59 protein-coding genes (1 of these 59 cut by a window edge) are annotated in these 54,667 nt (G+C 62.3%); 14 read left to right on the plus strand and 45 right to left on the minus strand.

The features are described from left to right. Positions 1-66 precede the first annotated feature (66 nt). From AGR1_RS08695 to AGR1_RS08770, 16 genes are all read right to left on the minus strand, one after another. Positions 67-2,058 carry a heme lyase CcmF/NrfE family subunit gene (locus AGR1_RS08695; protein ID WP_149146703.1) on the minus strand — a complete coding sequence of 664 codons (1,992 nt, stop codon included), beginning with the start codon at positions 2,056-2,058 and terminating at the stop codon, positions 67-69. Beyond that, positions 2,055-2,567 (minus strand): cytochrome c maturation protein CcmE, encoded by a 513-nt coding sequence (ccmE, locus tag AGR1_RS08700; protein ID WP_080791078.1) that lies wholly within the window; start codon positions 2,565-2,567, stop codon positions 2,055-2,057. Before ccmE ends, AGR1_RS08695 begins: the two co-directional genes overlap by 4 nt. Continuing rightward, a complete protein-coding gene (gene ccmI / locus AGR1_RS08705; RefSeq protein WP_162927398.1) occupies positions 2,564-3,727 on the minus strand; it encodes a c-type cytochrome biogenesis protein CcmI in 1,164 nt (387 codons plus the stop codon). Before ccmI ends, ccmE begins: the two co-directional genes overlap by 4 nt. A 174-nt stretch (positions 3,728-3,901) precedes the next feature. Beyond that, positions 3,902-4,330, minus strand: coding sequence for a hypothetical protein (locus AGR1_RS08710; protein WP_149147310.1), 429 nt, complete (start codon positions 4,328-4,330; stop codon positions 3,902-3,904). A 105-nt stretch (positions 4,331-4,435) separates the two neighbouring features. Then, positions 4,436-5,836: a HAMP domain-containing sensor histidine kinase gene (locus AGR1_RS08715; protein ID WP_137409984.1), complete on the minus strand. Its 1,401-nt coding sequence runs from the start codon at positions 5,834-5,836 to the stop codon at positions 4,436-4,438. Continuing rightward, positions 5,826-6,497 (minus strand): response regulator transcription factor, encoded by a 672-nt coding sequence (locus tag AGR1_RS08720; RefSeq protein ID WP_080791081.1) that lies wholly within the window; start codon positions 6,495-6,497, stop codon positions 5,826-5,828. The genes AGR1_RS08715 and AGR1_RS08720 overlap by 11 nt, the downstream gene beginning before the upstream one ends. A gap of 93 nt (positions 6,498-6,590) precedes the next feature. Beyond that, on the minus strand, positions 6,591-6,845 hold the full coding sequence (locus tag AGR1_RS08725) for a hypothetical protein (protein ID WP_003497070.1): 255 nt from the start codon (positions 6,843-6,845) through the stop codon (positions 6,591-6,593). 136 nt (positions 6,846-6,981) lie between these two features. Beyond that, on the minus strand, positions 6,982-7,188 hold the full coding sequence (locus tag AGR1_RS08730; protein ID WP_162927399.1) for a hypothetical protein: 207 nt from the start codon (positions 7,186-7,188) through the stop codon (positions 6,982-6,984). 34 nt (positions 7,189-7,222) lie between these two features. Then, on the minus strand, positions 7,223-11,023 hold the full coding sequence (locus AGR1_RS08735) for a glycoside hydrolase/phage tail family protein (RefSeq protein ID WP_149146704.1): 3,801 nt from the start codon (positions 11,021-11,023) through the stop codon (positions 7,223-7,225). Between the two features lie 15 nt (positions 11,024-11,038). Next, complete coding sequence (locus tag AGR1_RS08740) at positions 11,039-11,473, minus strand: NlpC/P60 family protein (protein ID WP_080791083.1); 435 nt, start codon at positions 11,471-11,473, stop codon at positions 11,039-11,041. After that, positions 11,470-12,354 (minus strand): DUF2163 domain-containing protein, encoded by an 885-nt coding sequence (locus AGR1_RS08745; RefSeq protein ID WP_149146705.1) that lies wholly within the window; start codon positions 12,352-12,354, stop codon positions 11,470-11,472. The genes AGR1_RS08740 and AGR1_RS08745 overlap by 4 nt, the downstream gene beginning before the upstream one ends. Beyond that, positions 12,351-12,989, minus strand: a complete 639-nt coding sequence (locus tag AGR1_RS08750) for a TIGR02217 family protein (RefSeq protein ID WP_149146706.1) — start codon at positions 12,987-12,989, stop codon at positions 12,351-12,353. Before AGR1_RS08750 ends, AGR1_RS08745 begins: the two co-directional genes overlap by 4 nt. A gap of 46 nt (positions 12,990-13,035) precedes the next feature. Next, positions 13,036-13,617 carry a phage tail tape measure protein gene (locus AGR1_RS08755; protein WP_149146707.1) on the minus strand — a complete coding sequence of 194 codons (582 nt, stop codon included), beginning with the start codon at positions 13,615-13,617 and terminating at the stop codon, positions 13,036-13,038. Positions 13,618-13,687: 70 nt separating this feature from the next. Beyond that, the gene (locus AGR1_RS08760) at positions 13,688-13,897 is read right to left on the minus strand and encodes a rcc01693 family protein (protein WP_080791087.1); all 210 of its coding nucleotides are present in this window, start codon (positions 13,895-13,897) and stop codon (positions 13,688-13,690) included. After that, positions 13,894-14,253, minus strand: coding sequence for a gene transfer agent family protein (locus AGR1_RS08765; protein WP_137409978.1), 360 nt, complete (start codon positions 14,251-14,253; stop codon positions 13,894-13,896). The genes AGR1_RS08760 and AGR1_RS08765 overlap by 4 nt, the downstream gene beginning before the upstream one ends. Then, entirely contained in the window at positions 14,253-14,660 is a 408-nt protein-coding gene (locus tag AGR1_RS08770; RefSeq protein WP_080793098.1) for a phage major tail protein, TP901-1 family, read from the minus strand. Before AGR1_RS08770 ends, AGR1_RS08765 begins: the two co-directional genes overlap by 1 nt. Before the next feature lie 87 nt (positions 14,661-14,747). Here AGR1_RS08770 and AGR1_RS08775 point away from each other — a divergent pair, with 87 nt between their 5' ends. After that, positions 14,748-15,947: an MFS transporter gene (locus AGR1_RS08775; RefSeq protein ID WP_187772089.1), complete on the plus strand. Its 1,200-nt coding sequence runs from the start codon at positions 14,748-14,750 to the stop codon at positions 15,945-15,947. 7 nt (positions 15,948-15,954) lie between these two features. Here the strand turns inward: AGR1_RS08775 and AGR1_RS08780 are convergent, their stop codons facing one another. The 11 genes from AGR1_RS08780 to AGR1_RS08835 all read right to left on the minus strand — a co-directional run bounded on the left by AGR1_RS08780 (position 15,955) and on the right by AGR1_RS08835 (position 24,641). Continuing rightward, the gene (locus tag AGR1_RS08780) at positions 15,955-16,350 is read right to left on the minus strand and encodes a DUF3168 domain-containing protein (RefSeq protein WP_137409977.1); all 396 of its coding nucleotides are present in this window, start codon (positions 16,348-16,350) and stop codon (positions 15,955-15,957) included. Continuing rightward, a complete protein-coding gene (locus AGR1_RS08785; protein ID WP_149146708.1) occupies positions 16,347-16,682 on the minus strand; it encodes a phage head closure protein in 336 nt (111 codons plus the stop codon). Before AGR1_RS08785 ends, AGR1_RS08780 begins: the two co-directional genes overlap by 4 nt. 3 nt (positions 16,683-16,685) lie before the next feature. Next, positions 16,686-17,255, minus strand: a complete 570-nt coding sequence (locus tag AGR1_RS08790; protein WP_149146709.1) for a head-tail connector protein — start codon at positions 17,253-17,255, stop codon at positions 16,686-16,688. Between the two features lie 189 nt (positions 17,256-17,444). Next, entirely contained in the window at positions 17,445-18,713 is a 1,269-nt protein-coding gene (locus tag AGR1_RS08795; RefSeq protein WP_149146710.1) for a phage major capsid protein, read from the minus strand. Positions 18,714-18,742: 29 nt separating this feature from the next. Beyond that, entirely contained in the window at positions 18,743-19,315 is a 573-nt protein-coding gene (locus AGR1_RS08800) for an HK97 family phage prohead protease (protein ID WP_149146711.1), read from the minus strand. Positions 19,316-19,343: 28 nt separating this feature from the next. After that, entirely contained in the window at positions 19,344-19,664 is a 321-nt protein-coding gene (locus tag AGR1_RS08805; RefSeq protein WP_080791094.1) for a DUF6107 family protein, read from the minus strand. 194 nt (positions 19,665-19,858) lie between these two features. Continuing rightward, positions 19,859-21,025, minus strand: a complete 1,167-nt coding sequence (locus tag AGR1_RS08810; RefSeq protein WP_080791095.1) for a phage portal protein — start codon at positions 21,023-21,025, stop codon at positions 19,859-19,861. Positions 21,026-21,277: 252 nt separating this feature from the next. Further along, positions 21,278-21,586 carry a Dabb family protein gene (locus AGR1_RS08820; protein WP_003522330.1) on the minus strand — a complete coding sequence of 103 codons (309 nt, stop codon included), beginning with the start codon at positions 21,584-21,586 and terminating at the stop codon, positions 21,278-21,280. 58 nt (positions 21,587-21,644) lie between these two features. Next, a complete protein-coding gene (locus AGR1_RS08825; protein WP_080791096.1) occupies positions 21,645-22,283 on the minus strand; it encodes a hypothetical protein in 639 nt (212 codons plus the stop codon). Positions 22,284-22,853: 570 nt separating this feature from the next. Continuing rightward, positions 22,854-24,113 carry a DNA-packaging protein gene (locus tag AGR1_RS08830; protein WP_162927401.1) on the minus strand — a complete coding sequence of 420 codons (1,260 nt, stop codon included), beginning with the start codon at positions 24,111-24,113 and terminating at the stop codon, positions 22,854-22,856. Between the two features lie 3 nt (positions 24,114-24,116). Beyond that, entirely contained in the window at positions 24,117-24,641 is a 525-nt protein-coding gene (locus AGR1_RS08835) for a hypothetical protein (protein WP_080791097.1), read from the minus strand. 469 nt (positions 24,642-25,110) lie between these two features. On the opposite strand from AGR1_RS08835, the gene AGR1_RS08840 reads away from it, so the two are divergent. Next, positions 25,111-26,751, plus strand: a complete 1,641-nt coding sequence (locus AGR1_RS08840) for an alpha/beta-hydrolase family protein (protein ID WP_162927520.1) — start codon at positions 25,111-25,113, stop codon at positions 26,749-26,751. A gap of 23 nt (positions 26,752-26,774) precedes the next feature. On the opposite strand, the gene AGR1_RS08845 is transcribed toward AGR1_RS08840, so the two are convergent. Continuing rightward, positions 26,775-27,614: an SDR family oxidoreductase gene (locus AGR1_RS08845; RefSeq protein ID WP_149146712.1), complete on the minus strand. Its 840-nt coding sequence runs from the start codon at positions 27,612-27,614 to the stop codon at positions 26,775-26,777. A 143-nt stretch (positions 27,615-27,757) separates the two neighbouring features. On the opposite strand from AGR1_RS08845, the gene AGR1_RS08850 reads away from it, so the two are divergent. Next, entirely contained in the window at positions 27,758-28,126 is a 369-nt protein-coding gene (locus AGR1_RS08850) for a helix-turn-helix domain-containing protein (protein ID WP_080791101.1), read from the plus strand. A 15-nt stretch (positions 28,127-28,141) separates the two neighbouring features. Here AGR1_RS08850 and AGR1_RS08855 read toward each other — a convergent pair whose 3' ends face one another. Beyond that, on the minus strand, positions 28,142-28,573 hold the full coding sequence (locus AGR1_RS08855; RefSeq protein WP_077982674.1) for an Lrp/AsnC family transcriptional regulator: 432 nt from the start codon (positions 28,571-28,573) through the stop codon (positions 28,142-28,144). A 144-nt stretch (positions 28,574-28,717) separates the two neighbouring features. On the opposite strand from AGR1_RS08855, the gene AGR1_RS08860 reads away from it, so the two are divergent. Next, positions 28,718-29,818 (plus strand): saccharopine dehydrogenase family protein, encoded by a 1,101-nt coding sequence (locus AGR1_RS08860; protein ID WP_149146713.1) that lies wholly within the window; start codon positions 28,718-28,720, stop codon positions 29,816-29,818. 193 nt (positions 29,819-30,011) lie between these two features. Here AGR1_RS08860 and AGR1_RS08865 read toward each other — a convergent pair whose 3' ends face one another. Then, a complete protein-coding gene (locus AGR1_RS08865) occupies positions 30,012-31,472 on the minus strand; it encodes a protein adenylyltransferase SelO (RefSeq protein ID WP_149147312.1) in 1,461 nt (486 codons plus the stop codon). A 168-nt stretch (positions 31,473-31,640) separates the two neighbouring features. Between AGR1_RS08865 and AGR1_RS08870 the strand changes: the two genes are divergently transcribed. Further along, positions 31,641-33,356 carry a glycoside hydrolase family 32 protein gene (locus tag AGR1_RS08870; protein WP_149146714.1) on the plus strand — a complete coding sequence of 572 codons (1,716 nt, stop codon included), beginning with the start codon at positions 31,641-31,643 and terminating at the stop codon, positions 33,354-33,356. A 68-nt stretch (positions 33,357-33,424) separates the two neighbouring features. Then, complete coding sequence (locus tag AGR1_RS08875) at positions 33,425-33,598, plus strand: hypothetical protein (RefSeq protein WP_077982677.1); 174 nt, start codon at positions 33,425-33,427, stop codon at positions 33,596-33,598. Positions 33,599-33,673: 75 nt separating this feature from the next. Here AGR1_RS08875 and AGR1_RS08880 read toward each other — a convergent pair whose 3' ends face one another. Next, entirely contained in the window at positions 33,674-35,062 is a 1,389-nt protein-coding gene (locus tag AGR1_RS08880) for an MFS transporter (protein WP_187772175.1), read from the minus strand. A 177-nt stretch (positions 35,063-35,239) separates the two neighbouring features. Here AGR1_RS08880 and AGR1_RS29555 point away from each other — a divergent pair, with 177 nt between their 5' ends. Then, positions 35,240-35,488 (plus strand): hypothetical protein, encoded by a 249-nt coding sequence (locus tag AGR1_RS29555; RefSeq protein ID WP_187772090.1) that lies wholly within the window; start codon positions 35,240-35,242, stop codon positions 35,486-35,488. 20 nt (positions 35,489-35,508) lie between these two features. Here AGR1_RS29555 and AGR1_RS08890 read toward each other — a convergent pair whose 3' ends face one another. The 7 genes from AGR1_RS08890 to AGR1_RS08920 form a co-directional block, all read right to left on the minus strand. Next, positions 35,509-35,868 carry a type II toxin-antitoxin system PemK/MazF family toxin gene (locus tag AGR1_RS08890; protein WP_149146716.1) on the minus strand — a complete coding sequence of 120 codons (360 nt, stop codon included), beginning with the start codon at positions 35,866-35,868 and terminating at the stop codon, positions 35,509-35,511. Next, positions 35,868-36,134, minus strand: coding sequence for an AbrB/MazE/SpoVT family DNA-binding domain-containing protein (locus AGR1_RS08895; RefSeq protein ID WP_059753836.1), 267 nt, complete (start codon positions 36,132-36,134; stop codon positions 35,868-35,870). The genes AGR1_RS08890 and AGR1_RS08895 overlap by 1 nt, the downstream gene beginning before the upstream one ends. A gap of 68 nt (positions 36,135-36,202) precedes the next feature. Continuing rightward, positions 36,203-36,403, minus strand: a complete 201-nt coding sequence (locus AGR1_RS08900; RefSeq protein WP_080791105.1) for a heavy-metal-associated domain-containing protein — start codon at positions 36,401-36,403, stop codon at positions 36,203-36,205. 52 nt (positions 36,404-36,455) lie between these two features. Next, positions 36,456-36,878, minus strand: a complete 423-nt coding sequence (gene cueR / locus AGR1_RS08905) for a Cu(I)-responsive transcriptional regulator (RefSeq protein ID WP_149146717.1) — start codon at positions 36,876-36,878, stop codon at positions 36,456-36,458. Further along, positions 36,875-39,457, minus strand: coding sequence for a heavy metal translocating P-type ATPase (locus AGR1_RS08910; protein WP_187772091.1), 2,583 nt, complete (start codon positions 39,455-39,457; stop codon positions 36,875-36,877). The genes cueR and AGR1_RS08910 overlap by 4 nt, the downstream gene beginning before the upstream one ends. Positions 39,458-39,833: 376 nt before the next feature. Next, complete coding sequence (blaOXA, locus tag AGR1_RS08915) at positions 39,834-40,658, minus strand: class D beta-lactamase (RefSeq protein WP_137410972.1); 825 nt, start codon at positions 40,656-40,658, stop codon at positions 39,834-39,836. Between the two features lie 160 nt (positions 40,659-40,818). Then, on the minus strand, positions 40,819-41,310 hold the full coding sequence (locus AGR1_RS08920; protein ID WP_080791108.1) for a YcgN family cysteine cluster protein: 492 nt from the start codon (positions 41,308-41,310) through the stop codon (positions 40,819-40,821). Positions 41,311-41,564: 254 nt separating this feature from the next. Here AGR1_RS08920 and AGR1_RS08925 point away from each other — a divergent pair, with 254 nt between their 5' ends. After that, positions 41,565-43,757 carry a transglycosylase domain-containing protein gene (locus AGR1_RS08925; protein WP_136903022.1) on the plus strand — a complete coding sequence of 731 codons (2,193 nt, stop codon included), beginning with the start codon at positions 41,565-41,567 and terminating at the stop codon, positions 43,755-43,757. Positions 43,758-43,819: 62 nt separating this feature from the next. Here the strand turns inward: AGR1_RS08925 and AGR1_RS08930 are convergent, their stop codons facing one another. Then, complete coding sequence (locus tag AGR1_RS08930; protein WP_080791109.1) at positions 43,820-44,719, minus strand: LysR family transcriptional regulator ArgP; 900 nt, start codon at positions 44,717-44,719, stop codon at positions 43,820-43,822. A 377-nt stretch (positions 44,720-45,096) separates the two neighbouring features. On the opposite strand from AGR1_RS08930, the gene AGR1_RS08940 reads away from it, so the two are divergent. After that, positions 45,097-45,705, plus strand: a complete 609-nt coding sequence (locus tag AGR1_RS08940) for a LysE/ArgO family amino acid transporter (RefSeq protein WP_080791111.1) — start codon at positions 45,097-45,099, stop codon at positions 45,703-45,705. On the opposite strand, the gene AGR1_RS08945 is transcribed toward AGR1_RS08940, so the two are convergent. Beyond that, positions 45,702-47,090, minus strand: a complete 1,389-nt coding sequence (locus AGR1_RS08945; RefSeq protein ID WP_080791112.1) for a M20 family metallopeptidase — start codon at positions 47,088-47,090, stop codon at positions 45,702-45,704. The genes AGR1_RS08940 and AGR1_RS08945 overlap by 4 nt on opposite strands. 111 nt (positions 47,091-47,201) lie before the next feature. Here AGR1_RS08945 and AGR1_RS08950 point away from each other — a divergent pair, with 111 nt between their 5' ends. Continuing rightward, positions 47,202-47,789, plus strand: a complete 588-nt coding sequence (locus tag AGR1_RS08950) for a DUF1214 domain-containing protein (protein WP_080791113.1) — start codon at positions 47,202-47,204, stop codon at positions 47,787-47,789. Then, entirely contained in the window at positions 47,782-48,330 is a 549-nt protein-coding gene (locus AGR1_RS08955; RefSeq protein WP_077982692.1) for a DUF1254 domain-containing protein, read from the plus strand. The genes AGR1_RS08950 and AGR1_RS08955 overlap by 8 nt, the downstream gene beginning before the upstream one ends. Before the next feature lie 19 nt (positions 48,331-48,349). Here AGR1_RS08955 and AGR1_RS08960 read toward each other — a convergent pair whose 3' ends face one another. Then, positions 48,350-48,538, minus strand: coding sequence for a hypothetical protein (locus tag AGR1_RS08960; protein WP_162854287.1), 189 nt, complete (start codon positions 48,536-48,538; stop codon positions 48,350-48,352). 561 nt (positions 48,539-49,099) lie between these two features. Here AGR1_RS08960 and AGR1_RS08965 point away from each other — a divergent pair. Further along, entirely contained in the window at positions 49,100-50,035 is a 936-nt protein-coding gene (locus AGR1_RS08965) for a DUF2336 domain-containing protein (RefSeq protein ID WP_236760874.1), read from the plus strand. A gap of 73 nt (positions 50,036-50,108) precedes the next feature. Here AGR1_RS08965 and AGR1_RS08970 read toward each other — a convergent pair whose 3' ends face one another. The 3 genes from AGR1_RS08970 to AGR1_RS08980 form a co-directional block, all read right to left on the minus strand. After that, on the minus strand, positions 50,109-50,462 hold the full coding sequence (locus tag AGR1_RS08970; RefSeq protein WP_080791115.1) for a DUF1491 family protein: 354 nt from the start codon (positions 50,460-50,462) through the stop codon (positions 50,109-50,111). A gap of 261 nt (positions 50,463-50,723) precedes the next feature. Further along, positions 50,724-51,626: a peptidoglycan-binding protein gene (locus AGR1_RS08975; RefSeq protein ID WP_187772092.1), complete on the minus strand. Its 903-nt coding sequence runs from the start codon at positions 51,624-51,626 to the stop codon at positions 50,724-50,726. Beyond that, entirely contained in the window at positions 51,598-53,130 is a 1,533-nt protein-coding gene (locus AGR1_RS08980; RefSeq protein ID WP_149146719.1) for a HAMP domain-containing sensor histidine kinase, read from the minus strand. The genes AGR1_RS08975 and AGR1_RS08980 overlap by 29 nt, the downstream gene beginning before the upstream one ends. Positions 53,131-53,617: 487 nt before the next feature. Between AGR1_RS08980 and AGR1_RS08985 the strand changes: the two genes are divergently transcribed. Next, positions 53,618-54,043, plus strand: a complete 426-nt coding sequence (locus AGR1_RS08985; RefSeq protein ID WP_080791118.1) for a DUF5330 domain-containing protein — start codon at positions 53,618-53,620, stop codon at positions 54,041-54,043. A 202-nt stretch (positions 54,044-54,245) separates the two neighbouring features. Further along, positions 54,246-54,662: a SufE family protein gene (locus AGR1_RS08990; RefSeq protein WP_080791119.1), complete on the plus strand. Its 417-nt coding sequence runs from the start codon at positions 54,246-54,248 to the stop codon at positions 54,660-54,662. Positions 54,663-54,665: 3 nt separating this feature from the next. On the opposite strand, the gene AGR1_RS08995 is transcribed toward AGR1_RS08990, so the two are convergent. Continuing rightward, positions 54,666-54,667 carry a 2-nt sliver of a DUF6456 domain-containing protein gene (locus AGR1_RS08995; RefSeq protein WP_149146720.1) on the minus strand. Its footprint extends 826 nt past the window's final position, so a 2-nt sliver of its 828-nt coding sequence is all that appears in the window; the start codon falls outside the window, past its right edge; only part of the stop codon is in view: it crosses the right edge, with 2 bases visible at positions 54,666-54,667.

Consider the following 54,667-nt stretch of genomic DNA (forward strand, 5'->3'; position numbering starts at 1 on the left):
CCCGCCGCGCAGACGCGCGTCGACTGGATTCCTGTGACAAGCACAGGAATGAGGAGAGTTCGCCACTCATTCCGCCGCCTCCGGCATTGCAGCCCGCACCGGCTTCGCCTTGCGGTTCGGCGCACCCACCCGCAACCGCCTGTCGGAGAGCGAGATAAAACCACCCGCCATCATGAACAGTGTGCCGCCCCAGATGCACAGGATGAAGGGTTTCCACCAGATGCGCACCACCATGCCGCCATCGGCCATGGGGTCGCCAAGCGAGACATAAAGCTGGCTGAGGCCGAAGGTCAGGATGCCGGCTTCCGTCGTCGGCATGCGCCGCGCGGTGTAAAGCCGCTTGGAGGACCAGACATCGGCCACTTCTACTCCCGCCCTGCGAACTGTGAAATGGCCGCGATCCTCGGTGAAATTCGGGCCGACGGCGTGGCGGACGCCATCGAAGGTCAGGCTGTAGCCGCCCGCTTCCGCCGCCATGCCCTGTTTCATTTCCAGCACCGTCTCGGTCTCGAAAGTGGTGACGATGACGATGCCGAGCACGGTGATGCCAAGCCCCATATGCGCCAGCGCCGTGCCGAAGGCCGAACGCGGCAGGCCCTTCAGGCGGCGAAAAGCAATACCGAAGGCGAGCTTGCCGAAATTGGCGCGATACCAGAGGTCGGCGAAAGCGCCGAAGATCAGCCAGAAACCGGCGGCGATGCCGAGGGCGGCCAGCACCGGACCGCCATTTTCGATATACCAGAGCGTCAGCCCCGCGAGAGCGGCAAGCGCCGCGGCCACATAAAGCCGCTGGAAGGCTCCGAGAAGATCGCCGCGCTTCCAGGCGAGCATCGGGCCAAAGGGTGTGACGATCAGGATCGGGATCATCAACAGGCCGAAGGTGAGGTTGAAGAAAGGCGCGCCGACCGAGATTTTTTCGCCTGTCAGCGTTTCAAGGATCAGCGGATAAAGCGTGCCGATCAGCACGGTGGCGGTTGAAACCGTGAGGATCAGGTTGTTGAGGACGAGCGAACCTTCCCGGGAGATCGGCGCAAACAGTCCGCCGGCTTTGAGCGACGGCGCGCGCCAGGCAAAGAGCGCGAAGGCGCCGCCGATGAAGATGGTCAGAATGCAGAGAATGAAGATGCCGCGGCTTGGATCGGTGGCGAAGGCGTGCACGGAGGTCAAAACGCCGGAGCGGACGAGGAAGGTGCCGAGCAGCGACAGCGAAAAGGTCATGATCGCCAGAAGCACGGTCCAGATTTTCAGCGCTTCTCGCTTTTCCATGACCAGCGCTGAATGTAAGAGCGCCGTTCCGGCAAGCCACGGCATGAAGGAGGCGTTTTCCACCGGATCCCAGAACCACCAGCCGCCCCAGCCGAGTTCATAATAGGCCCAGTAGGAGCCCATGGAGATGCCGGCGGTCAGGAAGGTCCATGCGGCGAGCGTCCACGGCCTTACCCAGCGCGCCCAGGCGGCATCGATGCGTCCTTCCAGCAATGCGGCAACGGCAAAGGAGAAGCAGACAGAAAAGCCGACATAACCGAGATAGAGCAACGGCGGATGAATGGCGAGGCCGAAATCCTGAAGGATGGGATTGAGGTCCTGCCCCTCGGCGGGCACCGGCTCCAGCCGCAGGAACGGATTGGAGGTGAGCAGGATGAACAGCAGGAAGGCGACCGAAATCCATGCCTGCACCGCAAGCACATTGGCTTTGAGCGTTTCCGGCAGGTTGCGGCCGAAGGCGGCGACGAGCGCGCTGAAAAACACCAGGATAAGCAGCCACAGCAGCATCGAGCCTTCGTGGTTTCCCCAAACGCCGGTCAACTTGTAGAGCAGCGGCATCAGCGAATGGGAGTTTTCCCAGACATTGCGCACGGAAAAATCAGAGACGGCATAGGCCCGCGTCAGCGCCGCGAAGGAAAAACCTACCAACAGGAACATCAGCACCGAGCCGAGCGAGGCGATATCCATCAGCGCCCGGTCGTTGCGGCGCGCGCCGATGACCGGCAGCGTCGAGACGATCAGCCCCACACCGAGCGCCAGAACCAGAACATAATGGCCGATCTCGTTGATCATCTGGTCGCTCCGGTCTTGTCGGAAGAAAGTGCGCTGCTCGACGGCGTTGCGGCGGAAGGCTCTTCGCCCTCTCCCGCATGTTGCCACAGGCCCTTGTCCTTCAGCCTGTCGGCCACTTCCTTCGGCATGTAATTCTCGTCGTGCTTGGCCAGCACGCTGTCGGCCACGAAACCGTGGGTCGCGGCATCGAACATGCCTTCGGTCACCACGCCCTGCCCTTCACGGAAAAGATCGGGCAGGATGCCGGTATAGCTGACCGGCACATTGGCCTCGCCATCCGTCACCGTGAAGCTGACCGTGCGGCCTTCGCCGCGCTTGATCGAGCCTTCCGCCACCAGCCCGCCGAGGCGGATGCGGGTGCCGGGGTTGACGGGCGTCTTCTCCAGATCGGCCGGCATGTAGAAATAGGCAATGGACTGACCGAAGGCGAACATGACCAGCAGCACGGCTGCAACGATGAAGCTCATGCCGCCGCCGATGATCGCCAGGCGTTTCTGTTTGCGGGTCATTGCGTCACTCCCTGCGGCGCGGCATCCTGCTGCCTGTTCATGCGGATCGGTCCGGCAGAAACGCCAAGTTCCTTCGCCAGCGCCAGAAGCTGCCTGCCCTCTTCGCCCTCCGGCGGGAAGGCCTTCAGCCCCGCCCGCAGTGCCTCTCCGGCCTTGGCCTCGTTCTTCAGCACGGAATAGGCACGGACAAGCCGCATCCAGCCTTCAAAATCGGCGGGGTTTTCCTTGAGCTTGGCGTCGAGACTCGACACCATGCCTTCGATCATCGCCTGCCGGTCAGAAGCCGTCATGTCGTTGGCCGCCGCCATATCCTGCGCCGTCGGGCCGGGTGCGACGGGGGTCGCCGCGCCGCCGGTGCGGGTGATATGCTCTTGAACCAGCGGCAGCCACGGCGCACCGGCGGGCGCATCCGCCGCCAGTGCGGTAAAGGCGGCGCGTGCTTCCTCGGCCTTGCCGGCCTGTTCCAGCGACAGCGCCAGATAGAAGCGGGCGCGCGGATTGCCGGGCTTCAGTTCTTCGGCCTCAGCAAAAGCCGTACGCGCGGCTTCAATGACGACACCGTCATTGCCGGCCACCAGCGTTTCGCCAAGGCCCGTCAGCCGTTCAGCACTCGGCCCCTGGATGCGCAGCGCATTGCGATAGGCAAGCTCGGCATCGCCAAGACGCTGCATCTTGAAATAGATCGGCGCCAGAATATCCCAGCCAGCGCCATCCTCAGGGTTCTGCGCCAGATGCCGTTCCGCGCGGGCCACCAGCATGTTCATATCGTTGCCGGGATTTTCAAGACGCGCCTCGAGCGGCATGTCCGGCACTTCCGGACTACCGTTCCAGATGTAAAGACAGAGCCCGAGCGCGGGCAGCAGAACCGTGATGAGGCTGGCGGCGAGATTGTGCCGGCGCGGCCGGGTTTCTTTGCCGGATTGCTCTTCCGCTTCGGCGGCGGCGAGAAGCCGGCGGCCGATTTCGGCGCGGGCATAATCCGCCTCGGTGTCGCCGATAAGGCCGGCGGCGCGTTCGCGGTCCAGTTCGGCCAGCTGGTCGCGATAAACGGCAACTTCACCGTCGCGGCGCGTCTGCGGCGCCTCGGTTTTCCGCATCAGCGGGTACATCAGGACGATGGCGACAGCCGCCGTCAATATCGCAACGACAATCCAGAACATAAGGCTCAATTACTCGAATGCGCGGCGCATGGAAACACGAAGCGCGGGGATGACGCGAATTTGAGACATCACGCCGCACCGCAGGCCCTCTCCCGGCTGCACCGCCATGCCTCTTCCTGTCATCGCAAAAGGCCCGTGACCTTGATTTACGTCAAAGTATTTTACGCAAAGTCATTACGTGAGAGGCGACCAGCTTCCGTCGGCATTACGGCATGCCGCGCCGCGCACTCTGGTTTCACGTCCGTCGACTGTCAGGGTGTGCGAATATTGCCGGCAATTCTGATTGCCGACCTGATAGGGCGCATTGGCGACCACCTGCCCCTTGGCGTCATCGCCGGCCCAGGAAACCGGCGTGCCAACGGGGGCCGCTTCCAGCGCCTTATATTCGGCTTCCAGCGCCTTGGTCTGGTCACCCCTGTCGAGCTGAACGCCGCTTCGCCCGATGATGCCGCCTTGCAGGTTGGCAAGGAACGGCGTCGAGGGCTGGGACGAGCGGCCGAACAGGCCGCCGCCCACCGGGCGGGTGCCCGTGGTGGTGCAGGCGCTTAGCATCGATACGCACAGGATCGAGACAAGCGCCGGGCGTGACACCAGCGAGCGCATCGTCACGGAGCGACAGCCATCATACACGTCAACCAAACCCTGTCCTCTTTCCTACCGCATTGCACCTAATATATCGCCATTGAATTTCTTGCCTTTTTTCTTGCCTCACGCAAGCTCTTTCGAAAGGCCTGGCAAAATCAGATCGGCTTTCAGCCCACCGATGCCGCTGCGCGACAACGAAAAGCGGCCATGGTACTCTGACACCACCTCGGAAACGATCGACAATCCAAGGCCCGTGCCCGGCCGGCTTTCGTCCAGCCGCCGCCCGCGCTTCATCGCTTCGCTTATCTGTTCCGGCTCAAGCCCCGGTCCGTCATCCTCCACCGTCAGTTCCACCCAGGCGCGCCGGGCGATTTCCGCATCGGGGGACGGGTGCGTACCAGCGGCAAGCGTGATGACCACACGCGCCTGGGCAAACCGCGCGGCATTTTCGAGGAGATTGCCGACGACCTCTTCCAGATCCTGCTGTTCCATACCGAGCACGGCGCCGGCCTCGTCAATGTTCAGAATGAACTGCTTGTCCGGGTTCAGACGGCGCATCACGCGCACCAGCCGTTCCAGCGCCGGTTCCGCTTCGACGCGGGCAAGGATGGAACCGCGCTGGGCCGCGATGCGGGCGCGGGAGAGATAAGATTGCACCTGCGCCTGCATGGCGTCTGCCTGAGCCCGCACCAGATCGCCATGCTGCGGCTCCAGCGTGCGGGCCTCGTTCAGAAGAACGGCGATCGGCGTCTTCAGCGAATGCGCCAGATTGCCCACCTGCATGCGGGCGCGCTCCACGAGGCGGCGATTGCTGTCGATCAGCGCATTGACCTCATTGGCCAGCGGCTGAATTTCACGCGGGAATTCGCCTTCGAGGCTTTCCGCCTCCCCGCCCCTGATCTTGCCGAGCGCCACGCGGGCCTGATCGAGCGGTCGCAGACTGTAGAGAATGGCAAGACCGTTGACGACGAGACTGCCGACACCGAAGACCGCCAACGCCAGATAGAGGCTGTTGGAGAAATCCCGCACATCGTCTTCCACGACGTTCAGATTGCCGGAGACACGGAAACGCGCCGCGCGCCCTTCGCCATCCAGCACGACTTCGGTTTCCGCCACGCGCACCTGATTGCCGGCCTCGTCGGTCACGGCATAAAAGCGCTCATAGCGGTTGTCGAAGGGCGCATCGAGAATGCTCGGCACCGGCAGGGTAGAGACGCCGAGCGACGAGGAGACAAGCGGCGCGGTCTGGAAATTGCCGAGCGGCTCGACAACCCAGTACCAGCCGGTATCGGGCTGCGAAAAGCGCAGATCGCCGAGCTGCGGGCTGCCGGCCAGCGTATTCTCGTTGGAAATCGTCACGGAATTGATGACGTTATAAAGCTGCGCCCTCAGAAGATCGGTGAAGCTGCGCTCCACTCCCTGCCGGTAAAGCGTCGAGATCACGACGGCGATCACCACCAGCGCCAGCACCGACCAGAGCGAGGCGAGCAGCAGAACGCGGGCGGTGAGGGAATTACTTCGCATCTGCCGGCGCTTGCATCCGGTAACCGAGACCACGGATCGTCTCGATCAGATCAACCCCGAGCTTCTTGCGCAGACGGCCGACAAACACCTCGATGGTGTTGGAATCGCGGTCGAAATCCTGATCGTACATGTGCTCGACCAGCTCCGTGCGCGAGACGACCTCGCCCATGTGGTGCATGAGATAGGACAGGAGCCGGAACTCGTGCGAGGTGAGCTTCAGCGTCGCGCCGTTGACGGTCGCCTTGGAGGATTTGGTGTCGAGCCGGACCGGGCCGCAGACGAGTTCGGAAGAGGCGTGGCCGGCGGCGCGGCGGATGAGCGCACGCACGCGGGCGAGAACTTCTTCGACATGGAAAGGCTTGGTGACGTAATCGTCGGCGCCGGCATCGATACCGGCGACCTTGTCGCTCCAGCGGTCGCGGGCAGTGAGGATGAGAACGGGCATGGCCTTGCCGGCCGCACGCCATTTTTCAACGACGGTGATGCCGTCGAGCTGCGGCAGGCCGATATCGAGGACGATGGCGTCATAGGGCTCGGTATCGCCGAGATAATGCCCCTCCTCGCCGTCGAATGCCTGATCGACGACATAACCGGCTTCTTTCAGCGCGTCGGTCAGCTGACGATTGAGATTGGCATCATCCTCAACAACGAGAATTCGCATTGTCCGCCCTTTCCTTCCGTCCCGGCCCCCGCGGGTGGCCGGTCATGCTACATGTGTCGGGTTGTTTTCCGATATTTCGGCGATGCGGGCAAGCTACATCGGCACGCGCATTGTTACCTTGCGCGGGCGTTCGCCATTGCCCTGGACGAGAACGGTGACGACACAGGACTGACCGTCACCGGAAGGATAGACCGAAAGCAGCTGGCCGCCGGTTTCGCGCACGACGCGGGCGACGGCTGCGCCGCAATCGCTCGCCGCCAGAATGTAATGGCCCTGCAGATCAGCCTCGGGCGCCGTGAAACCGGAAAGCCCGGCTGCAAGCGTCGCGATGATGAGAGGTGATGCCATTCTACAAACTTCCAAAAACCGGGTGCGTCTCGAACCTTATTATGACCGAATATGTAGCGCAAAGCGTCTGAATGGCAAATGAATGCCGCCCCCGCCGCATGGGCGCGTGGCGGGAACGGCGGCGGCGCGGGCGCTGTCAGCGAATGGTGCTGGTCGCCGAAAGACGGCCGTAAAGTGCGACCAGACCGCCGATTCCGCCCGCAACCGTCACCAGCCCGTCCGCAAGTTCGCCTTGCAGACCGGCGGGTAGATCGAGGCCGGCAATGCTGAAAAGCGGTGCGAAAACCGCGACCAGGGCGCCCCAGATCGTGCGCGATTGATACCATGCTTTGGTGCTGTCCATAGTCTCATCCTTTGCGTTGTTTTTCAGGCATATGTCAGATCGGGAGGGTGGCCTGCGCCACCACACCCGAGGGCACCGCGCGGCCGAGCATTCGGACACGCACGGAAATGTGATCCCGCAATGCCGGGAAATCTGTGAGTCCGTCCGTGGCGGGGTAAAACCAGAAGGGTTGCGAAACCTCCGCCATGCGCCGCACAGTCTCGCCGTCCAGCACCTCGATGCGATAGAGCTCGAAGGGCTCGTCCAGCGGGATGTCGCTCGCATCCCAGTCGTCGGCCTCCACCCGGCCCCGGCGTTTCCACCTGATGAACACGCCGTCGCCGCGCCGCTCAGCGGCAAGATGCACCGGCGCGAGCGGTGTCAGCGCCCGCAGGCCGCCCTCGAAGGCAAAAGGACCGCTCATTGCGCCTGCCACTCCCGCCGCTTCCGCGATCCAGTTCAGGCGTCGCCCGCGCTCGCTCGCGGCAAGACCAAGCGGCTGCACCGCCGCATCCAGAACCACCACCGGCGCACCTTTCGCCGCGCCTGCGGCCAGTGCGTCTTCCGTGCCGGCGAGCCCCCGGAGGAGAGAGGAGAGCCGCCAGCGCGCGGGTGCGACTTCCTCGGCGTTTGCGAAAGCGACGATTTCCCAAACGCCGTTCGCCGCCTTGATGGCGAGACGGTTGTCGCCGTTCAGCACCGAAAGCTCCCCGGACGACGATACCTCGCCGAAGGGCAGATCGACGAAGACGGCGTTTTTCCGGTCGAAACGGCCGGAAGGGCCCGATATCAGCGGCATCGCCAGCGCGCCGATCATCGCCGGCCGGTCCAGCAGCACGCGCTGCCGGTAACCTTCCCTGCCCGGCGACGCGGAAATGATGATTGGCCGCCAGGGCTTGGCAAGCGCCGCAATCCGCGCCGAATCCTCCGGCGCAGTGCCGTCATGGTAGGGCAGATCGAGAAACAGCACCTCCGGCGCGAAACCTTCGGCCCCGCTTGTCCCGCTGCTGCGCCGTTCCTCCGCGCCGCCGGCAAAGACCGGAAAGGCAGCGGAAAAGGCCCGCGCCTCCACCTGCCGCACCGCGCCGTCCTCGATCCGGCTGACCAGAAACCGCCCTGCCGGCGCCTGCGGAAAAGCCCCTTCCGGCAGGCGGATACAATCACCCGGTTCAAGGGCGATATCGCAAGACGGCAGAGCAAAGCGCAGGCTGCGCCGCGCCTGCCGGTTGTCGCGCAACAGCGCCTCGACAGCGGCTTCCGCCGTTTCCGCAGGCAGGGCAGCGTTGAGATCGAGCCGCATCACCCGGCTGCCGGCATTGTCGATGCGGCGGGACCGTACACTTGCCTGCTCGTAGTCCAGCGTCGGGTTGAAAGACATCAGCACGGCTTCAGCCGCGAAATCGCTGTCATGGCCGCGATTTTCCGACCAGAGCGGCTCGTCCTCCAGATCGGCCAGCACGGCAATATCCCGCACCGGCAAGACCGCCGTATTGCGCGAGCGAAAGCGCAGGGTTCCGCCGTCCTCCGCCACATCCACCTGAAACGCCGCCATCAGCGGCTCCAAGAGGTTGCGGGCCGAGGTCACGTCGCCCTGCACATAACCTCCCAGGTCGCCGCTGACGGCGGAAACGTCGAAGTCGGAAAAGCCATGATCGGTGAGGATGGCGGCCATGGCATCGGCAAGCGTTGCCGTGCCCAACCTCCCGTTCAGCCAGTGGCCGGTGCGCCAGTTGCCACCATCGCTCCAGGCCGCACCATTCTGCGGAAAGGCCGGAAAGGGCCGTGCATCCCAGGTCCACAGATAGACCCTGCCTGCATCGACCATCGCCGCATCGCCCTTTCCCCAATGGTCGAGATGCGCCTCCAGAAACCGTCGCTGCTGGCTGTCGGCGCGGTTGCGGCGGGAAAAATAGGGAAAGGCGTTTTCCGCCGATTTCGGATCGGGAAAGACATTGGGGCGCGTCGCGCTCTTGTCCACAGCCGGACAGCCGAGTTCGGTGAACCAGACGGGCTTCGAGCGCGGCGCCCATGCCGTCGGCGTGGTTTTCTCCACACCCCGCACCCGGTCGTAGTGGAGGTTTCCCCACCAGTTGCGCAGGTCCTTGTAACGGAACACCCACGACTTGCCCTTCAACCCGTCGGTAATCGGCGTGCGCCGCCGCGCGGCGCGGTCCGCATCGCTGGCATAATACCAGTCAAACCCCTCTCCCGCCGTAATAGTGCGGCAGAAGGCGCTCACATCGTCCGGGCCGGTCATGCCGTCCGGATTGCCGTTTGCGGCATCCCCATCGCGCCAGTCGGAAAGCGGCATGTAATTATCGATGCCGATGGCGTCGATATTCGGACTCGCCCAGAGCGGATCGAGATGGAAGAGCACGTCGCCCGAACCGTCCGCCGGCTGGTGGCCGAAATATTCGCTCCAGTCCGCCGCATAGGTCAGCTTCACCGCCGGCCCCATCATGGCCCGCACATCGCCCGCAAGCCGCACCAGTTCCTCGACAAAGGGAAAGGCATCATTCTCGTCTCTCAGCGCCGTCAGCCCACGCAGCTCCGAGCCGATCAGAAAGGCATCCACCCCGCCAGCCCGGGCCGCCAGCGCCGCATAATGCAGCACCATGCGACGGTAACCTTCATCGCGGTTGCAGAAGGCGGAAACCTGCATCCGCGCGCCCGCACTGCGATCAGCAGAGCCTGCCCTGCCGGGTGCAGGAAAGGAGGTGATGCGCCCGCGCCAGGCATAGGCGTCCTGCTCGCTTTTGCCATAGGGGTCCGGCAGACCGTTGCCCGTGGGAACATCCATCATCACAAAGGGGTAAAGGCACACCCGAAGGCCGCGCGCCCTGAGATCGGCTATCGCCTGCAGCACGCTTTCGTCGTTCGGCGTGCCGCCATAGGCCGGGCCGCCGCCATGATGGCTGACAGGATGCCCCTCATCGCGCGAAAGGCCGGCGACAGACCATGGAATGGTTTCCCCATCCCGGCCGGCCACTTCCACGCCCGGCAGAATGCGGCATTCCCCCGCCCGCATATCCGTGCCGAACCAGCTCACCACCAGCGCCACGCTCTCAAGATTAGGGCAGAGCGCCTGCAATTCGTCGATTGCCGCCTGCCAGTCGGTCGAAGCGGTCAAACCATTGCGGTTCATGATGCGGCTTTGGCCGATGCCTGTACGTTCGCAAACCTGCACGGTGGCGTAACCGTGCTCCGTTGCCCCGGGGATGACGGTGATGGCGCGAATGGCTTTTTCCAGCCGTCCGACAGGCCGCACCACTTCGAACTGCATCAGCGGAATGCGGTTGCCAAAACCGTCGAGCGGCAGGCGTTCGAAAACGACATAGGCCAGTCCGCGAAAGGCCGGCGCGTTGCCCGCCCCCTGCTTCGCCTCGATCAACGGATCGGGCAATTGTGTCTCGCTGCCGGGATAAAAACGCATCTCGATGGCGCTCAGGTCCAACTCCCGCCCATCGGCCCAGACACGCCGCACCATGGCAGCCTCACCTTCGCACAGGCCGATGGCGACGTTGGCAAAATAGCGAAAGGTTTCGACCTTCGGGCCACGGTTGCCCTTGCCGCCGCGGCGCTCCACTTCGACGCTTTCTTCAAAACGCGTCGCCCAGATCAGCGTACCGCCGATCCTTGCTGCGCCATAAAGCCGGCTGATCGCAGCGCCTTCATCCGCCCCCGGAATGCGCGCCGTCGCAAGCCGTGCGCCCGTTACCGTCCGCCCGTTCGAAAGAAGAGTGCGGTCGATGGCATTGCCCGCCAGCGCCCCGGCCGCCCGGCCGATCATTGCACCCAAAGGGCCGAAAATACCGCCGAGCGCCGCACCCGCCGCCTGAAAAACGATTGTCGCCATGCTCGCCTCTAAAAATCAGGGATCGGGAAAACGGAAGATACCGGCGATGCGCCGTTGCCAGCCCGGCACCAGCGCCGAACGCACCACTGCCGCCTGTTCATAGGCATGGATGAAATGCTGCGGACCGGCCAGAATGCCGAGATGTTTGGCCGCCGCACCGGCCCGCCAGCGAAACAGCAGCAGGTCTCCCGGCCTTGCCTCTTCCATGCCCGACACCGCCGGAAAATGACGTTTTGCCGCCGCCATCAGCCGGTCCTCGCCGCCGCGTTCGGCCCAATCGGGCGCATAGGGCGGCGGCAATTCCGGTTCGTGGCCGTAAATGCCGCGCCAGATGCCCCTGACGAGGCCAAGGCAATCGCAGCCGACACCCTTCAACGAGGCCTGATGCCGATAGGGCGTGCCGATCCAGTCTTGCGCCAGCACCAGCACTCTTGCACCGGTATCACTCATGGAAACAGCGCCCCACCGTCATGGCTCTCACCGCCCGCCGCATAGGAATAGGCGAAATCCGCCCCCGGAAGATGCGGAAAACCACGGAAATTCAGATGGTTGGCGAATTTTTCCCGGCAAGTGGAAAAACTCTTGTCGCAGCCGGCGGTGATGGAAAACGTGTCTCCCGGCGAAGGCGTCTGTTCCGGCGGCAGCCAGAAGGACAGATGCACGCCGCCGTCACGCCGCTCGTGGCCGTCGAGGTCGAAATTCCTGCCGGCGAGCGGGCCAGCCATAAAGCGCAGCTTTCCCCGGCTGAAGAAACCATCGGCGAAAACATCGAGCCCGGAGACCAGCAGGCCACCCGACGCATCCACCGCCACAACGCCGCCACGGCCGGTAAACGGCTCCAGATCGACACCGCAACGCCTGCCCCCGAGCGCCGCATCGCAGCGCCGTCCATAGACCCTGCCCTGCGGCTGGCCGAGGCGATGGGCAAGGCTGCGCAGCTCGGCGCGAAACGACCCTCCCGCCCGTGTCACCTCGCCAATCTCGCGCATATTCAGCAGCATACGCTGGTCCGGCACCTGCCAATTGACGAGGAAAAGCTCCACCCTGGCACCATCGAAACGCCCGGCGGCCAGATCGTCTTCCGCAATCGCCTCACTCGAAAAACCGCCCGCCGCCTCCCCGGCACTGGCGCCCAGCCCCGTTTCACTGTCGCTATCGCTGGCCGAAAAGCCGCTGGCGGCAAGATAGGACGTACCGCCGAACACGATTGTCTCGTCATGATCGGTAAAACCGATCACCGCGCCATCCTTCAATGTCACCTTCCAGCAATGGCATGTGGTCGTCGCATCTCCCTTGAGATGCTCGGCAAGGGCGGCGGGAATGGTTTTCATGGCGATATTTCCATCAGTGGAATGGAGGGAATGCGGCCCGCCTCGAAAGCGGTCAGGTTCACGTCGATACGGTCGATCCCGAAGCGGACCGGCACGTCGAATTCGAAACCGGCACGGATCGCGGCGCCGGCGGGCGGCGCCCGCCCCGCCCGGAACACGATCATGCCGGTTACATGATCGACCGCCACATCGGCCGCTTCGACCTTCACCCCCTCGACCGAAACCATGACCGAGCCTTCGACCGGCTTCTCGATCCGCCGGGAGAACGCGCCGCCCGCATCAGCATAGGTCTTACGCAACTGAAAACCCGATGTCGCCCCGTCACCGGTGCCGATCCTCTGATCGGTCGCGGCGGGCGTCTTCTCCGGCGGGCAGGATTTGAAATCCACAGGGTCGCGAAAACGAAAGCCATAAAGTTCGCCGCGCCGCGCCTCGAAAAAGGCAAGCACCTCATAGAGATCGGCGATGGAGCGGATACCGGACCCGGCGTCATAGCTGCGCCTGGCGTTCCTCCAGCGCTGGTTGCGGCTTTCACGGCCATTGGACAGGTTGACGATGTCCGTCCGCCGCACCGGCCCGCCGCTCACCCCGAGCGCGAGCCGCAGCGGAAACCGCACTTCATGAAATGCTGCCATGTCGTTGTTCCTGGATTCATTTCTGTGGTCTGGGAAAAGGAGCGCGTCACAATCCGCGCTGGCCGCGCCCGACGCTGCGCGCCAGCATGGCGGCGATCTGGCCTTCGCTTTTCCGAAAGCTCGCAGCATCCGTCGCCGTCACGTTAAAAACGATCTGCGCCCCGCCGCCGCCGGACGGCGCGGCAACGCCGAGAGCGCCATCCGAACCGCGCTTCAGCGGCAGGATCGCTTCCGCCCCCGCCTCGCCCATGAGGCCAAGCCCGCCGCCCATCGGAAAAAAGGCGGGGCTGGAAACGACGCCGCCATCGGCAAAGGGCGTGATGCCGCGTCCCGGCACACCGCCATCGGCAAAGCCGAACAGCGAACCGCCGCCGTTCAACAGCCCGCTGACGGCATTGCCAATCATGCCCTCAAGCGGTTTCAGACCGGCAGAGAGCGCAATGCCGGACAACCGCTGCCCCAACCCGCGCAAGACGTCGTCCAGCCCTTTGCCGCCCGCCGTCGCCGCCTGCAGGGCCGAGGACAGGGCCGCGCCGAACCGCTCGGACCGGCGTTCGAGATCGCCCATCACCTCCGACAGCGCCTCCGCCTCTTGCCGGTTCTCCGCCATCGATCCTTCGCCCGCCATCGCGCTTGCCTTTCTGATTCAAATCGGAACCATAAATTTTTGAAATGCTTGATCGTTTTAGGGAATGAACTCACCGATCCGGAAACCGCCGCATCATCGCTTCCATCGCCTGACGGTCGGGGCCGCAGGGAACGGCGTTGCCGCCCGTCATCGCGAAGAATTCCCGCGGGGTCAGCCGCCAGAAGGTTTCTGAGGAGAGCCGCAGCAGGCAGAAGCCGGCATGGATAACCGCCTCCCAGGGGAACGGGCGCGGCGTCGCTTCGCCTGCTGCGGCGCTCAAGGGTCCGGCGGCGTCTCGCCTTTCAGGCCGCCGAAGGTCGCGGTCAGAAGATCGGCGACAATGGCGGCATGGCCGGCAATGCCGCCTTCCACCGTAGCAGCGGCCACATCCTCGTCGGAAAAGACATTGCCCGCGCCGCGCAGGCCCGCGCCGATCACCCTTATCATGTCGGCCGCCTTCATGCGGCCGCTGGCGAAACGTTCGGCAAGCGCGGTGAGGTCCTCGGCTGCAAAGGCGGTTTCGAGTTCGGCGAGGGCACCGAGCGTCAGGCAGAGAATGCGCCTTTCGCCGTCGATCAGCGCTTCGACCTCGCCGCGATGGCGGTTCGCCCGCCCGTAACGCAAACGCTCAGCCATCACAACGCTCCGAAATTGAGAAGACCGGCCGATTCCAGCGCGATCTCGAATTGCACCTCGCCATCGTGGCGGCCGGAATATTCGAGCGCCACGATCTGAAACGGCCCGGCAATGGTGCCGAAATCGGGAATGACGATCTGCCAGCCCGGAATGGTGCCGGCGAAAAATGCGCCGCGCACCAGTGCATCGCTAGCCGCATCCTTGAAGATGCCCGACGCCGTCAGCGCGGCCCTCTGCACGCCAGCACCCGCCAGCAACTCGCGCCAGCGACCGGCGCTTTCCCCATCGGTAATGTCCACCGCCTGGGCGTTGAAGGCCAGCCGCTGGGTTCTGAGCCCGGCAACAGTGACATATGTTCCGGTATTGTTGAATTTCAGCAGAAAATCCTTGCCCTTCTGCGCCACCATCATGTTTCCTTCCGTTTCGATTGCGGTTGCAGGGTGTTGCGGGCCTGCGACCAAAATTTTTTTCCTCTCGCATTCAGCGATCTTGCCATGTCCGACGCTGCCACCCTGACGTCCCGCGCGCGCCTTATCGGCGTGCTTGCGCTCGGACAGATCGTGAGTTGGGGCACCGGTTTCGATATGCTGGCCATCCTTGCGCCGCGCATTGGCGGCGAACTGGCGATCGGCAACGAGATCGTTTTTGCCGGCCTCACCATCATGATGCTGATCAGCGCGCTTTGCGGCCCGTTGCTTGGAAGAATGCTCGTCCGCCGCGGCGCCGCCCCCGTGCTGGTGGCCGGTTCCGTGCTGTTCGCTGTCGGTTTTGCCGTGCTTGCCGTTTCGAGCGGTGTCGCAAGCTATCTTTTCGGCTGGGCCGTCATGGGTCTGGCCGCGACCTGCGGGTTGACGACGGCTGCCCATACGGCGGTGGTGGAGCGCGTGGGCGCGGAAAGCGGCCGGTTGCTGACGCTTCTGATGCTGTTCACCGGGCTTTCGGGGGCGGTTTTTCTGCCCCTCACCGCGTTTGTTGAACAGCATCTCGCTTGGCGCGGCACACTTCTGCTCTATGCCTGCCTGCAGATATTCGTGCTTCTGCCGCTCTATCTCTTTGTCCTTCCCGGCCGTCCGCCCCACAAGGTATTGAAGCGGCAGAAATCCGACGCTCCTTCGTCTTCGCCGGTCGATACACGCCGGGCTTTTCTGCTTCTGGCGGCCATGACGACAATCAGCGCCTTTACGACCTTCGGCCTGTCGCCGCTCTTGCCGCTGCTGCTCGTTCAGGCGGGCGCAACGCAATCGCTTGCGGTGCAGCTGGCATCGGCGCGCAGCCTGCTGGCAATTACGGCGCGCGGGCTGGATTTCCTGCTGGGGAAACGCGGCAGTCCCTTTCTTACTGCCATGATCGGCCTCTGTCTTCTGCTCCTGTCGCTGCTGCTGTTGCTGGCCTTTGCCCCGGCCATACCGGCCTTCATCGGCTTCATCGTGTTTTTCGGTTTCGGCGCTGGCGTGCTCACCGTCAGCCGGGCCGTGTTGCCGCTGGCGGTGTTTTCCCCGGAGGAATACGGTCTTCAGGCGGCGCGCATCTCGCTGCCGCAGAACCTCGCCATCGCCGTTGCACCCGTTATTTTCACGCTGGCGCTGGCTCGCGGCGGGGTGGCGGCCATGCTTGGCATCGCCGCCGTGCTGATTGCCATTTCGTTCGTGCTGCTTCTCGTTCTGTGGAAAACCGTACGCAGGCAAAGCACCTGAAACGGCGCTACTCCGTCACCGCCCTGAAACGCATCTGTGCGATGAAGTTCCGGGACTTCGCCTCGCGCCTCGAGCGGCTGGAAAGAAGCCGCAGATTGACGAGAGAGACGCCGGTAATCGGCAACGCTGCATCATCGAGCAGGATCGTCACCCGGTCGACGATTTCGCCGGCACCCCTGCGGCCATTGGCGTCGCTCCAGATTTGCAGCGACAGGAAATGCTCCTCGGCCTTTTCCGTCGCCGTCGAATAGTCCCGGCTTTCGAGATCATCGATAACCATGCACGGCAGAACCGCGCGCGGCAGAAGCCGGTCGACGACACCGCCCGGGATGAGCGCCGTCAGCGCCGCATCGCCCGTCAGGTGCGCGACAATCGCCTGAAGAAGCAGATTTGCGGCGCTCATCGGCTTTCCTCCTCACAGCGGCAGACGATGAAGCGGCGTGTTTCATCCGGGTCCATGACCGCCCGGATCGCCAGAATGCGGCGGCCCTTGCGAAAGCGCATGCCGGCGGTGATGTCAGCGCGGTAAGCCAGCCAGACCCGGTGAGTGATCGTCACGCCCTCGGCCGAGGCCCTTTCATGCGACGCCTCGGAAACGGGTTCGATCGCAGCCCAGAGTGACCGCAGGAAACTCCAGCTTTCGACAGCACCGCCCTGCCCGTCCGGCGTTTCGGTCCGCACCTCCAGTTCCAGCCGCGCGGTCAGCCTGCCGGGATCGAGAAAAACGAGGTTCATGTCTCAAAGCCCCAGACGGCAGAAAGGCGCCACCAGCCGCTCGTAGCCGGCGGGAACAGCGGCGGGCTGGTTTTCCGGGGCGACCGCGCCGCGAAAGGCGAACATCTGCGCCACATGTATCAGCATGGCGCGTTTCAGCGTATCGGGCACATCCGTTCCCGCCTCGCCGTAACCGGCGATGAAATCGATCTCGATGCCGTTCATCGCCCGTCCAGGGGCTGGCGGATCGCGCAGCCACAGCCTTGCGGGCCGCGCCGCGCCGTCGAGCAATTTCTCACCGACGGTGATGTCTGCCGCACGCCCCTCACCGTCAAAAACCAGTATAGTTTCGATGGCTTGCACCGGTGTCCTGCCAATCTGAATCACACCGTTCTCAGGCCACCGGTCGAGATAAAGCCGCCAGGTCTGGCGGATGAGGCAAAGCCCGGTCGTACGTTCCAGATGCTCGCGGGCGGTGCGGATGAGCGCGGCAAGAAGCGCATCCTCATCGCCGCTGTCGAGACGCAGATGCGCCTTGACCTCGGCAAGCGTCAGCGGCTCCGCCTGCGGCGGATGAATGAGGGCATAGGTCATGGGGTCTCCGGAAGGAAGGTAATCACACTAGCGAGCGGGCACCGCTTGTTTCTTCTCCCGAGGGGGAGAAGTCCGCAGCAGCGGGATGAGGGGGCAAGGGTAGAGATATTCGGCAACGTTGCCCCCTCATCTGCCCCTTCGGGGCATCTTCTCCCCGGCGGGGAGAAGAACGGGCCGCAAGGTCTGCGGTCAGTTCACCCCGAATTTCACCAGCTTGATCGCCTCGAAATTCTGCACGCCGCCGCCCACGCGTTTGGTGGTGTAGAACAGCACGTAAGGTTTGGCCGAATAGGGATCGCGCAGGATGCGCACCCCGGTGCGATCGACAACGAGATAGCCGGCGCGGAAATCGCCAAAGGCGATGGCAAAGCTGTTGGCCGCCACGTTCGGCATGTCCTCCGCCTCCGTCACCGGAAAGCCCATCAGCGAGGCCGGCTGGCCGGCGGCGGCCGGCGGATGCCAGAGATAGGCACCGCTGGTATCCTTGAACCGGCGCAGCGCCCCTTGCGTCTTGCGGTTCATCAGGAAGGTGCCGTTCTGGCGGTGGCCGGCTTTGAGCGCATAGACGGCGTCGAGCAGCACATCCATCGGCCCGGCGGAGGCGAAACCGGCCGATACGCCGGTCGCGACATACCCGATATTGCCCCAGCTCCAGCCATCATTGGCGACGGCGGTGTAGGAGAGGAAGCCCTTGGGCTTGTTCACGCCATCGCCGGCGATGAAGGCGGCGGCCTCCTGTTCGGCAAAAGCAATGTCCACTTCGGAGGCGATCCAGGCTTCGATATCAACTGCCGCGTCATCCAGCAACCCTTGAGTCGCGGCCGGCATGGCGTAGAGCTCCATGGTCGGAAAGGACAGTTCGGCAAGCTGCGGCGTTGCCGTCTGCGGGCGTGCCGCCGTCTCGGAAACCCAGCCGGTCGTCATGCCGCCGGGCGAGAAGGGTTTCTTCAAAACGGCGGCCGAAACCTGCCGCACGGTCGCCAGCGCCCGGATCGGCGAAATCGCCGTCATGCGCCGGCCGATCTCGCCATCCGTCTCGTTCGGCAGCAGAAAACCGCCATCGGCCCCAGCCGAACCGGCAAAGGCCTTGGCCTCCAGATCGCGCAGCGCGCCCTCCTCGCCGCGACGGATATAGGCCTCGAAAGCGGCCTTGTGTTCCTCGGCATCGTGGGAAAGCGCGTCCTTGCGGCCAAGCGCGGGGCGCGCTTTCTTGAGCGCCAGGTCGTCCATGATTTTGCGGTTGTCGTCGAGCGCCCTGTCGATGCGGTCGAGCTTGTCGCGGGTCACGACATCAGAGCCCATCTTGCGCTCGATATCGGCAAGCCGCTGGTCGTTGGTTTCGCGGAAGACCTCGAATGCCTCCATGAACTCGTCGAAGGCGGCCGTCACCGTATCGGGTACGGCCTTCACCTGCGGCGCGGCGGTCATCGGGGCGGGTTTCGTCATCTGGTCTGTCATGTCGTTTCCTTTTGGTGATTGTCCGGAAGTCAGCGTTTGGGTGTCATGTCGAACAGGGCGCGGGCGGCGCGGCGCATGCTGCGCACCAGCTCGGTCTCGCGGTCGCGGAAGAAGCGGGCATGCTTGACGTCGGAAACGCGCGCCGAGGGCAGCATCGGGAAGGTCACGACCGAGATTTCCCACAGATCGGCTTCCAGAATGCGCCGGACACCCTGGCTGGCCGCCTTGCCGGAACGTACGGTGCGAAAGCCGATGGACAGCCCGTCCAGCGCCCCGGTCTTCATCAGCGAATGCACCTCGCGGGAGCGGGCGACGCCGGGGGCGAGAACGCCCTCGACATAAAGGCCGCGCTCGTCCTCGCGGATGGTGCGCCAAGCACCGATTGGCTCGGCCGGATCGTGCTGGTAGAGCATGCGGATGCCGGCTGCGCCCCGCTCCTCGATGGAGCGGCGGAAAGCGCCGCGCTCTATGACATCCTGACCGAGATCGACCTCGCCGAAAACGCTGGCATAGCCGGAAAAGGTGCCGTCGCTGGCAATGCCGCGCAGCTCCAGATTGGCGAATTTGCGCGTGGCGGGACGCGGCCCGCTATAAACGTGCATGGAAAACTCCTGCGATGGGAAGGAAGTGTCAGGCGCGCGGGCGCGCACCGTAACGGTCGGCGATGCGCACCAGCAGGCCCAGCCCCCACCACGCGCCCATGCTGGCGGCGGCGGAACCCGCCACCATGATTTCCCGGCCCGAAAGCGCGCCGGCGATATCGAGCAGCTGCACGATCCACAGGCCGATAGGCCCGCCGAAGATCATGCCGCAGGAAACGCCGGTGATGAACCGGCTCGCGGCCTCGCGTTTGCTTTTCGGCAGGAGATAAACGAGCGATACACCCGCGCCCGCCACGGCGCCGGTGATGCGGGCGGCCCAGATGCCGGCCTCGTTGGCGAATTCAGACATGGGTAATCATTCCGTTCTAGGATGTTGTTATCGGGCGGACGCGCGGCGTCGCACGCAGGCGCTTCCTGCGCGCCTGCGCCGGGTGATTTTGCGAATCTTCGGAGAAGCTTGGGCGGAAGACCTCACAAAGAGAGTCCGGTTCTTCAGAAAATGATTGAACAGGAAACCGGGGTTTCGATCCCGCCGGACGGCGATTAATAACCGACGGCTTCGCGCTTTTCTTCGTCGCTCAGGAACGAGGCCGCGCCGATGCGGGACCAGAGCGCATCCCGCTCGCCGGCAAGCCCGGCAATCTTGTCGAGATCGGGTTCGAGCCTCAACCCCGGGCCGAAGACCGGAGAAAGCCAGCCGCAGAGCCTCGCCGCCGTGCGATAAACCAGCGGCAGGACGGTCAGACGATAAAAGGCGCGGTTCGCCTCCTGGTAATTGGCATAGGTATTGTCGCCGGGAATGCCGATCAGCATCGGCGGCACGCCGAGCGAAAGCGCGATATCGCGCGCCGCCCCGTTGCGCGCCTCCAGAAAATCCATGTCGCGCGGCGAAAGGCCCATGGCCTTCCAGTCCAGCCCGCCTTCCAGCAGCAAAGGCCGGCCGGCATTCATCGCCCCCTGATAGCCCTCCTCCAGCTCACGCTTCAGCCGTTCATATTGTTCGGTGGAGAGATTGCCGCCCTCCTTCGGCTGGTAGACCAGCGCGCCGGATGGCCGGGCGGAATTGTCGAGCAGGCGCTTGTTCCACTGGCTTGCGGCATTGTGCAGATCGAGCGCGGCCCCTGCGGAGGCGAGCGGCGCAAAACCCGCCCGGTCATCCAGCGGATGGAAAAGTTTCAGGTGCAGCAGCCCCAGCCCGTCGCGCTCGGCGGCGATGTGGCGGGAGGCGCGGCCCTCGGCGCGGTAATCATAAGCTACCGGCCAGCCATCCGGCCCTTCGACGATGCTGACCCGGTCGGGCCGCAGAAGATGCAGCTCTCGCAGCCGCCCGCCCACCGTCAGCGGCTCGATATAGGCGTTTCCGGCGAGCATGAGGTGGCCATAAAGCGCCTCGAAAAAATCCGGGCCGCCCATATGGGCGCTCGGTTTTAGAAGCAGCGCCAGAAGCGGGTGATCGGTCAGTTCCTCATCGCCATCATAAAGCAGCCAGCTGACCGAGGCCGACGCCTCCGCCACCATGCGGGCGGCCCGGTGCGCGACCGGGTTTTTCATGAAGCCTTCACGGGCAAGCGCGGCATAGGACCGGCCCGACCAGAAGGCCTGCCCGCCCTGCACGGCAACCGCCATGAAGCCATCGGCCATTTTCCGGCTTTCAGGCACGGCTCTGCCATCCGCCGGGCGCAGCCACGGCAGGGAGAAGGGAAATCGCATGGAGTTGTCCTTGTTTTGATGGCGGCTCAGCCTCCCGTCCGGCCCTCATCCCTGTGCTTGTCACAGGGATCCAGCCAGTCCAAGTCCTTGGGCTGAAAAGAGTCCTATCGCCGCGCAGACGCGCGTCGACTGGATTCCTGTGACAAGCACAGGAGGGCGGAGGGGCCTGAGCCCTATGACGGAGGAAGGTTGGCGCCCGTTGTCAGCAGACTAAGTGTGCATGCGCGTCACGTCGCAGACGAAACCGGACGTTTACCGGATCGGCGCTTTCACCGCCGTGTCGCTGTCGAAATCGGCCGCGACACGGGTCTCGCGCAGCGGCTTTACCGTGCGGGTCGAAAGATCATAAGCGGGGTCGGCCTTATAGGCGGCGAGCGCCGCCTCGTTTTCGAACTCGCCATAGACGATGAAATCGACCGAATTGCCCCATTGGTCCTTTTTCACGTTCTCGCCGATTTCCAGCTTCAGCGAATGCGGTATCGCGGTCAGGCCGGAAAGCCCCCTGCGCACGGCGTCGCGGTTTTCCTCGGGAACGGTGAAAAAGACGATATGGCGGATCACGGTGTCACCTGTCATGCAAACTTAAAAGGCGGCCTTTTCGGCACCGGGTAACGGGTTATCATCTGGCCCGCCCGGGTTCAATCCGCGCCGCGACAAGCGCGTGATGAAATGCGCGCCCGTAACCGCCCACCAGCCGCGCCCTGTCGCTGCCATTGATGATGGCGCGGGCGCCGTCCCAATCCTCGCGCCTGTCGCTGAAGAAATCGGAAAGCCTGCGGCCGGTAAAACCGCCGCCCGCCATGCCGTGGATCAGGATCCCGGTGGCCACCTCCGCCTCCATCGCCCGCTCCGGCCGGTCCAGGAGATCGACGCCGGTCAGCACCGACATGGCCTTGTAATTGCGCCGATGCGTCAGTTGCACGAAGCCGCGACCCAGCCAGCTTTTCCCCTCCGTGTCCGGCCGCCAATAGGGCTTGCGCACCATGGGTAGCCTGCCCGCCGCAAAGGCGCGGTCCAGTCTGGCTATCGCCTCGGCGTCGCTTGCCGCCAGCGTCTCGCGCACCGGCTGCATGGTCGCCGCCGTCTCGTGAAAGGCCGTCGCCAGCATATAGGCGAGCCAGCGCGGATCGCCGCCCGGCAGTGCCTTTTCGAAACCGGCAAGCATCGTTTTCGTGCCGGCGAGCTGGGCGGCGCGCAGGCGACCGCCGAAAATGGAAATCCGCGCCGACGCGAAGAATCGCGCCTCATCATAGGCCATGGAAGGCTCCTGAAAATGACAGGCGATATGACGCCCGGTTTTTCCCACATGACGGCCGTCAGAACTAAATCGATTTGAAAAAATCTTAATCGATTTTAATCCGAGGGCTGGGGGATTGAGGTAAAAAATTCCTTGAATTTCGGAACCTTAGCGGGCTTACTCCATTCACCGCGCAGTTCAGCTGCGTTAACCATTCAAGGAGGAATGCCACCATGACAGCGACAATCCCCCAGACCGTTTATGACCGCCTCGAAAACGAGTGGCGCCAGATGCGCGAAACCGGCTCCCAGCCGAAACCGGCGCAATCCCCTAAGAAATAAGACCTGCCAGACGCCCGATTTCGGGCGTTGATGGTGCCCCGCTTTTCTTCTCCCCGGCGGGGAGAAGATGGCCCGAAGGGTCAGATGAGGGGGCGAGTTCTCCGCACCTCTCTACCCTCTCAGCAAATATTGACCGTGGCCCCCTCATCCGGCGCTGCGCGCCACCTTCTCCCCGGCGGGGAGAAGAAACAGGCAGCATTCACTCAACCCGTAATTGGCTCTCATGCGCGGGACCCGATGATCGCGAACCTCACATTCCCCGCACCTTCGGTTCACTCACCACCATCATCGTCAGCGCCGTGATCGCCCAGACGAGCGCATCCAGCCGGTCCGGCGAGCGCCCGGATGACAGGCCATCCGGTCCGAAATCCGTCATCTGGTCTTCGAGCTTTTCGAACCGTGCGGCGTGGCGCACCCTGCCCTGCTCGTAGAGTGCCGCAACCGGCTCGGCGCGGGTGAACTTGCCGCGGCTTGCCCGCACCAGCGTCAACGGCAGGTTGGCGTCGATGCTTTGCAGCATGGCGCGCACCATCTCGCCGCCCTGATTGACCTCCGCCACCACCCGGTCCGCCTCGTGGCGACGAAAGGCGGCGGTGACGGCGCGGGCCCAGCCGGCCGGTGTTTCACCCTCCACCGAACAATCCGCAAGCACGTTAAGACGCCCGGACATGCCGAGCCCGGCCACGACGATGCCGCAGCAGGAATGTTCCCCCACGCCCGCTGGCGGGTCGACCGCGACGACGATCCGCGTGAGCGGCTCATGTTCCGCTTCGACGATCGCTTCCAGATCGGCGCGTTTCCACAAAGCGCCCTCGCGCTCGTCAATCAGTTCACCGCCGATTTCCTGACGGCCAAGCCGTGTGCCGCCGTAACGGTCCTGCATGGCTTTGAGAAAACCGGGCGAGAGATTGCGGGCATTCATGGCCGTCGGCATCCGCGCCACCCGCGTCGAGGGATCGGCGAGAAGCGCCTTCAGCAGCGGAATGGGCCGCGGCGTGGTGGTTACCAGTTGCCGAGGCGCCTCACCCAGGCGCAGACCGAACTGCAGCATGTCCCAGGTTTCCTGCGGATATTTCCATTTGCCCAGTTCATCCGCCCAGGCCATGTGGAATTGCGGGCCGCGCAGGCTTTCCGGGTCTTCGGAGGAAAACACCTGCGCCATCGCGCCATTCGGCCAAAGAAGCCGGCGTCGCGACACCTCGAAGGCGGGGCGATGGCGGCGGGCTATGCGGCATATGCCGGAAATACCGTCGATCATCACCTCGCGAGCGTCGCCCAGCGTTTCGGCAACGAGCGCGATGCGCAAATCGGACTGCTTGCCGGCAGACGCGACATGATGCACCCATTCCGCCCCGGCCCGCGTCTTGCCGGAACCGCGCCCGCCGATCAGCAGCCATGTCCGCCAGTCGCCTTCCGGCGGCTGCTGCGGCAGGTTGCCGATGAACCGCCAGTCGCGCAGAAGGTTGAAGACCTGCGCCTGAAGGCTCACTTCGGTCAAAACGTCCGCCATGCCTCAATCAGACCCCGCCGGAGTGCCGGACGCTGCCATCGCCTCCAGCCTCGCGCGGCATTTCTGTTCAGCCAGTTCGTCGATGCGGTTGAGGAAATGCGCCACCGCCGCCTCATAATCCTGCGTATCGTTTTCATCTTCGCCCATCAGCGCCTGCCGCTCTTCCGCCAGCACCCGTTGCAGAGCGTCGATCCGCTCCAGTGTGCGGACGATGAGCGACATCTGATCGGTCGCAACCTTCACATCGGCGCGGGCCTGCTTGCCTTCCGTGTCGTCAGCATCAGGCAAAAGCCCCGCCTCGCCCGATTGCCGAAGATTGCGATACAAGCAGACCTGATCCCGCATCTCCTCCGTCAGCTCGTTCAGCAACTGCCGCAGACTGCCGTTGCGCGCCGCATCTTCGGCGGCCAGCCTGTCAGCCCGCGATTTGATCTCGGGCGCGGTTTCAAACGCGTCCTCAACCGCATAAGCGGGCCTTTCCGGCCAGGCTCCGTAGAGCGCCGGCTCGCAAATGTGGGAGCTTGTCATGGATTGGCCTGCGAGAAAAATGGCAGTGATTACGTTACGCGACGGAGCATCTTTCTCCCCGTCATACCGGCCCTGAGCCGGAATCCAGCCAGCCCAAGTCATTGGGCTGGAAAAGTCTTTTCGCCGCGCAGACGCACGTCGGCTGGATGCCGGGTCAAGCCCGGCATGACGAGGAGAAAGGCTGTGGCCAGAGAAGGAAACGGCGCGGCGGCTGGGTGGCAAACGATATAGGGAAGCTTGCCGTCAAACCGGAGACAACCCTTCGGACCGTGCACCATCTTCAGCCGCAAATCTCCGACCGTAACCAAACACTATCAAACCACCGTCACGCTGTAAAGGATTATTTTCCTATTTTTGTGATTTTTATCCTTGCCATGGGATTTGCACCGTCGCCCGCCGCATATTACACTCAGCACCAGGCGGTGAGCATGAGGGGCGGGTCAAGTTGGTGAAACAATGGGTTAAGCGGTTGTTTGCGGGTCTTTCGGCAACCGGCATCGTCTTTGGCACAATTCTGTTCTGCGCCTCCCTTACCCCGTCGCTCCTGCCGCGCACCTGGCTGATGCAGGGCGTGCTGTGCGGCTTTTCCTTTGCCATCGGTTATCTGATCGGTGTCGCCGTGCATGCCGTCTGGGCCTATCTGGAATTGCCCGAACCCTCCCGTCACAATGCGCGCGGCATTCGTTTTCTCATCGCGCTTGCGGCCGCCATCACGGCAATCGCGTTTTTATGGCAGGCGAAGGACTGGCAGAATTCCATTCGCGTTTTGATGGAGCTCGATCCGCTGCCCAGCGCCCACCCCACCAAAACGGGCGGCCTTGCGGTGCTGGTCGCCGCCATCCTCATCGGCGCGGGCCGGCTGTTCCAGTTGATCCGCCGATTCTTTGCCGCACGCAGCCGTCATTTTCTGCCACGCCGCCTTGCCAATGTGCTGGGGATTGCCGCGGCAATCGTCCTCTCCTGGATGCTGCTGAACGGGCTGATCTTCGATATCGGCCTGAAATTTGCCGATTCTTCGCTGAAACAGGTGGATGCGCTGATCGAACCCGACGTGCCGCGCCCGTCGGACGCGCTCAAGACGGGCAGCAGCGCCTCGCTGATGACATGGGAATCACTCGGCCGTCGCGGGCGTGAATTCGTCGCCGAAGGCCCTGATGGCGCCGAGATATCCGCCTTCACCCATCGCCCGGCCAAGGAACCGCTCAGGGTCTATGCGGGTCTCAACTCGGCGTCGACGCCGGAAGAAAGGGCGGCCTTGGCGCTGGAAGAGCTGAAACGGGTCGGTGGTTTTGAGCGCAAGGTGCTTCTGGTGGTCATTCCCACCGGCACCGGCTGGATCGACCCGGAAGCGCTCGACACGGTCGAATATCTGCATGATGGCGATATCGCCAGCGTCGCCGTGCAATATTCCTATCTCTCCAGCTGGATCGCCTTGCTGACGGAGCCGGATTACGGTGTCGAGACGGCGCGCGCGCTATTCGAGGCCGTCTATGGCTATTGGACGACGTTGCCAAAGGAAACGAGGCCAAAGCTCTACCTGCACGGTCTCAGCCTCGGTTCGCTCAATTCGCAGAAATCCTCCGATCTTTACGACGTGCTCTCTGATCCGTTTCAGGGTGCGTTGTGGAGCGGCCCGCCCTTTTCCAGCCCCACATGGCGCATGGCCACCAATGGCCGGGTGAAGGGTACGCCGGAATGGCTGCCGCGTTTCCGCGATTCCTCCGTCATCCGTTTTGCCAACCAATATACAACTGCGCACATGCCCGATGCGAAATGGGGCCCGATGCGCATCGTCTATCTGCAATATGCCAGCGACCCGATCACCTTCTTCGAGGCCGCCTCGCTTTACCGGCGGCCGCAATGGATGGCGCATCACGGGCCTGACGTTTCCACGTCTTTCCGCTGGTTCCCGGTGGTGACGCTGCTGCAGCTTGGACTGGATGTCGCTGCCGCGACCACCGCACCGATCGGTTACGGCCATGTCTATGCGCCGGAACATTATATCGATGCATGGACGGAGGTCACCGCGCCGGAAGGATGGAGTGCCGAGGAAATCCAGCGGCTAAAGATGTTTTTCAAGGCCCGCCGCGGCTCCACCGATCCGGCCTAAGCGCGGCGGGCTCGTTTTGAGCCTTAGCCTTTAAGCCGGTCCAGATTGTCGGTGATATAAGTTTCCAGCGAACGCGGCGCATGGCCGGTCAGCGTTTCCACGTCGTCGGTCACCACGGCTGTCCAACCTTCGCGCACGGGGTAAAAGATCGAGGCGAGGAACGAGGCGTAGTCCTGCGGCACGCCCGCACCGGTGAGGATGCCGATGAAGACCTCATCCGAAACGGCGGCGTAAGAGACCGGCTTGCCGATCGCCTGCGAAATCAACGCAGCGGCCTCGCCATAACCAATGGCCTTCGGGCCCGTCAGGTTGAAAGCTTTGCCATTAAAGGCGTCGGAGGTCAGGGCTGCGGCGGCACTGTCGGCGATATCGCGCACATCGATGAAGCTCGTTTTGCCCTCGCCCGCCGGCACGGCGATCTGGCCGTGGTCGATGCCGGCCTTCCAGTAGCTGTGGAAATTATCGGCAAACCAGTTGGGGCGAAGGATGACGTAAGGTGTGCCCGACGCGATGATCTTCAGCTCGATCTGGCGATAGGGAATGGAATCGTCGGCATCGACGCCGAGAACGCTGAGGAAGACGATCTTCACCTTGCGGCGCGCGGCCTCCTCGACAACGGGCGTCAAAGCGTCGATGGCGTCCAGACGCCCACCGGACAAAAGCAGAAACAGGCGGTCCACGCCGTCGAAGGCATCGGCGTAAGTCGAGACGTCGGTATAATCGAAACGCACCCCTTCCGCGCCGTCCGCCGCCTTGCCGCTGCGCGAGGCCGCCTTGACGCTTTCGCCCTTGGCGACGAGCGCCTTGACCAGCGGCGTGCCGATGGTGCCGGTGGAACCGATCACGAGTATCTTGCCTGTCATCTCAAATCTCCTTAGTATCTAATTGAAACCATGTTTCGAAAACACAGGTACTGCGTTTGCGAAATCATGAAAAGAGAGCACTTTTCGGTTAGCTGGTTTCCTTGCGGAAACCGGCATGGACTTGAAACAATGGAGAAAAGTCGATGGCGAATGTCTATGACGTTTATGAAGATCGCTGCCCGACACGCATGGTGCTGGACAGGATCGCCGACAAATGGGCGCTGCTGATCCTCGACAAGCTGCGGCGCGATCCCGTGCGCTTCAACCTGCTGCGGCGCGAGATCAAGGGCATATCGCAGAAGGTGCTGTCGCAGACACTGAAGAAGCTCGAACGTGACGGGCTGATTTCCCGGCAGGCCTTTCCAACGGTTCCCGTCACGGTCGAATATTCGCTGACGCCGCTGGGGCGGACGCTGACCGACACGGTGGCGGCGCTTGCCCATTGGGCGGAGGGCAATATCGATGCGGTGATGGCGGCGCAGCGGGCTTATGACGAGAGGGCTGCGGCTTAGCCAAGGGAAACGCCCCTACCGCGAAATCCGCGTCGACAGAATGATCGACGACAGCGTGCGCTCCACGCCGTCAAGCGCGCCGATGCGGTCGATCAATTGGTCTAGATCGAGGATCGAAGGTGCGGCCAGAATGGCGATGAGGTCAAAAGTGCCGCTCACCGAATGCAGCGTCGTCACCTCCTTGATGGCGGCAAGAGCCGCCGTGACGCCGGGCAATGCCTTGGGAGCGATGGTAATCAGCACATGGGCGCGCACCAGCCCGGAAAGATAGCTTTCCGAAAGCCTGAGGCCATAACCCGCAATCACCCCGTCCGCTTCCAGTCGCTCGATACGGGCCTGTACCGTGGTGCGCGAAAGGCCGAGTTTGCGCGCCAGCTCCGCCACCGGCATGCGGGCATTTTCGGAAAGCAGGGCGAGCAGCGCCCGATCCTTGTCGGTAATCGTCATAATGACCAATCCTGTCGTCTTATTGCCTAACATTAACCTTCTATCCGCACATAGTGAAGCTACGAATCGTCAATAAAAACTGGCATTCTGTCTTTGAAGCGTATCTGCGCTGACACATTTGCATTCACTGCGGGGAACAAAAACATGAAAAACATTGTCGTCATCGGCGCGGGCAATATCGGTTCGGCAATCGCCTGGATGCTGGCCGCATCAGGCGATTATCGCATCACCGTCGCCGACCGTTCGGCCGATCAGCTGGCCAATGTGCCGGCGCATGAGCGGGTCGACACCGAAATCGTCGACATCACCGACCGTCCCGCTCTGGAAGCACTGCTGAAAGGCAAATTCGCCGTGCTTTCCGCCGCCCCCTTTCACCTGACGGCGGGGATTGCCGAAGCGGCCGTTGCCGTCGGCACGCATTATCTCGATCTTACCGAAGACGTGGAATCCACCCGCAGGGTCAAGGCGCTGGCGGAAACCGCCGAAACGGCGCTCATTCCGCAATGCGGCCTCGCCCCCGGCTTCATCTCCATCGTCGCCGCCGATCTTGCCGCCAAATTCGACAAGCTGGACAGCGTGCGCATGCGCGTCGGCGCTCTGCCGCAATATCCGTCCAATGCGCTCAATTACAATCTCACCTGGAGCACGGACGGGCTGATCAACGAATATATCGAGCCCTGCGAAGCGATCGTCGAAGGCCGCCTCACCGCCGTTCCGGCGCTGGAAGAACGTGAGGAATTTTCGCTCGACGGCGTTACCTACGAGGCCTTCAACACCTCGGGCGGCCTCGGCACGCTCTGCGCCACGCTGGAAGGCAAGGTGCGAACGATGAATTACCGCACCATCCGTTATCCCGGCCATGTGGCGATAATGAAGGCGCTGTTGAATGATCTCAACCTGCGCAACCGCCGCGATGTGCTGAAAGACCTGTTCGAAAACGCCCTGCCCGGCACGATGCAGGATGTGGTCATCGTCTTCGTCACCGTCTGCGGCACCCGCAACGGCCGTTTCCTGCAGGAAACCTATGCCAACAAGGTCTATGCCGGCCCGGTTTCCGGCCGGATGATGAGCGCCATCCAGATCACCACCGCCGCCGGCATCTGCACGGTTCTCGATCTGCTCGCCGAAGGCACCCTGCCGCAGAAGGGCTTCGTGCGGCAGGAAGAAGTGGCGCTACCGAAGTTCCTCGAAAACCGGTTCGGCCACTATTACGGCGCGCATGAGCCGCTGGCGCGGGTGGGGTGACTTGAGGGCACAGCATTGCCGCCGGTTTCTTCTCCCCGCCGGGGAGAAGGTGGCCCGAAGGGTCGGATGAGGGGGCGACGCCAGCGATGGATCGCACCCTTGCCCCCTCATCCCGCTGCCGCGACCTTCTCCCCCTCGGGGAGAAGGCGAAACAGGCACTCGCTCGCTCCGGCGTTGCGGATCAGCGCTACGCTTACGTCCCGCAAAACGTCCGAAACACCCGCTCGTGGCTCATCGGCGGCTGCATATAGACAAAGTTATCCGGCCGCTCCTCGAAAGGCGTGGCGATCGCTCTCAGCATGGCGTGGAAGGGCTCGAAATCATCCTCTTCCACCGCCGCCTCGATCAGCTCCTCGATCCGATGGTTGCGCGGGATGACGGCCGGATTGACGGCCAGCATCGCCGCTGACCTTTCGGAATCGGAAGTCCCCTCGCGACCGGCTCTTTCCCGCCAGCGCTCCAGAAATTCGTCCGCCCCCGCGATATCGACGAACATGCCGCGAAACGGCTCGGCGTCGCCATTGGCCGCATGGGAAAGACGCCGGAAGGTCAGCGTATAATCCGCTTCCGATGCCTGCATCAGTGCCAGCAGCGCCTGCACCAGATCCATGTCGCCCTCTTCCTCCACCGTCAGGCCAAGCTTTTCGCGCATGCCGGCAAGCCAGCGCTGGGGAAAGGCGGCGGCGAAATCGGCGAGAACGGCATTGGCGCGTTCGGCGGCTTTTTCCACCTGCGGATCGAGCAGCGGCAACAGGCATTCCGCCAGCCTGGCGATGTTCCATTGCGCGATGCCGGGCTGGTTGTTGAACGCATAACGGCCCTGCGCATCGATGGAGGAAAAGACCTTGTTGGGGTGATATTCATCAAGGAAAGCGCAGGGGCCGAAATCGATGGTTTCGCCGGAAACCGCCATATTGTCGGTGTTCATGACACCATGGATAAAGCCCACCATCATCCAGCGGGCGATGAGGTCGCATTGCCGTTGCGCAATGCCCTGCAGCAAGGCGAGACAGGGATTATCCGCCTGTTTCGCCTCGGGATAATGCCGATCGATGACGTAATCCGCGAGGTTTCTGATCGCTTCGTTGTCCTCGCGCGCGGCGAAGAACTGGAAGGTACCAACGCGGATATGGCTTGCCGCAACGCGGGTGAAGACGCCGCCCGGCAGGCCGACCTCACGCTGCACCCTCTCGCCGGAGAGGACAGCCGCCAGCGCCCGCGTGGCGGGAATGCCGAGCGCAAACATCGCCTCCGACACGATATATTCCCGCAGGACAGGGCCGAGCGCCGCGCGACCGTCGCCCCTGCGCGAAAACGGCGTCGGGCCGGAGCCTTTCAGCTGGATATCGCGGCGTTCTCCGTTCCTGTCGATCACTTCACCCAGCAGAATTGCGCGGCCATCGCCCAGCTGCGGCACGAAACCGCCGAACTGGTGGCCGGCATAGGCCATGGCCAGCGGCTCGGCCCCCTGCGGCACGACATTGCCGGAAAAGATCGCCGCCAGCCTTTCATCGTCAAGGCCGGCCACATCGAAAAGGAGTTCATCGGCCAGCTCGCGATTGAAGGCGATGAGACGCGGCGCCTTCACCGGGGTCGGCAACACGGCGGCGCTGAACCGCTCTGGCAGGCGGGCATAGGAATTGTCGAATTTCATCACGGGTAAACTCCCTGCTTTGCCCCTATATGGGGCCGGAAGACGGCGGATGCGAGCGATAAATGCGACAGCTTCTGGATTGCTTCATTCAATTTTGCGCAATGAACTTTACTGCGCCATCATCGTTCCTATGCTTGACCCGCAGAACGCCCAAGGAAAGGAAATGCAATGACCGTCGTTGAAGCCGCAGCCGAACCGGAAAGCGCCATCCGCACCATTCACACCGATCTGCCCGTCAACGCCACCTTCCATGTCTGGCTGAAGGCGAAGAAAGACGCCGAGCCGGGTGCCGTCTCCTTTTCCAATCAGAACGGAAAATTCGCTGAAGTTTCAAGCGTCAACACGGAAGAGTTCGGTTTTCGAATCTATCAGGTTTTCGGTGGCGGTCATGTGGAGATCAGTTACGATACGGTCACAACCGCCGTTTCCGTCATCTACTGGTTCACCGCGTCGGACGTGCTGGAAACCGGCATCACCGTCGTCCATACCAAACCGGACAATGCCGCACCCGAACTTCCCGGCAGCTATCATTTCCGCCCGCCCTTCGGCTGGATGAACGACCCGAACGGTTTCGGTCGTTTCGAGGGGCGGCCGCATCTCTTCTATCAGCATTATTCGCACGGGCTGCGCTGGAACACCATGCATTGGGGCCACGCCGTCTCGTCGGATTATCTGCGCTGGCGACACCTGCCGATTTTCCTTTTCCCTTCCGAAGATCTGACGACAAGACCGGACAAGCGGGGCGGCGCCTATTCCGGCTCCACCATTCCGCTGGTTGAAGGAACGGGCATTCGCGTCTTCTTCACCGAGCAGGTGCAGGACCGCATTCCCGAACAGCAGATTCAGCTCACCGCCACCTCCTCCGATCTCATCATGGCCGGACAGGCCGAAGTCATTCTGGGCCACCGCCCGGACGGACAGGGGCTGACGCCGGATTTCCGTGACCCCTATGTTTTCCGCGGCCCCGATGGCTTATGGAAAATGGTGCTCGGCAGCCAGAGCGATGGCGGCGGCGTCATTCTGCTTTACGAGACGCAGGACCCCACCGCTGCATCGGGCTGGACCTATGTGGGCAAGCTGTGGGTGGAAACGCGATATAAAACCACGGCCATCGAATGCCCCTGCCTGCTGCCGCTCGATGGACCCGCCAATGCCCGCTCCACCCGCTGGGTGCTGGTCTATGGGCTGATGCATTCGGAGGACCCGGAGACCGGCCGCAAGAACCTCACCATGGCCGATGTCGGCTGGTTCGACGGCAAGGTCTTCACAAAGGAAACCGGGCAGGAGCTGGATTTCGGCACCGACAATTACGCCTTCCAGGCCTTTCTGGATGGCGACAGCATCATCGGCATCGGCTGGCTGGCCAATTGGGCGGATGCCAATCCGGAAATCGATTTCCCCACCTCCATGACGCTGCCGCGCCGGATTCATTATGTGAACGGCGAGCTTCTGACCCCGCCCATCGGTGCGGCGGAAAGCCTGCGCAGCCATATTCTCGACCGCACGCGGCTTGCCGCTGGCGAACGCGTGACCTTTATCAACGGTGCGGTGGAAATATTGTTCGAGCTTGCCTCGCCCGGCGCGCCCTTCGAACTGTTGCTCGATCATCCGACGGTCACTCTGGGCGTCGTGTCGGATGAAACAGGGCTGTGGATCCGCCATGAGGACGGGCGCGACGGTGCCTCGCCGCATTATATCGCCAAGGGAGCCAAGGCATCCCGCATCCGCATCTTCCTCGATTACGGCTCCATCGAAGTCTTCGCCAATCGCGGCCGATATGTGGGCACCAAGCGCATCGAAGGGTTCGAACCGGTGCGTTCGGCGCTGTTGAAGGCCGCCCCCGGCGCGGTGATGCACGCCACCAGCTGGGCGCTGAAACCCTGAGGAACCTTTTGGCGGATTGGGCGGTTGATAGACCGACAGCGCCCATTCCACGGATAAGGAGAAACGGCATGACCAAAATCCGCGACACCAGCGATCCGATCCTGTTTCCGACCGAAGCCAATGAAAACAAGGCCGAGAAAAAACGCGCCGGCAAGGGCATCGTCGTCATCATCGGCGCTATCGCGATCATGGCCTTCGTCGTTTACCTGGCGGCGATCACCATCGCCGCCACCCAGTCCTGACGGCGGTGGCGAGCCACCTACTCGCTTTGGCGCATTTCGGACGGAAAACCGAACCCCACTTTTTCTGGAAATGCTTTAGCGCCTTTCGCCCCGCAACCCGCTGGCGGTCATAATCGCCAGCACCGATACGGCAACACCCAGCCCATAGAGATAAACCATCGGCATCGTCACATCCGCCCGCTCGATCTGCCCCACCAGATCGGTGGCGGCGGCGACGGTGCCGCTGGCGCCTGCACCGGCAGCGGCGCCCAGCGTCGCGACCGTCGGCAAAAGCGCACCTGTCATCTTGCGCTCCTCCTCAGGAGCCGCCTCCATGGCGGCCTGGCTGATGCCGGCCCATGACATGCCGAAGGCGGAACCGATTAGAATTTGCCCGACGAGCATTTCTCCCCAGTTACCGGTGGCAAGCCCGAGCCCCAGCAGCGCACAGCCCGGCACCATCTGGTAGGGACCGTAATGCAGGCAAATCTCCCGCAGACGGGCAGAACGCAGGCTGCCGATCAGCATCGCCACGAAGCTCCACGCTAGTGGCATCGTCACCACGATGAAACCGGCAAAGGTCGGCTCATGCTGCCAGAGATTGATGGCGACATAAGCGAGATAGACGCTGCCCAGCGCATGGGCATATGACATCAGGAACAGCACCCAGAAACCGCTGCCGAGCACCGTCTTCAGCCGGAACGAATTCTTCGGGAAAAGTCCGATTGAGGGCCGGATGCCCGCCCGCAGAGAGGCCCACAGCAGCGCTGCCCCCGCCAGCAGGGAGAGCGCCCGCAGGCTCGCATCCTCGAAGGCGGAAGGAGCGGAAAAGGCCAATGCGCCGACAAGGCAGAGAACCAGCGGCACAAGCGGTCTGCGCGCCGCCGCCACCGGCCGCTCAGCGGAGACGGCAATCGCGGTATAGGCCAGAAGCAGCAGGATCAGCGGCGCCGACAGCAGAAAGGTTGCGCGCCAGGAGATATGTTCGGTGGCAAAACCGCCGGTCAGCGGGCCAATGAAGGAGGCGACCGCCCAGATCGCCGCTTCGATTGCGAACACCTTCGGCAGCAGGCCGGAGCGGAAACCGGCGGGAATGAGGCTGTAACACACGGCTACGATCAGCCCGTCGGCCAGCCCCTGCAAGGCTCTGCCAATAACGACCCATAAAAAGTCGGCCGCGATTGCCGAAAGGACCGAACCGAAGGAAAATATCAGGCAGCAGAGAAGCAGGACGGCGCGCGCGCCGAAACGTTCGCGGAACAGGACGGCGGTGACACCGCCCGCGACGGAACCGACGAAATAAAGACTATAGGCCCAGCTATAGAAAGCAGCGCCGCCGATTTCGTTGACGGCCACGGGCAAGGCCGTCACCACCGCGAACTGGTTGAAGGCGTGCAGGCCGATACCGGAGGAGATGACGGTCAGAAGCGAGAGGTTAGCCCCGCTCAGCAATTCACCCCAGCCATTTTTCTCCGTCATTTCCATACTCGACAAAGCCGTATCCTTTCCATTTTTTCGGGTACGGCGGGCAAACTAGAACCTCAAGCACCATTGAGGTCAAGACGGCTTTTTTCACGTCATTTGTTTTGAAGGTATCCCGCACGGCAGGAACCCTCCGCGCGCCCGCTCGTTTGCCGAAGAACCGACAGAAAGGACACCGTCATGGACCGCAAGAAAATCCTGCCCCTTAACGAAGACGCCATGGACGAGGATTTGCTCGATCTCGACATCGACTCCCTGCCCGCCAAGGGAGAGATTCCGCAATCCATCGAACAGGAAATCGAGGAAGAAGAGGCAGAGACCGAGGACGACCCCTATCAGGAAAGCGACGAGGCCCTGCCCGACGATGCCGAGGAACGGGTAATCAACCGCAATCCTTCGCGGGAAGGCGGAACTTTCGACGAGGTTTAGGGATTTCGTCCTCGAACGACTCAGGCGGGGTCGATCATGCTGATGACACGACCGACGATTTCGTCGATCGTAGCATCGTCAAGGGTTTCGATATATTTCGCTTTCTTCTGGGAGGCAGGGGCAACAATGTCCATGCTTCTCACCTGGTTGCATAGTGCGACACCGGTTGTCTTATGGCCCGATATGTTCACGGCAAGCCCCGCCCTGCGCGTGAATAGTCCGCCCGTGTTCACGGGAACGACAAGGCACAGTCCAACCGCGTTGATTTCTCTGGGCGTGATGACGATACAACGATGTTCGTCCCTGATTTCGCTGCCGATCACAGGATTGAGGTCGACCAGATAAACGTCGCCACGTTTTGGAACCTGACTGCGGACCATCAAAGAGCTTCTTTGCCGACTGGCGGCGCTTCGTCCCATTCCCGCGCGCTGGCATTGAGAGCGGCGACTTCATCCGCCCCCTCCAGCAATTCGGCAAGCGTGAAGCGTTTCTTTTCCTGCCGAACAGGGCTTGCGACCAACGCGCCGTTATCGACCTCCAGCGTCAATTGCTCACCGATTTCCAGTCCCAGCATTTTCAAAAGAGCGGGCGGGATGGTCATCACCGCCGCACCGCCCTGACGTCTTATTCTCGTCGTTACGGTCATCCGTCTGCGCTCCATTTTGTGCAACATATGTAGCACATTTTCAAGCCTGCGCAAACGGAAGTCGTCCCTCAACCCGCCCGTTCCGGCGAATAACCGGCTTCGCGGATCGCCGCTTCCGCAGTTGCGGCATCACCCGCAACCGTCAGCTTGTGGGCATCGAGGTCGATGCTGACGGATGCGCCGGGAAGCACTTCCGTCAAAGCGCCGCGCAGCGTCTTTTCGCAATGGCCGCAGGTCATGTCCGGAATGAGGAAGGTGGTTGCACTCATGATTTTCTCCTTCTGGCCGGTCGCGATCTGTCGCGCCGGCTGTCATTAAAGCTCAGTGGGCTCTGACTGGCTTGCCGTCTGTGTTGTCGGCACCCGCGAGATCATCAAGGATGGGGCAATCGGGCCTATGGTCGCCGCCGCAGCAATGGGCGAGATGCGACAGCGTTTTCACCATGCTCTTCATCTCGGCGATCTTCTGCTCGAGATCGGTGATATGGACGAGCGCAATCTCCTTCACCGCCGAACTCTCACGGCTTTTGTCCTGCCAGAGTTTCAGCAGCGTCTCGGTTTCTTCCAGCGAAAAGCCAAGCGTGCGCGCCCGCTTGATGAAGCGCAGATTGTGCACGTCCTGCTCGCCATAGACCCGGTAATTATTGCCGGTACGGGCGGCCGGCGTGATGAGGCCGATCTGCTCGTAATAACGGATCATCTTGGCGGAAACGCCCGATGCTTCCGATGCCTGCCCGATATTCATGACGTCACCTCCCGATGAACCACCTTCGCCCGTTTCAATCTCAGCGCATTGGCGAGAACGAAGACGCTGGAGAGCGCCATCGCACCCGCGCCGATCATCGGCGACAGGGTGATGCCGAAGGCCGGATAAAGCACGCCCGCCGCAACCGGTATCAGCGCCACGTTATAACCGAAGGCCCAGAACAGGTTTTCCTTGATATTGCGCATGGTCGCCCGGCTCATCTCGATGGCGTTGACTGCACCCAGAAGATCGCCGCCAACCAGGACCACATCGGCGCTTTCGATGGCGACATCCGTGCCCGTGCCGACGGCAATGCCGATATCGGCCTCTGCCAGTGCCGGCGCATCGTTAATGCCATCGCCGACGAAGGCCAGCACCTTGCCGCCTGCCCGCATCTCATGGATCGCCTTCACCTTGCCCTCGGGCAGTACTTCCGCCACCACGCGGGAAATGCCGACCTGCCGGGCTATGGCGTTTGCCGTGCGTTCATTGTCGCCCGTCACCATCGCCACTTCTATGCCCATCGCCTGCAATGCTTTGATCGCAGCGATACTCGAGGGTTTCAGCGGATCGGCGACGGCAATCGCAGCCGCCAGCCTGCCGTCGATGGCGGCATAAAGCGGCGTCTTGCCCTCGTCGCCCAGCCTTGCGGCGGCTTCAGCGAAAATATCGACGGAATGGCCCAGTTTGGCCATGTAACGATCCGCACCGACTTCGACCCTGCGACCATTGACGGTGGCGGCGATGCCGTAACCCGTCACGCTTTCGAAGTTCTCGATAGTTGCAGGTTCGAGTCCTGCCGGGGTCGCCACCTTCTTTTCTTCCGCAGCCCGGACGATGGCTTCGGCAATCGGATGTTCCGAGCGCCCCTCGACGGCGGCGACCAGCACCAGCACTTCATTATCGGCAAACCCTTCCGCAACCACCAGATCGGTCAGTTCCGGGCGGCCCTTGGTGACAGTGCCGGTCTTGTCGACCACGACGATCTGCGCCGAGCGCAATTCCTGCAGGGCCTGTCCCTTGCGGAACAGCACGCCCAGCTCCGCCGCCCGGCCGGTGCCGACCATGATGGATGTCGGCGTGGCGAGACCCATGGCGCAGGGGCAGGCGATGATGAGCACCGCCACCGCATTGACCAGCGCGAAAGTATAGGCGGGCTCAGGACCGAATATCGCCCAGACAATGAAGGTCAGCACCGCAATGGCGATGACGACCGGCACGAAGAGCGCGGTGACGCGGTCCACCAGCAGCTGGATCGGCAGCTTGGACCCTTGCGCCTCCTCCACCATGCGGATGATCTGCGACAGCATGGTGTCGGCGCCCACCTTGGTCGCCTTGAACTTGAAGGCGCCTGTCTTGTTGATGGTGCCGCCGACGACCGTTGCGCCGACCTTCTTTTCCACCGGCACGGGTTCGCCCGATATCATGGATTCATCGACATAGGAGGAGCCTTCGACGACTTCGCCATCCACCGCCAGCCTTTCGCCGGGACGGATGACGACGATATCGCCGGCCACGAGGTCTTCGGGGGAAATATCGATTGTGGAACCGTCGCGCTCCACCCGGGCGGTCTTCGCCTGCAGGCTCATGAGCTTGCGGATGGCGTCTCCCGTGCGGCCGCTGGCGCGGGCTTCGAGAAGCCGTCCGGTCAGGATCAGCGTGACGATGACGGTGGCCGCTTCATAATAGACGAACTGCGCCTCTGCCGGCAGGAGATCAGGCGCGAAGGTCGCCACGACGGAATAGAGATAGGCGGCCGTGACGCCCAGCGCCACCAGCGAGTTCATCTCCGGCGCACCGCGCAGCAGGGCCGGAAAACCGGTCTTCAGGAAGCGCAGGCCCGGTCCGAAAATCACCGTCGTCGCCAGCGCGAAATAGATGTAATAGAGGTTCTGCGTGTCGATAATGCCCATCAGCCAGTGATGCATCGGCTCATAGACATGCCCACCCATTTCCAGCACGAAAAGCGGCGCGGTCAGGATCGCGGCAATCGTCAGGTCGCGTTTCAGCGCGCCCTCTTCGCCCGCATGCTGCATATGGTCATGGCCGCCGGCCTCCCCCGCCGCCATCTGGCTGTGGCCATGATGATGCCCCTCGTGCTTGTTGTGGTCCTGATGCGCTAAATGGTCGTGCGGCTTTGGTGTCGTCAATGCAAAGCCGGCAAGTCTTGCCGTCTCCACCAGCACGTCCCGTTCACGCCGGCCGCCGATGGTCTCCACAGCGGCCCTGCCGGCTGGGGTATCGACAGCCGCGTTAATGGTGGTTGCGACGGCTTCCAGAACGGCCTTCAACCGCGCAGCATCCGCATCGCTGTGCAGACCTTGAACGGCAAATTCATGCCGATCCGGTGCAATATCGTAACCCACCTTCTTGATGGCGGCGCCAAGCGTTTTGGCCGAAAAACCCTCGGCCGGCTCGACGGTGAGCTTCTTCGTGGCGAAGTTCACGGAACTCGACATGACACCCGGCACCTTGGCCGCGGCCGTTTCCACCCGACGCACGCAGGAAGCGCAGGTCATGCCTTCCACGGGAATGGAAACCGGCTCATGTCGATGGGCGTGTTTGACTGTCTCGTTCATGGGAAATCCCCTTTCGAGACCCTATGTAGAGATTCCCATGATGGGAAGGTCAAGGGAAGCGGAAACTTTTTGTTGAACACACAATTGTGAGCGCAGTGGGGCTTCTTGTTGCCGCCCGTGCGACAAGGGAGAATACGGCAGGAGCAGCGTTACACTCGTTGAATTTGGTGCTCATTTGAGCTGCATGTGGCTTCGTGAAAAAGAGGTCGATCATGACCGCAAATGCTTATGTGATAGCGCGCATCGATCAGGACCCCGACGGCCTTCCGCCCGCAACCCTTATAACACAAATCCAATACACAGGATTCCTGTGACAAGCACAGGGACGAGGGAAAGAGCACGTCGCAAAAACTACGCTTTTATTAGATGCGTACGGCTACCGGTGCACGGCCAGCCGGGGAATATCGCGCAGGAAGGCATCGCGCACCGCGAGGCCGAGCGGCTCGTTGGACGGTTTGTCGGAAACGCGCAGCCTTGCGAAGACGATGTGCTGGCCTTCGCGCTCCGCCCAGCCGACGAACCAGCCGAAGGGACGGTTGCGGTCTGGATTGCCCTTTTCGTCGCGCATGTAGCCGGTTCCGGTCTTGCCGTGCACGGCCCAGCTTTCCGGCGCATCGAAGACCGGAACGATTGCCCTTGTTTTCGCCTGCGCATCGCGCGAGACCGGCAGATTGCCGGCCAGGAGGCGGCGCAGGAAACCGACCTGCTCCACCGGCGAAACCGTCAGCGACGATCCGAGCCAGGAATGGGTCAGTCCATTATTCTTGCCCGGCTCGCCGGACACATCGGCATTGCCGTAACCGAGGCGCTTCACATAGGCGGCGAATTTTTCCGGGCCGAGACGGCGGGTGATTTCACGCGAATACCACAGCACCGAATCCTGCTCCCATATTGAGGGATCGACCGTCTTGCGGTCGGAGGCGCGCGCCTCCGTGCCGGGTTTCCAGTCCCAGGCGGGCGTCTTTTCATCCTGAAGGATGCCGGCATCGTAACCGATCAGCGCCAGCGGCACCTTGAAGGTGGAGGCCGGCGCCACGCGCTGGTCGCAGGCGCCCTGCTGGTTGATGATGGCGCCGGTTTCAATGGAGGTGACCAGCGTGCATTCGAAGGCCTGGGGCTGTTGCTGGGCACCAGCGGAAAACGGCAGGAGCCCCGGAAGGGCGAGGCATGAAAGAACGATGGCGGGCAGCCGGTAGCGCATGCGTTTTGATGTCCCTCGTCCGCTTTTGCGGATCAATTGCCGGAAGCTGTCTTTGTTTTCAGACAAGTCGTACCCCGAAACCGTGACACGCTTTCGGATGACATGCCTTTAGGAGACGGATGGGGCAGGAATAGGACCAAACAAAATCTGACGTTTTCCGTCAGGTCCGTTCTTTTTCGCCCGCCCTCTCGCCGACCGTCTCACCCACTGTCAGGGGCCAGTCGACCACATAATCCTCGAAGTCGTCAACATCCACATCGGCCTCGCTGACGGTGCGGCCGCGCGCGGAAATGCCCGCCTGATGCACCGTTTGCGTATCGCCGGAGACGAGATAATGCCACCAGTAGAGATCCTTGCCGTCGCGCACCAGCGCATAAGCACAGGTGGGCGGCAGCCAGCCGATCTCATGCACCTTCTTCAGGTCCAGCTGAATACAGTCCGGCACGGTGGCGCGGCGGTTTTCGTAATCTGAGCACCGACAGCTCTCGCCGTCGAGCAGCACACAGCGGACCGAGGTGAACACCACTTCGCCGGTGTCCCAGTCCTCCAGCTTGTTCAGACAGCACAGGCCGCAGCCGTCGCACAGGCTTTCCCATTCCTCGCCGGACATCTCCGTGAGTGATTTGGTTTTCCAGAACGGCGCGTCATTCATCGTTAACATTTCCGTTTCATTTTGATCTCTTGGACGGGAGTATTTAACCGGTCCCTAATCCTTTATATCGTATCGCCAAGGGCTGGTTTGTACGATATTTTAGCATATTGGCAGGCGGCAAAGGGGTCATTGGCCCGCGAAAGGCCGCCACGTCAAGCAATTCCGACACAACCATGCCACGGTTTTGCGTCGGGAATGGGTTGAAGCGCAGAATATCGATGATCGCGTTGCGTTGAACAGGAAAACATCGCCAGGTGCAGGAAGAAAAAAACGAAAAAAAAGGCCGGAAAAAACGGCACATCCTGCTCCGGATCGATAGCTTCATCGACTCCGGCCTGTGGACGGCTGCGGCAAGGCTGGTGGATTTCTGGGAAGATGTCACCATCGCCTCGCGCAAGCTGCATGTGCGGGGCTGGAAGAAGCTTCTCGTCAACCTGACCTGCGACGCGCTGACTTTCGGAACGGCGGGTTCCGTCGTGCTTTTGGCGCTTGCCATGCCGGCTTTCGAGGAAACCAAGAAGGACTGGCGTTATCGCGGCGATTTCGCCGTCACTTTCCTTGATCGTTACGGCAATACCATCGGCCATCGCGGCATCATTCATGAAGATTCTGTCCCGATCGACCAGATGCCGGACCATTTCATCAAGGCGGTGCTGGCGACCGAGGACCGGCGTTTCTTCGACCATTTCGGCATCGATTTCATCGGCCTTGCCCGCGCCATGAGCGAAAACGCCCGCGCCGGCGGCGTGGTGCAGGGCGGCTCGACGCTGACGCAGCAGCTGGCCAAGAACCTGTTCCTCACCAATGAGCGCTCGCTGGAGCGCAAGATCAAGGAAGCCTTCCTCGCGCTGTGGCTCGAGACCAACATGTCGAAGAAGGAAATCCTCAGCCTCTATCTCGACCGCGCCTATATGGGCGGCGGCACCTTTGGTGCTGCGGCAGCGGCGCAGTTTTATTTCGGCAAGAACCTGACCGACGTGACATTGGCCGAATCCGCCATTCTGGCCGGCCTGTTCAAAGCCCCGGCCAAATATGCGCCGCATGTCAACCTGCCCGCCGCGCGTGCCCGCGCCAACACGGTGCTTTCCAACCTGGTGCAGAGCGGGTTGATGACCGAGGGGCAGGTGATCGGCGCAAGGCGCAACCCGGCCACCGTCATCGACCGCGCCGATGTGAAGGCGCCGGATTATTTCCTCGACTGGGCTTTCGACGAAGTGCAGCGGCTGGCCGCCGAGGGCAAGTTCAGGGACCACACCGTGGTCGTGCGCACCACTATCGATACTGGCTTGCAGCAGGCCGCCGAACAGGCGATGGAAATGGGCCTGCGCGAATTCGGCGAAGGTTACCGCGTCAAGCAGGGCGCGATGGTGATGATCGAGAACGGCGGCGGCGTGCGCGCCATGGTCGGCGGCCGGGATTATGGCGAAAGCCAGTTCAACCGCGCCACGGCGGCGCTGCGCCAGCCGGGCTCTTCCTTCAAGGTCTACACCTACTCGGCCGCCATGGAAAAGGGCATGAAGCCGGAGACGCTGATCTCCGACGCGCCGGTGACCTGGCGCGGCTGGTCGCCGCAGAATTACGGCCGCTCCTATGCCGGCAAGGTGACGCTGCAGATGGCGCTCGCCAAATCCTACAACACCGTGCCCGTGCGTCTTGCCAAGGACGTACTCGGCACGCAGGTCATCGTCGATACCGCCAAGGCCATGGGTGTCGCCACGCCGCTGCGCAGCGACAAGACGATTCCGCTCGGGACATCGGAAGTGACGGTGCTCGATCAGGCCACCGCCTATGCCGTTTTCCCGGCCGACGGCATGCAGTCGCGCCGCCACGGCATCGAGCAGGTGCTGGATTACGAGGGCAACGTTCTCTACGATTTCAGCCACAACGAAGCGCCCGCCAAACGGGTACTTTCAGAAGACGCCAATTCGAAGATGAACCAGATGCTGGTGACGATCCCGGTCATGGGCACGGCTAGGCGCGGCGCACTGGATAACGGCATCGTTTCCGGCGGCAAGACCGGCACCTCGCAGGCCTATCGCGACGCCTGGTATGTGGGTTTCACCGGCAATTACACCACGGCCGTCTGGTTCGGGAACGACGATTTCACGCCGATGAACAATATGACGGGAGGCGCGCTTCCGGCCATGACTTTCAAGCGGCTGATGGACTATGCCCATCAGGGCATGGAGCTGCGCCCCATTCCCGGCATCCAGAACCCGTTGCCGACAGGTGCGCGCCCGCAACCTTCGGCGCAAGTGGCGGCCGCAGCCGCCAGCACCCCCGCCCTGCCAGCCCTCACCCGCCCACGCTCGCTCTCGGCCGAGGCAACGCGTGTGATCCGTTCCATCGCCAGGAAGATGAAGGACGCTTCGGCTTTGAGTGTGACGACGCAGAAGGTGGCGGATGCGTCGTTGCGCGAGGGCAAGGAGGATGCGGCACGGCGGTGAGGTTGCAGCGTGGGAAAGGGTGAGCCACGAACTCCGTCGCCGCCGCTTCTCCAAACCGCAACTTATCGCAACAACACCGCCCTCGCCGTCGCCACCACATTGGCCGTCAACCCGGTCAACCGCTCCGCCGCAAGCCGGTTCACCTGCCAATAAAGCGGAATATCAAGCGGCGTGCCCGGTATCAGCTCAACCAGCCGGCCAGCAGCCAGATGCTCCGAAACCAGTTGCACCGGATTGAGCCCCCAGCCCATGCCGGAAAGGCTCGCCTTCACGAAGCCGTCCGTCGAGGGCAGCCAGTGGGTGGGATAGGAGACCTCCTCGCCCAGCGCCTGCCTGATCCAGCTCGCCTGCAGCCTGTCCTTCTGGTTGAAGGTGAGTCCCGGCGCGCGGGCAAGGGCAGCGGGCGTGACGCCCCCGGCGAAATGGCGGGCCATGAAATCCGGGCTGGCGGTGGCATGATAGCGCAACACGCCGAGCGCTGTGACCCGGCAGCCCTGCACGGGCTTGGCATGGGCCGTGACGGCGGCAAGCACCCTGCCGCCGCGCAGCCATTCCACCGTGTGGTCCTGATCGTCCACCGCAATATTGACGAGATAATCGCAGCCGCCGGTGAATTTCGAAACCGCATCCAGAAACCATGTGCCGAGGCTGTCGGCGTTTGTGGCGATGTTGAGCGTCACGCGCTCCTGCGCCGATCCCGCTTCCGCCAGCGCCGGAAGTTGTCGGAACAATTCGCTTTCCAGCATGCCGACATGATCCATGTGACGGCAGAGCCATTCGCCCTTTTCCGTCGCCACGCAGGGATTGCCGCGCACGATCAGCACCACGCCCAGCCGCTCCTCCAGTTGCTTGATGCGCTGGGAGACGGCCGATGGCGTGACGCACAGCACCTGCGCCGCCTTCTCGAAACTGCCGGTCTGGGCCACGAGCGCCACGGCCCGCATGGAGGGATAGTCGAGCATTATGATACCCGCTGTGAAGGCTGGTTTTGACATAGCACGTGTAAGGACTCGGACCATTGGCGGCGGTCCTCCCTTCCCTCATTCCTGTGCTTGTCACAGGAATCCAGCAAGCCTAAGTCCTTGGGCTGAAAAGACTCTCTTGTCGCGCAGACGCGCGTCGGCTGGATTCCTGTGACAAGCACAGGAATGAGGATGGAGGTGAGGAAAGCGCTCATGATATCCGTCCGTGGAATAGCGTTGCGGCTCATTAGTTCAGCTTATCTGGATTGAGTTTATTTAACTGGATTAAACCATCTGACGGAAATATCCAAGCACTCGGTCCGGAAGCAACGCCTTCGGCCATTCCACAATGGACAGAGGCAGGGGCCGCGACGCGCATGGATATCCAGATCTTCTTCACCGGCCTGACGATGGGCCTCAGCCTCATCGTCGCCATCGGCGCGCAGAATGCGTTTGTGCTGAAACAGGGGCTGGCGCGTTCGCATGTGTTTGCAGTCTGCGCCACCTGCGCCCTTGCCGATGCGCTGTTGATTACGGTGGGCGTGTTCGGCTTTCAGCGGATCAGCGCCGTCATGCCGGCGCTCGATCCCATCATGCGTTATGCGGGGGCCGCCTTCCTCGTCTGGTATGGCGCCAAAAGCCTGCATTCGGCGCTGCGCTCCTCCGAGGCGCTTTCGGTGGCGGAGCGGCAGGAGGCTAGCCTGTGGCAGACGCTGGCCATATGTCTCGCGCTCACCTTTCTCAATCCTCACGTCTATCTGGATACCGTCGTGCTGCTCGGCACCATTTCCACGCAGTTTCCCGGCTTCGAAAAGACTTTCGCGGCGGGCGCGGCCACCGGTTCGCTGGTGTTCTTCTTTTCACTGGGTTACGGCGCGCGCTGGCTGCGGCCGATCTTCGAGAAACCGTCTGCCTGGCGCATTCTTGAAGGCGTCATCGCCGTCACCATGTGGGCCATCGCCTTCAAGCTTGTCATTGGCGCCTAAAGCGGCGGCGTGTCGCCGGCTCCGATATCCCAATAGAGCCCGGCCATAAGGGTAAGCGCCTCGCGGGCGATCTCCTTCGGCAAATGTTCGTTCGGCGCATGCTGCGAGCAGCCGGGATAGGAATGGGGCACCCAGATGGTGCGCAGTCTGAGGATATCGGCAAAGATATCGTTGGGCAGCGAACCGCCGAGATTGGGCAGAAGCGCCGGTTTTCTGCCCGTGGTGCGGGCAATGGAGCGCAGCGTGAAATCCACCCATGGGTCCTGCGGATCGAGCCGGGTCGCGCGGAAAATCTCGTCGCCGGCAGGTGCGATTTCCACCATGGCGAAACCCTGCCGGTCGAGGTGACGCCGCACGGCGGGCAGAACCGCCTCCGGATCGATACCGACAACGAAACGCAATTGCAGACGCGCCCATGCCCGTGGCGGAATGGCGTTGACCGGCGCACGCGGATTGCCGGTCTCGAAAGCCAGCACTTCCAGCGCGCACCAGCCGAACACCCGCTCGGCGGTGGAAAGGCCGGGCTCGCCCCAGTCCGGATCGATCTTCGGGCCGTCCGGCCCGCCATCGATTTCACAATCGGCAAGAGCCTCACGCACCGCTTTCGGCAATTCCTCCGGCACCAGTTCCGGCACGCGGATCTGGCCGGTCGGGCCGACGAGACTTGCGACGGCATGGGCCAGCTGCACGCCGGGATTGGACAGCGCCCCGCCCCAATTGCCGGAATGATGGCCGCCCTCTCGCGCCTCGATCACCAGATCGAAGGTGATGCCGCCCCTAGCGCCGAGAAAAACCGTAGGCCGTTCCGCATTCAGGCGCGGGCCGTCGGAGGCGATCAGAAGATCGGCTTTCAGCCGCTCGCCATGGTTCCGGCAAATCTCCCTCAGGCCGGGGGATCCCCTCTCCTCGCCCATCTCGATCAGATATTTGGCGTTGAAACCAAGCCTGCCGCGTGTCTCGAGCACGGCCTTCAACGCCGCCATATTGACGGAATGCTGCCCCTTATTGTCGGCGGTGCCGCGCCCATACCACCTGCCATTGCGTTCAGACATCACAAAGGGCGAAAGGCCCTCGGCCCAGCCCTCGTCCTGACCGCGCACCACATCCCCGTGGCCGTATCCCAGCACGGTCGGCAGCGTGTCGCCCTCGAAACGCTCGGCGATCAAAAACGGCAAATCCGCCGCCGGGTCGCGCAGGATGGTGCAGGAAAAACCCATGGCGGCGAATGCGGGCAGCATTTCCTGTTCGAGATAAAGCGTCAGTTCCTCGCCCTGCTCCTCATTCTGGCTTTCGGTCCGTCGCAAAACGCGTTGCGACAAATCCCGCTCGAAGTCGCCATCGTCGAAACAGGCGGCGGCACGGTCGATTGCGGATTGTCGCGACATGATGGAATATCCCTGGTTGTGATCATTTTCACGAAGACTAAACAAGCCGCGCCATTTTCCAAACAGGGAATCAGTGATAGTCCTCGACCTGTTCAAAAACGGGAAAACAGCGTGTTCCGAGTTCCATTCCTTGTCGGCATCGCCCTTCTGATCGCCTTTGGCGGCGGTATTGCCGCGACGCTGGCAGCCCTTGAAGCGACATCCGGCTTTGGATCGATCCGCGTCGGCTCCTGGGACGCGTTTCCCGTGGCGCAGACGATCGAGGCCGATCCTTACGCCAAATCGCACCGCGCCGACGCCGGCAAGCTGCTTTACGGAACCGCAGAAGGGCTGGCCTTCACCGCCTCCGTCGACAGCGATGGGCAACGCCTGAGCGGCGAGTGCCGCTACCAGCTGGCCGGCGCCGTGCCGCCCGCACGTTTCTGGACGATTTACACCGCCGATCAGCAGGGCAATGTGCTGGCGGAGGATGCGGGGCGGCCCTTCGCGCTGAATTCCCGCACGCTTTTGCGCAGCGCCGATGGCGGCGTCGACATCACCATCGCCGCTGACGCCCAGACCTATAACTGGCTGTCGGTGCCGCAGGGCCAGACCTTCAGGCTGGTCATGACCCTGCTCGACACGCCCGTCGCGGGCAGTTCCGGCCTGATTGATATCTCCATGCCGCAAATCCGCAAGCTGGGGTGTGGCAATGCTTAGGGTTCTGCTCGCCATCCTCACTGGTCTCGTCGGCGCAGCCGTGCTGCATGTCATCATTCTTCTGGCGATACCGCATTTCAGCAATCGCGACGCCTATACGCGCGCGGTGGCGGAAGGAAAGCCGCATCAGTTTCATCTGCTCGAAGAGACGGCGGAGAAAAAGACGCTTGGCAGCGGCGATCCCTTCATGCGGGTCGCGGTCTGCACCTTCGATATCGAGGACAAGCCGGTCAGGCTCACCGCCATCGGGGCCGTGCCCTTCTGGTCGGTCGCGGTTTACGACAAGGCCTCGAATGAGGTTTTCAGCATGAATGACCGCACGTCCGCCGGCGGGGTGATGGATATTCTGGTGGCGGATGCGGTGCAGATCGCCGCCATCCGCAAGGCGCAACCACCCGCGCTTTCGCAGGCCATTCTGGCGGAATCGGATCAGACGAAAGGGTATGTGGTGTTGCGGACCATGGTGCCGCAGCCGAGTTTCGGCGAAGAGGCGGAACGGTTCCTGAACGAGGCGAAATGCCAGCCGACGGCGTGGAAATAACGTCGGTTATTCTGCGTCGTCAGGATTTGAGGGCGGTTTCCGCTGCGGATTTACCCTTGCGCGCGACTTTTCCGGTCGGCTCGGTATCGCGTTTTTCATAACGCACGCCGGTAAACAGCACGACTTTCGCCGGGCCGATCACGGTTGCCACCGCGCCGGCGGGGCGCAGGTTTCGTCGGGCGTCGCCGATTGGAATAATCTCTGCCATGCTCATCTCCTCTTCGGGACATGATTGTCAATGTTGCCCATGGGAACCGCGCAAGCCTCGTCTTGCGTCGGGAATTTCATCACCATCACATTGCGCATAGGCCAGTCCACAGACTGGTTTTCGCACGATCCAAAAATCCAAGGCGATTCTTATAAGGGGATCGTGCGCAGATTCAGGCTTCACATGCCATTTTCTCATTTATTCCGTCGATAAGAATAACATGGAATCCTAATACTGCCCATGAAATTACAAACAGACAGAGGTTAATGATCCGTTAACCTTAATTGCCGGACCCCAACTTCTTCCGGCCGGAGCTGCCCGCCTTGAAAACAAAGGCGATGCGGTAAAGTTCCACGGTCCTTCGTCCGCCATCAAGGTTTTAAAATTTCCTTGTTGAAAGATGCGGATTCTCTCTTGCCACCCCCCATAGTTAACAGGGCGTCAACGCATTTGCTCTAATTTGAGCCGATATTGTGTTTGCGTTTGTTGGGTAGTGCGTTGACCGACCGGTTTCGAGAACTTGAGAGGCCAAGAGCCGTGAGGAAGAAAGATGTGGTGCTGATGGCCACCGTGACGAATTTCGAGAATGTTTCACATCCGTCAAAAACGGACCTTCGGCAGTTCGCCGAACTTTTCATGCCGCTTTTCAACGCCTCCACCGATGAAGCCAAGCGGGAGGCGATCGCCGCACTCTCGCAGCATCCGAGCGTGCCTTCGGCCGTCGCCTTCTTTATCGCCTGCCAGCCGATTTCGCTTGCAGCGCCATTCCTTATTTCCTCCAAATGCCTCGATGACGACACGCTGATCACCATTGCCCGCACGCAAGGGGCGGCGCATGCGCGCGCCATCGTGCGCCGTGAAGACCTCTCCCCCACCGTCATCGACGCGCTTGTCGGGCTGCGTCACGCCGAAGATCTGAAGCGTCCGGATGAACAGACGACGGCTGCCGAACCGCAGGCAGCGGAAAGCCCTGAAGAGCCGAAAGCGGAAGAAAAGACGGACAACCTCGCCGCCGCCTCCGCGCTCGAAGAGGAAATGCGCCAGCGGATCAAGCAGATGGCGCATCACCTCAACCGCCCGGAAAGCGACGTTCTCGGCCTTCGCCGGCTGAGCGAGGTGCAGGAAGCGCTGCTGGTGCGTTTCGCCCGCGAGCGCAACGCCCGGCAATTCGCGGTGACGCTGGCGGATTCTCTCTCCTCCAGCTACTGGCTGTCGGAGCGCATCATGCTCGATATATCAGGCGCGCAGCTGGCAACGACGCTGACCGGCCTTGGCATGGAATTTTCCGAAGCGGCTTTCGTGCTGCAATGTTTCTATCCGCATCTTTCCGCCGCCGCAGGCGATATGAGCCGTGCCGAAGCCCTGCTCGACCGTCTCGACATCGTGGAATGCGAAGAGCGGCTGGAAAGCTGGCGGCGGGCCGACAGCTATACGCATGGCCGCGAACGACCGAGCCGCAACATACCGGCTGCGCAGAGAACCGGGACGCAAGGATAGTCAGGTCCAGACTTGCGCCTTTTGCGGCGCGAGGCCCTTCGCGGACGGAAAACCGGGGTCTGCTTTCCTGGCTCTAGGCCTTGGGCTGGTCCACCAGCGTCAGCAGAGTTCCAATCTCGTCGGTTTCGATCTCCACCACCCACAGGTCGCTGTCGAAACGACGCTCCCTTTCCAGAAGAGCGGCACTTTCCTCGCCATCCGCACCGGCAAGGCGCGTTTCGAAGCGGCGCTCGGCGCGGATGTCCTCGTCATCGGCGAAACTTTGCGGCGCGGGCCCATAGAGGTTCTCGCGGCCATCGCGCAGACGCTGGCGAACAAAGATCGCTCCCGCCTCCTCCGCCCCCTTCTTTTCGACAGCCGCAAATCCGCCGGCGGCGAAGACGCGGCGGATGAGGGCTGAGACGAACATTTCGGATTTGAGGCGCATGGGGTGCTTTCGATGGAAATGGTGGGCATGCTGTTGTTGATTTTGGGCGGCCGAAGGTGCGCGGGGCTTAACCCCCCTCTGCCCTGCCGGGCATCTCCCCCTCAAGGGGGGAGATCGGCAAGAGGCTCTTCCACTGCTCCATTCTCAAACGTTGAGATGGGCGAGCGCTTGCCGCGGATCGATCTCCCCCTTGAGGGGGAGATGCCCGGCAGGGCAGAGGGGGGTAAGCCCAGCGCACCTTCCTCCGCGAAAATCCGACCTCTAAAGCGCCCCGATCGACTTCAGCTTCTTCAGCACGACCTCACTCGGCTCGCCGGTTTCCGGCAGGCGATAATGTTTTTCAAACGCCCTGATAGCATTACGGGTCTGCTGGCCGGCCACACCGTCCACCTTCACATCGGCATAAGCGATATTGATCAGCCCCTGCTGGATTTTGGCGACCAGCTCCCGGCTTGCCGGTTTGGCAGCGCTGCTGAGGGAGGCCGGCTCGGCCTTCGGGCGCGGCGCTTCCGCCTTGCGGATGGCGGCCGCAACCGGGTCGATTTCCACTCCACCGCCGCTGGTGTCGGAAGGCCGTTCCCTGGGGATTGCGGCAACGGTCGCGCCATCGATCTTCAGCGCCGCCAGCACCCGGGTCGTCGGCTCGCCGGTCTGTTCCATACCGAGCGTTTCTTCGAAGAACATGATGGCGGCGGCGGTGCGCGGACCCATGCGGCCATCCGCCTCGCCTTCGTAAAGCCCGCGTTTCTTCAGTTCTGTCTGAATATCGGCAACGATCTGCTGCGGCTTCTGACTTTCTGCAACAGATTGCGCCGGCGTCTCGGCCGCCGGCTGCTGCGTGTTTTGCGTCTCCGCCGGTCGTTCTATTCGGAAGGTGGTGACATTGCCCTGCACGCCGAGATGCTCGGCCGGGCGATAACCGGCAATGCCGTTCGGGTTTTCCGCGTCGCGCGTGCGAAGGAAAGGCGACGGGTGCACACCCGGCTGATACCAGAGCGCATTGGCGGCGACAAAACCGAAGACGACCGCAAAAGCGCCTGAGCCGCCCACCAGTTTCGGACGGCGCAGGATTTCTCGCCCGATGGCCGAAACCACCAAGGAAACAAGCCCGGCGCCAATCTGGGCCGTTGTTTTCTTAGGCGGTTTTCGCTTTCGCGGGGCCATTGTCACCATCCTTTTTCATCATTGCGGCCATATCGCCGAGCTGCCGGATGCGCGGCGGAAATTCCACCATGCTTTCGGCTTCGGCGCTTTCGCCGCCACCCGCCATGCCCGAACCGTCGGCAGGCAGGGTGATCGTTACGACCGTTCCCTCGCCGGGCTTGCTGGCGATGGCGAAAGTGCCGCCATGCAGTGCCACAAGCCCCTTGACCAGGGACAATCCCAGACCCGTGCCCTCATAGCGACGGGTATATTCATTCTGAACCTGCATGAAGGGCTGGCCCAGCAATTCGATCTTGTCGGAAGCGATGCCGATGCCGGTGTCGCTCACCGTCAATTTCAGCATCGCGCCCTCACGCGCAGCGTCGATCGACACCACACCACCCGCATCGGTGAATTTTATGGCGTTGCCGGCAAGATTGATCAGAACCTGCCGGATGGCGCGCTGATCAGCCGAAATTTCGCCGACACCGCGCTGGATGCGGCTGGTCAAAGTCAGACCCTTTTCCTTCGCCTGCAGGCTGAGCATCGCCTCGCAGGACGAGATGGTCTCGGCAATCGGGAAGCTTTCCATCATCAGTTCGTAACGGCCGGCTTCCAGCTTGCTCATATCGAGCATGGTGTTGACGACAGAGAGAAGATGCGCACCTGACTGGCGGATGAGACCGACATATTCCCGCTGGCGGTCGTTCTCCAGCCGGCCGAAATATTCGCCGGCCAGAATATCGGAAAAACCGAGGACGGCGTTGAGCGGCGTGCGCAGCTCGTGGCTGACGGCGGCGAGAAAGCGCGATTTCGCGTCATTGGCCGATTCCGCTTCGGCCGCCTTGCGGGCGACATCGCGGCGCAGGCGTACCATGTCGGTAACATCGGTCAATTGGGCGACGATACGGCGCAGGCGGCCCGTTGAACCACGAATGGCCGTCATTTCGATGCGGCCGTGCATGAATTGCGCCTGACGCGACTTCGCACCGGTCTCGAAGCGAAGTTCCACCGTCGCCCTGTCCTCCCCCTGCCGCAACATGTCGAAAGCCTGCATCAGTTCGATGCGGTCGGAAACATGGACGTATTCAACGAGAACATGGCCCTTGCTGGCCTGGAGGTCGTTCGGGAACGCCGCGAGATCGCGACCGGAGACGTGCTCGACGAAACCGGTCTCACCGATCATCAGCACGAGGCCCGGCACCTGCGATGCCGCGATAAGGTCGTCGTGCACCGGCGAGACCGAATGGGAAGATGCGCCGCGTGCGGAGTGGGCAAAGGCAATCAGAAGTGCGGCGGCAGCCAGAAACAGCGCCAGCACCAGAGCAGCGCCAATGGGCAGTGCAATGGCGGGGCTGACGACAAGGCTGAAAAGGGCCGGCGTCACAACAAGACCGACGGCGCTGAAGGCGATCAGCCAGCGCAGGCGCGCAACGGTTCCGGCGCGCCTTTCGGTGTCCTCTTCCATGCGCGCAAGCCATCTGCCTGCGGCATGGTCGACCAATGCGACCGCTTTTTCTCTCATATTACGCAATACCAACACCGAATCCCTGAGGCGGTTCTAACGGCTCCGACAATAGAAGGCGGCGGCTTAAGGAATGGATAAAAAGAATGGCCTCAAAGGCCCGTCAAATGCTGCGCAGTCCCATTACGGGGCATTTCTTCGAAGCTTTCCCAATCATGGTTAATGACGGGTAAGCGACGGATTTCGCTTCATTTTTGCCATCATGTTAACTTTTGTGGCAAAGCCGTGCGCCGCTTTCGCCCGGAACGCGCGGCCTCTGTCGCAATTATGCTTAACATCGACTGTTAAAATTCGAATGAATTCCCAGCAGGCGTCCCGATACGAGGAGAATAGATACAATTTGAATTAAATTGCGTCGCTTTTTGCAATCGGCTGTTCGCCGGTCGCCTGTAGCTTCTTCACAAGCCCGAAAAACGGGACAAAGGCCGATGACCCGAAACCGGGCGGGGCTTTAGAAAACAAAGATCATCTGGCAGGGTGTCCGACAATGTGGTTTCTGATCAAAGGAACATTCTGGTTTTCGCTGGTGCTGGTGGCGCTGTCCTATCTCGGCAGCAGCAACGATCCGGCCAAGGAACCTTCGGCCTTCGATATTCCCAGCGCCGTTTCGGCCGCCGGTGAAGCCTATCGTTATGTCAGCGCCATCTGCATCGAAAAGCCCGATGTCTGCGTCAAGGGCGCCGAAACTTTCCATGCGCTCGGCGAGAGGGCAAAGGAAGGGGCGAAGGTCGCCTATGAATTGCTGGACAAGCAGCTCGCTTCCGGCGACAAGCCCGCTCCCGCGGCTGAACTCGCAGTCGAGACCGAAAAACTGGCCGAAGCTCCGGTCGTCAGCGTCGAATTTCCGAAGGATACCGACATGCTGAAGACCGGCACCGTCATTCCCCTGCCGCAGAAACGCCCTGCGCCCTGATGCTGTCGCCCTGATCTCTGCCGGCCAGCGCGCCACAACCCCTTTTTTTGCAGCCGAAAATATCCGGCTGCCGATTGCCTGCCTGACTTACCCACGGAAACCTGTTTTCCGTGGGCTTTTTCATGGTCCATGGTTCAAAACCGGCCGCGCTTCCCCTATATCCTAGCAAACACCTTGCAATGATGGATGATACGGCGCGCAAATGGCCTCTCTCGAAACGATCCTTGACGACTTCGCCTTCCTCGACGACTGGGAGGATCGCTATCGCTATGTCATCGAACTCGGCAAGGCGCTTCCCGATCTGCCGGAAGACAAGCGCACGCCCGAGAACAAGGTGCATGGCTGCGCAAGCCAGGTCTGGCTCGTCAGCCATAGCGATGGCGCCGAAGACCCTCTCCTGACCTTCGAAGGCGATTCGGATGCGCATATCGTGCGCGGCCTCGTCGCCATCGTGCTCGCTGTCTATTCCGGCAAGAGAGCCTCCGAAATCGCTGGTCTCGACGCGATCGAGGTGTTCGACAGGATCGGGCTGGTTGAACATCTGTCGTCGCAGCGCGCCAACGGGCTACGCTCCATGATCAAGCGCATCCGCGAGGAAGGCCGGCTGCTGGCCGCCTGACTTTC

The organism is Agrobacterium sp. B1(2019) (assembly GCF_008274755.1).
Taxonomy (GTDB): Bacteria; Pseudomonadota; Alphaproteobacteria; order Rhizobiales; family Rhizobiaceae; genus Agrobacterium; species Agrobacterium salinitolerans.

Coding starts and splice junctions, on each gene's coding strand:
- AGR1_RS08920 (WP_080791108.1), bottom strand. CDS start 41,310: ATGAATGACGCGCCGTTCTGGAAAACCAAATCACTCACGGAGATGTCC.
- AGR1_RS08890 (WP_149146716.1), bottom strand. CDS start 35,868: ATGGTCCGCAGTCAGGTTCCAAAACGTGGCGACGTTTATCTGGTCGAC.
- AGR1_RS08735 (WP_149146704.1), bottom strand. CDS start 11,023: ATGGCGACAATCGTTTTTCAGGCGGCGGGTGCGGCGCTCGGCGGTATT.
- AGR1_RS08845 (WP_149146712.1), bottom strand. CDS start 27,614: ATGACAGGCAAGATACTCGTGATCGGTTCCACCGGCACCATCGGCACG.
- AGR1_RS08850 (WP_080791101.1), top strand. CDS start 27,758: ATGGCGAATGTCTATGACGTTTATGAAGATCGCTGCCCGACACGCATG.
- cueR (WP_149146717.1), bottom strand. CDS start 36,878: ATGAATATCGGGCAGGCATCGGAAGCATCGGGCGTTTCCGCCAAGATG.
- AGR1_RS08930 (WP_080791109.1), bottom strand. CDS start 44,719: ATGCTCGACTATCCCTCCATGCGGGCCGTGGCGCTCGTGGCCCAGACC.
- AGR1_RS08910 (WP_187772091.1), bottom strand. CDS start 39,457: ATGAACGAGACAGTCAAACACGCCCATCGACATGAGCCGGTTTCCATT.
- ccmI (WP_162927398.1), bottom strand. CDS start 3,727: ATGTTCTGGATTGTCGTTGCGATATTGACGGCGGCTGTCGCCATCGTC.
- AGR1_RS08895 (WP_059753836.1), bottom strand. CDS start 36,134: ATGACCGTAACGACGAGAATAAGACGTCAGGGCGGTGCGGCGGTGATG.
- AGR1_RS08800 (WP_149146711.1), bottom strand. CDS start 19,315: ATGCACGTTTATAGCGGGCCGCGTCCCGCCACGCGCAAATTCGCCAAT.
- AGR1_RS08990 (WP_080791119.1), top strand. CDS start 54,246: ATGGCCTCTCTCGAAACGATCCTTGACGACTTCGCCTTCCTCGACGAC.
- AGR1_RS08965 (WP_236760874.1), top strand. CDS start 49,100: ATGGCCACCGTGACGAATTTCGAGAATGTTTCACATCCGTCAAAAACG.
- AGR1_RS08985 (WP_080791118.1), top strand. CDS start 53,618: ATGTGGTTTCTGATCAAAGGAACATTCTGGTTTTCGCTGGTGCTGGTG.
- AGR1_RS08865 (WP_149147312.1), bottom strand. CDS start 31,472: ATGAAATTCGACAATTCCTATGCCCGCCTGCCAGAGCGGTTCAGCGCC.
- AGR1_RS08750 (WP_149146706.1), bottom strand. CDS start 12,989: ATGGCAGCATTTCATGAAGTGCGGTTTCCGCTGCGGCTCGCGCTCGGG.
- AGR1_RS08795 (WP_149146710.1), bottom strand. CDS start 18,713: ATGACAGACCAGATGACGAAACCCGCCCCGATGACCGCCGCGCCGCAG.
- AGR1_RS08805 (WP_080791094.1), bottom strand. CDS start 19,664: ATGTCTGAATTCGCCAACGAGGCCGGCATCTGGGCCGCCCGCATCACC.
- AGR1_RS08830 (WP_162927401.1), bottom strand. CDS start 24,113: ATGGCGGACGTTTTGACCGAAGTGAGCCTTCAGGCGCAGGTCTTCAAC.
- AGR1_RS08695 (WP_149146703.1), bottom strand. CDS start 2,058: ATGATCAACGAGATCGGCCATTATGTTCTGGTTCTGGCGCTCGGTGTG.
- AGR1_RS08980 (WP_149146719.1), bottom strand. CDS start 53,130: ATGAGAGAAAAAGCGGTCGCATTGGTCGACCATGCCGCAGGCAGATGG.
- AGR1_RS08945 (WP_080791112.1), bottom strand. CDS start 47,090: ATGTCGCGACAATCCGCAATCGACCGTGCCGCCGCCTGTTTCGACGAT.
- AGR1_RS08960 (WP_162854287.1), bottom strand. CDS start 48,538: ATGGCAGAGATTATTCCAATCGGCGACGCCCGACGAAACCTGCGCCCC.
- AGR1_RS08975 (WP_187772092.1), bottom strand. CDS start 51,626: ATGGCCCCGCGAAAGCGAAAACCGCCTAAGAAAACAACGGCCCAGATT.
- AGR1_RS08955 (WP_077982692.1), top strand. CDS start 47,782: ATGCTTAGGGTTCTGCTCGCCATCCTCACTGGTCTCGTCGGCGCAGCC.
- AGR1_RS08765 (WP_137409978.1), bottom strand. CDS start 14,253: ATGGCTGAGCGTTTGCGTTACGGGCGGGCGAACCGCCATCGCGGCGAG.
- AGR1_RS29555 (WP_187772090.1), top strand. CDS start 35,240: ATGGACCGCAAGAAAATCCTGCCCCTTAACGAAGACGCCATGGACGAG.
- AGR1_RS08860 (WP_149146713.1), top strand. CDS start 28,718: ATGAAAAACATTGTCGTCATCGGCGCGGGCAATATCGGTTCGGCAATC.
- AGR1_RS08770 (WP_080793098.1), bottom strand. CDS start 14,660: ATGGTGGCGCAGAAGGGCAAGGATTTTCTGCTGAAATTCAACAATACC.
- AGR1_RS08785 (WP_149146708.1), bottom strand. CDS start 16,682: ATGAACCTCGTTTTTCTCGATCCCGGCAGGCTGACCGCGCGGCTGGAA.
- AGR1_RS08835 (WP_080791097.1), bottom strand. CDS start 24,641: ATGACAAGCTCCCACATTTGCGAGCCGGCGCTCTACGGAGCCTGGCCG.
- AGR1_RS08970 (WP_080791115.1), bottom strand. CDS start 50,462: ATGCGCCTCAAATCCGAAATGTTCGTCTCAGCCCTCATCCGCCGCGTC.
- AGR1_RS08755 (WP_149146707.1), bottom strand. CDS start 13,617: ATGGCGGGCGAAGGATCGATGGCGGAGAACCGGCAAGAGGCGGAGGCG.
- AGR1_RS08790 (WP_149146709.1), bottom strand. CDS start 17,255: ATGACCTATGCCCTCATTCATCCGCCGCAGGCGGAGCCGCTGACGCTT.
- ccmE (WP_080791078.1), bottom strand. CDS start 2,567: ATGACCCGCAAACAGAAACGCCTGGCGATCATCGGCGGCGGCATGAGC.
- AGR1_RS08725 (WP_003497070.1), bottom strand. CDS start 6,845: ATGGCATCACCTCTCATCATCGCGACGCTTGCAGCCGGGCTTTCCGGT.
- AGR1_RS08745 (WP_149146705.1), bottom strand. CDS start 12,354: ATGAAAACCATTCCCGCCGCCCTTGCCGAGCATCTCAAGGGAGATGCG.
- AGR1_RS08775 (WP_187772089.1), top strand. CDS start 14,748: ATGTCCGACGCTGCCACCCTGACGTCCCGCGCGCGCCTTATCGGCGTG.
- AGR1_RS08940 (WP_080791111.1), top strand. CDS start 45,097: ATGGATATCCAGATCTTCTTCACCGGCCTGACGATGGGCCTCAGCCTC.
- AGR1_RS08875 (WP_077982677.1), top strand. CDS start 33,425: ATGACCAAAATCCGCGACACCAGCGATCCGATCCTGTTTCCGACCGAA.
- AGR1_RS08730 (WP_162927399.1), bottom strand. CDS start 7,188: ATGGACAGCACCAAAGCATGGTATCAATCGCGCACGATCTGGGGCGCC.
- AGR1_RS08870 (WP_149146714.1), top strand. CDS start 31,641: ATGACCGTCGTTGAAGCCGCAGCCGAACCGGAAAGCGCCATCCGCACC.
- AGR1_RS08780 (WP_137409977.1), bottom strand. CDS start 16,350: ATGAGCGCCGCAAATCTGCTTCTTCAGGCGATTGTCGCGCACCTGACG.
- AGR1_RS08900 (WP_080791105.1), bottom strand. CDS start 36,403: ATGAGTGCAACCACCTTCCTCATTCCGGACATGACCTGCGGCCATTGC.
- AGR1_RS08710 (WP_149147310.1), bottom strand. CDS start 4,330: ATGCGCTCGCTGGTGTCACGCCCGGCGCTTGTCTCGATCCTGTGCGTA.
- AGR1_RS08740 (WP_080791083.1), bottom strand. CDS start 11,473: ATGAGTGATACCGGTGCAAGAGTGCTGGTGCTGGCGCAAGACTGGATC.
- AGR1_RS08715 (WP_137409984.1), bottom strand. CDS start 5,836: ATGCGAAGTAATTCCCTCACCGCCCGCGTTCTGCTGCTCGCCTCGCTC.
- AGR1_RS08855 (WP_077982674.1), bottom strand. CDS start 28,573: ATGACGATTACCGACAAGGATCGGGCGCTGCTCGCCCTGCTTTCCGAA.
- AGR1_RS08880 (WP_187772175.1), bottom strand. CDS start 35,062: ATGGAAATGACGGAGAAAAATGGCTGGGGTGAATTGCTGAGCGGGGCT.
- AGR1_RS08810 (WP_080791095.1), bottom strand. CDS start 21,025: ATGCGATTTCCCTTCTCCCTGCCGTGGCTGCGCCCGGCGGATGGCAGA.
- blaOXA (WP_137410972.1), bottom strand. CDS start 40,658: ATGCGCTACCGGCTGCCCGCCATCGTTCTTTCATGCCTCGCCCTTCCG.
- AGR1_RS08720 (WP_080791081.1), bottom strand. CDS start 6,497: ATGCGAATTCTCGTTGTTGAGGATGATGCCAATCTCAATCGTCAGCTG.
- AGR1_RS08825 (WP_080791096.1), bottom strand. CDS start 22,283: ATGGCCTATGATGAGGCGCGATTCTTCGCGTCGGCGCGGATTTCCATT.